This window comes from Streptomyces sp. WM6386 (assembly GCF_000972385.1).
Lineage (GTDB): Bacteria > Actinomycetota > Actinomycetes > Streptomycetales > Streptomycetaceae > Streptomyces.
This window is the reverse complement of sequence record NZ_JXTE01000064.1, coordinates 1-53,378: the sequence shown is the minus strand read 5'-3', so window position 1 is coordinate 53,378 and position 53,378 is coordinate 1. Positions and strand designations below refer to the sequence as shown.

Annotated in this window: 50 protein-coding genes and 1 rRNA gene; 20 read left to right on the top strand and 31 right to left on the bottom strand. The window is 69.2% G+C overall.

All coding sequences use genetic code 11. From position 1 onward, the window contains the following. Positions 1-185: 185 nt before the first annotated feature. Positions 186-824: a CE1759 family FMN reductase gene (locus tag TN53_RS31525; RefSeq protein ID WP_046262146.1), complete on the bottom strand. Its 639-nt coding sequence runs from the start codon at positions 822-824 to the stop codon at positions 186-188. Beyond that, positions 821-1,909 (bottom strand): LLM class flavin-dependent oxidoreductase, encoded by a 1,089-nt coding sequence (locus TN53_RS31520; protein ID WP_046262145.1) that lies wholly within the window; start codon positions 1,907-1,909, stop codon positions 821-823. The genes TN53_RS31525 and TN53_RS31520 overlap by 4 nt, the downstream gene beginning before the upstream one ends. Before the next feature lie 109 nt (positions 1,910-2,018). Here TN53_RS31520 and TN53_RS31515 point away from each other — a divergent pair, with 109 nt between their 5' ends. Beyond that, positions 2,019-3,461, top strand: a complete 1,443-nt coding sequence (locus TN53_RS31515; protein WP_052745342.1) for an MFS transporter — start codon at positions 2,019-2,021, stop codon at positions 3,459-3,461. A 108-nt stretch (positions 3,462-3,569) separates the two neighbouring features. Here TN53_RS31515 and TN53_RS31510 read toward each other — a convergent pair whose 3' ends face one another. Beyond that, complete coding sequence (locus TN53_RS31510; protein WP_046262144.1) at positions 3,570-4,466, bottom strand: NADP-dependent oxidoreductase; 897 nt, start codon at positions 4,464-4,466, stop codon at positions 3,570-3,572. A gap of 142 nt (positions 4,467-4,608) precedes the next feature. Between TN53_RS31510 and TN53_RS31505 the strand changes: the two genes are divergently transcribed. Next, positions 4,609-5,007, top strand: a complete 399-nt coding sequence (locus TN53_RS31505) for a winged helix-turn-helix transcriptional regulator (protein ID WP_046262143.1) — start codon at positions 4,609-4,611, stop codon at positions 5,005-5,007. A gap of 34 nt (positions 5,008-5,041) precedes the next feature. Here the strand turns inward: TN53_RS31505 and TN53_RS31500 are convergent, their stop codons facing one another. Then, positions 5,042-5,527 (bottom strand): MarR family winged helix-turn-helix transcriptional regulator, encoded by a 486-nt coding sequence (locus TN53_RS31500; protein WP_046262142.1) that lies wholly within the window; start codon positions 5,525-5,527, stop codon positions 5,042-5,044. Between the two features lie 146 nt (positions 5,528-5,673). Continuing rightward, complete coding sequence (locus tag TN53_RS31495; protein ID WP_046262141.1) at positions 5,674-6,156, bottom strand: hypothetical protein; 483 nt, start codon at positions 6,154-6,156, stop codon at positions 5,674-5,676. Positions 6,157-6,288: 132 nt separating this feature from the next. On the opposite strand from TN53_RS31495, the gene TN53_RS31490 reads away from it, so the two are divergent. Beyond that, positions 6,289-6,624, top strand: a complete 336-nt coding sequence (locus TN53_RS31490; protein ID WP_046262140.1) for a YnfA family protein — start codon at positions 6,289-6,291, stop codon at positions 6,622-6,624. A 13-nt stretch (positions 6,625-6,637) separates the two neighbouring features. On the opposite strand, the gene TN53_RS31485 is transcribed toward TN53_RS31490, so the two are convergent. Further along, positions 6,638-7,069 (bottom strand): ester cyclase, encoded by a 432-nt coding sequence (locus TN53_RS31485; protein WP_046262139.1) that lies wholly within the window; start codon positions 7,067-7,069, stop codon positions 6,638-6,640. A 148-nt stretch (positions 7,070-7,217) separates the two neighbouring features. Between TN53_RS31485 and TN53_RS31480 the strand changes: the two genes are divergently transcribed. The 4 genes from TN53_RS31480 to TN53_RS31470 all read left to right on the top strand — a co-directional run bounded on the left by TN53_RS31480 (position 7,218) and on the right by TN53_RS31470 (position 10,420). Next, complete coding sequence (locus TN53_RS31480; RefSeq protein ID WP_046262138.1) at positions 7,218-7,994, top strand: SDR family NAD(P)-dependent oxidoreductase; 777 nt, start codon at positions 7,218-7,220, stop codon at positions 7,992-7,994. After that, positions 7,995-8,165 (top strand): hypothetical protein, encoded by a 171-nt coding sequence (locus tag TN53_RS47965; protein ID WP_199924675.1) that lies wholly within the window; start codon positions 7,995-7,997, stop codon positions 8,163-8,165. An 11-nt stretch (positions 8,166-8,176) separates the two neighbouring features. Then, positions 8,177-9,442: a tyrosine-protein phosphatase gene (locus TN53_RS31475; protein ID WP_046262137.1), complete on the top strand. Its 1,266-nt coding sequence runs from the start codon at positions 8,177-8,179 to the stop codon at positions 9,440-9,442. A 177-nt stretch (positions 9,443-9,619) separates the two neighbouring features. Next, a complete protein-coding gene (locus TN53_RS31470) occupies positions 9,620-10,420 on the top strand; it encodes an LAGLIDADG family homing endonuclease (protein WP_324609636.1) in 801 nt (266 codons plus the stop codon). A gap of 37 nt (positions 10,421-10,457) precedes the next feature. Here the strand turns inward: TN53_RS31470 and TN53_RS31465 are convergent, their stop codons facing one another. After that, the gene (locus TN53_RS31465) at positions 10,458-11,651 is read right to left on the bottom strand and encodes an RtcB family protein (RefSeq protein WP_046262135.1); all 1,194 of its coding nucleotides are present in this window, start codon (positions 11,649-11,651) and stop codon (positions 10,458-10,460) included. A gap of 184 nt (positions 11,652-11,835) precedes the next feature. Here TN53_RS31465 and TN53_RS31460 point away from each other — a divergent pair, with 184 nt between their 5' ends. The 3 genes from TN53_RS31460 to TN53_RS31450 all read left to right on the top strand — a co-directional run bounded on the left by TN53_RS31460 (position 11,836) and on the right by TN53_RS31450 (position 15,033). Next, the gene (locus tag TN53_RS31460; RefSeq protein ID WP_046262134.1) at positions 11,836-12,657 is read left to right on the top strand and encodes a hypothetical protein; all 822 of its coding nucleotides are present in this window, start codon (positions 11,836-11,838) and stop codon (positions 12,655-12,657) included. A 109-nt stretch (positions 12,658-12,766) separates the two neighbouring features. Beyond that, positions 12,767-13,684: a DUF3558 family protein gene (locus TN53_RS31455; RefSeq protein ID WP_046262133.1), complete on the top strand. Its 918-nt coding sequence runs from the start codon at positions 12,767-12,769 to the stop codon at positions 13,682-13,684. Positions 13,685-13,776: 92 nt separating this feature from the next. Continuing rightward, entirely contained in the window at positions 13,777-15,033 is a 1,257-nt protein-coding gene (locus tag TN53_RS31450) for a DUF2637 domain-containing protein (RefSeq protein WP_095046829.1), read from the top strand. A 70-nt stretch (positions 15,034-15,103) separates the two neighbouring features. Here TN53_RS31450 and lysS read toward each other — a convergent pair whose 3' ends face one another. Beyond that, entirely contained in the window at positions 15,104-16,837 is a 1,734-nt protein-coding gene (lysS, locus tag TN53_RS31445; protein ID WP_046262132.1) for a lysine--tRNA ligase, read from the bottom strand. Between the two features lie 290 nt (positions 16,838-17,127). On the opposite strand from lysS, the gene argS reads away from it, so the two are divergent. Then, positions 17,128-18,894 (top strand): arginine--tRNA ligase, encoded by a 1,767-nt coding sequence (gene argS / locus TN53_RS31440; RefSeq protein ID WP_046262131.1) that lies wholly within the window; start codon positions 17,128-17,130, stop codon positions 18,892-18,894. Between the two features lie 29 nt (positions 18,895-18,923). Here the strand turns inward: argS and TN53_RS44270 are convergent, their stop codons facing one another. Further along, positions 18,924-20,810, bottom strand: coding sequence for a serine/threonine protein kinase (locus TN53_RS44270; RefSeq protein ID WP_052745341.1), 1,887 nt, complete (start codon positions 20,808-20,810; stop codon positions 18,924-18,926). Positions 20,811-20,865: 55 nt separating this feature from the next. Then, positions 20,866-22,800: a P-loop ATPase, Sll1717 family gene (locus tag TN53_RS31430; RefSeq protein WP_046262130.1), complete on the bottom strand. Its 1,935-nt coding sequence runs from the start codon at positions 22,798-22,800 to the stop codon at positions 20,866-20,868. A 459-nt stretch (positions 22,801-23,259) separates the two neighbouring features. Here TN53_RS31430 and TN53_RS44265 point away from each other — a divergent pair, with 459 nt between their 5' ends. Together TN53_RS44265 and TN53_RS31420 are read left to right on the top strand one after the other, a co-directional pair. Next, on the top strand, positions 23,260-25,332 hold the full coding sequence (locus TN53_RS44265; protein WP_052745340.1) for a choice-of-anchor P family protein: 2,073 nt from the start codon (positions 23,260-23,262) through the stop codon (positions 25,330-25,332). Between the two features lie 17 nt (positions 25,333-25,349). Next, complete coding sequence (locus TN53_RS31420; protein WP_046262129.1) at positions 25,350-26,774, top strand: M23 family metallopeptidase; 1,425 nt, start codon at positions 25,350-25,352, stop codon at positions 26,772-26,774. Positions 26,775-26,781: 7 nt separating this feature from the next. Here TN53_RS31420 and TN53_RS31415 read toward each other — a convergent pair whose 3' ends face one another. Then, positions 26,782-27,204: an ATP-binding protein gene (locus TN53_RS31415; RefSeq protein ID WP_046262151.1), complete on the bottom strand. Its 423-nt coding sequence runs from the start codon at positions 27,202-27,204 to the stop codon at positions 26,782-26,784. A gap of 113 nt (positions 27,205-27,317) precedes the next feature. Between TN53_RS31415 and TN53_RS31410 the strand changes: the two genes are divergently transcribed. Both TN53_RS31410 and TN53_RS31405 read left to right on the top strand, forming a co-directional pair. Then, positions 27,318-28,145 (top strand): helix-turn-helix domain-containing protein, encoded by an 828-nt coding sequence (locus TN53_RS31410; RefSeq protein WP_046262128.1) that lies wholly within the window; start codon positions 27,318-27,320, stop codon positions 28,143-28,145. Next, a complete protein-coding gene (locus TN53_RS31405; RefSeq protein ID WP_046262127.1) occupies positions 28,142-28,381 on the top strand; it encodes a DUF397 domain-containing protein in 240 nt (79 codons plus the stop codon). The genes TN53_RS31410 and TN53_RS31405 overlap by 4 nt, the downstream gene beginning before the upstream one ends. Here TN53_RS31405 and TN53_RS31400 read toward each other — a convergent pair. Both TN53_RS31400 and TN53_RS31395 read right to left on the bottom strand, forming a co-directional pair. Then, entirely contained in the window at positions 28,378-29,355 is a 978-nt protein-coding gene (locus TN53_RS31400) for a hypothetical protein (RefSeq protein ID WP_046262126.1), read from the bottom strand. The two genes, TN53_RS31405 and TN53_RS31400, sit on opposite strands and share 4 nt — an antisense overlap. Further along, on the bottom strand, positions 29,355-29,963 hold the full coding sequence (locus TN53_RS31395) for an RNA polymerase sigma factor (protein WP_234441740.1): 609 nt from the start codon (positions 29,961-29,963) through the stop codon (positions 29,355-29,357). Before TN53_RS31395 ends, TN53_RS31400 begins: the two co-directional genes overlap by 1 nt. Positions 29,964-30,325: 362 nt before the next feature. On the opposite strand from TN53_RS31395, the gene TN53_RS31390 reads away from it, so the two are divergent. After that, complete coding sequence (locus TN53_RS31390; RefSeq protein WP_046262125.1) at positions 30,326-31,099, top strand: DUF4253 domain-containing protein; 774 nt, start codon at positions 30,326-30,328, stop codon at positions 31,097-31,099. On the opposite strand, the gene TN53_RS31385 is transcribed toward TN53_RS31390, so the two are convergent. The 3 genes from TN53_RS31385 to hemB form a co-directional block, all read right to left on the bottom strand. After that, positions 31,069-31,917: an arylamine N-acetyltransferase family protein gene (locus TN53_RS31385; protein WP_046262124.1), complete on the bottom strand. Its 849-nt coding sequence runs from the start codon at positions 31,915-31,917 to the stop codon at positions 31,069-31,071. The two genes, TN53_RS31390 and TN53_RS31385, sit on opposite strands and share 31 nt — an antisense overlap. A gap of 70 nt (positions 31,918-31,987) precedes the next feature. Then, positions 31,988-33,187 carry a PLP-dependent aminotransferase family protein gene (locus tag TN53_RS31380; RefSeq protein WP_046262149.1) on the bottom strand — a complete coding sequence of 400 codons (1,200 nt, stop codon included), beginning with the start codon at positions 33,185-33,187 and terminating at the stop codon, positions 31,988-31,990. Between the two features lie 408 nt (positions 33,188-33,595). Next, entirely contained in the window at positions 33,596-34,594 is a 999-nt protein-coding gene (gene hemB, locus TN53_RS31375; protein WP_046262123.1) for a porphobilinogen synthase, read from the bottom strand. 176 nt (positions 34,595-34,770) lie between these two features. Between hemB and TN53_RS31370 the strand changes: the two genes are divergently transcribed. Next, entirely contained in the window at positions 34,771-36,144 is a 1,374-nt protein-coding gene (locus TN53_RS31370; protein WP_046262148.1) for an FAD-binding oxidoreductase, read from the top strand. Positions 36,145-36,192: 48 nt separating this feature from the next. Here TN53_RS31370 and TN53_RS31365 read toward each other — a convergent pair whose 3' ends face one another. The 5 genes from TN53_RS31365 to TN53_RS31345 all read right to left on the bottom strand — a co-directional run bounded on the left by TN53_RS31365 (position 36,193) and on the right by TN53_RS31345 (position 41,837). Continuing rightward, complete coding sequence (locus TN53_RS31365; RefSeq protein WP_046262122.1) at positions 36,193-37,902, bottom strand: uroporphyrinogen-III synthase; 1,710 nt, start codon at positions 37,900-37,902, stop codon at positions 36,193-36,195. After that, on the bottom strand, positions 37,899-38,858 hold the full coding sequence (gene hemC, locus TN53_RS31360) for a hydroxymethylbilane synthase (protein WP_046262121.1): 960 nt from the start codon (positions 38,856-38,858) through the stop codon (positions 37,899-37,901). Before hemC ends, TN53_RS31365 begins: the two co-directional genes overlap by 4 nt. Further along, positions 38,855-40,552, bottom strand: a complete 1,698-nt coding sequence (locus TN53_RS31355) for a glutamyl-tRNA reductase (protein ID WP_046262120.1) — start codon at positions 40,550-40,552, stop codon at positions 38,855-38,857. Before TN53_RS31355 ends, hemC begins: the two co-directional genes overlap by 4 nt. Beyond that, on the bottom strand, positions 40,549-41,313 hold the full coding sequence (locus TN53_RS31350) for a redox-sensing transcriptional repressor Rex (RefSeq protein ID WP_046262119.1): 765 nt from the start codon (positions 41,311-41,313) through the stop codon (positions 40,549-40,551). The genes TN53_RS31355 and TN53_RS31350 overlap by 4 nt, the downstream gene beginning before the upstream one ends. 236 nt (positions 41,314-41,549) lie before the next feature. Next, entirely contained in the window at positions 41,550-41,837 is a 288-nt protein-coding gene (locus TN53_RS31345; protein ID WP_046262118.1) for a glutaredoxin family protein, read from the bottom strand. A 117-nt stretch (positions 41,838-41,954) separates the two neighbouring features. On the opposite strand from TN53_RS31345, the gene TN53_RS31340 reads away from it, so the two are divergent. From TN53_RS31340 to TN53_RS31330, 3 genes are all read left to right on the top strand, one after another. Further along, positions 41,955-42,881, top strand: coding sequence for an HAD family hydrolase (locus tag TN53_RS31340; protein WP_095046828.1), 927 nt, complete (start codon positions 41,955-41,957; stop codon positions 42,879-42,881). A 305-nt stretch (positions 42,882-43,186) separates the two neighbouring features. After that, positions 43,187-43,960, top strand: a complete 774-nt coding sequence (locus TN53_RS31335; protein WP_046262116.1) for an ECF subfamily RNA polymerase sigma factor, BldN family — start codon at positions 43,187-43,189, stop codon at positions 43,958-43,960. A gap of 233 nt (positions 43,961-44,193) precedes the next feature. Then, on the top strand, positions 44,194-45,435 hold the full coding sequence (locus tag TN53_RS31330; RefSeq protein ID WP_046262115.1) for a DUF5667 domain-containing protein: 1,242 nt from the start codon (positions 44,194-44,196) through the stop codon (positions 45,433-45,435). A gap of 60 nt (positions 45,436-45,495) precedes the next feature. Here the strand turns inward: TN53_RS31330 and TN53_RS31325 are convergent, their stop codons facing one another. The 10 genes from TN53_RS31325 to rrf form a co-directional block, all read right to left on the bottom strand. Continuing rightward, positions 45,496-46,548: a lysophospholipid acyltransferase family protein gene (locus tag TN53_RS31325; protein WP_046262114.1), complete on the bottom strand. Its 1,053-nt coding sequence runs from the start codon at positions 46,546-46,548 to the stop codon at positions 45,496-45,498. A 14-nt stretch (positions 46,549-46,562) separates the two neighbouring features. Then, positions 46,563-47,624 (bottom strand): NAD-dependent epimerase/dehydratase family protein, encoded by a 1,062-nt coding sequence (locus TN53_RS31320; RefSeq protein ID WP_046262113.1) that lies wholly within the window; start codon positions 47,622-47,624, stop codon positions 46,563-46,565. 258 nt (positions 47,625-47,882) lie between these two features. Next, positions 47,883-47,981 (bottom strand): 30S ribosomal protein bS22, encoded by a 99-nt coding sequence (locus TN53_RS45755; protein ID WP_003948845.1) that lies wholly within the window; start codon positions 47,979-47,981, stop codon positions 47,883-47,885. Positions 47,982-48,136: 155 nt separating this feature from the next. Further along, positions 48,137-48,349 (bottom strand): helix-turn-helix domain-containing protein, encoded by a 213-nt coding sequence (locus TN53_RS31315; RefSeq protein ID WP_004984898.1) that lies wholly within the window; start codon positions 48,347-48,349, stop codon positions 48,137-48,139. 129 nt (positions 48,350-48,478) lie between these two features. After that, positions 48,479-49,294 (bottom strand): phosphatase, encoded by an 816-nt coding sequence (locus tag TN53_RS31310; protein ID WP_046262112.1) that lies wholly within the window; start codon positions 49,292-49,294, stop codon positions 48,479-48,481. Positions 49,295-49,376: 82 nt separating this feature from the next. After that, positions 49,377-50,549, bottom strand: coding sequence for an acetoin utilization protein AcuC (locus TN53_RS31305; protein WP_046262111.1), 1,173 nt, complete (start codon positions 50,547-50,549; stop codon positions 49,377-49,379). Then, positions 50,500-51,714 carry an MFS transporter gene (locus tag TN53_RS31300; RefSeq protein ID WP_046262147.1) on the bottom strand — a complete coding sequence of 405 codons (1,215 nt, stop codon included), beginning with the start codon at positions 51,712-51,714 and terminating at the stop codon, positions 50,500-50,502. Before TN53_RS31300 ends, TN53_RS31305 begins: the two co-directional genes overlap by 50 nt. Before the next feature lie 90 nt (positions 51,715-51,804). Beyond that, the gene (locus TN53_RS31295) at positions 51,805-52,497 is read right to left on the bottom strand and encodes a VC0807 family protein (protein ID WP_046262110.1); all 693 of its coding nucleotides are present in this window, start codon (positions 52,495-52,497) and stop codon (positions 51,805-51,807) included. An 81-nt stretch (positions 52,498-52,578) separates the two neighbouring features. Continuing rightward, entirely contained in the window at positions 52,579-53,223 is a 645-nt protein-coding gene (locus TN53_RS31290) for an HAD family hydrolase (RefSeq protein WP_046262109.1), read from the bottom strand. A 60-nt stretch (positions 53,224-53,283) separates the two neighbouring features. Further along, positions 53,284-53,378 (bottom strand): 5S ribosomal RNA (gene rrf / locus TN53_RS44260); the annotation flags it as partial.

Sequence of the window (53,378 nt, the reverse complement as noted above, 5' to 3'; positions counted from 1 at the left end):
ACCGGGTGACCGGGTGACCGGGTGACCGGGTGACCGGGTGACCGGGTGACCGGGTGACCGGGTGACCGGGTGACCGGGTGACCGGGTGACCGGGTGACCAGGGGACCAGGTGGCCGGGGGACCAGGTGGCCGGGGGACCAGGTGGCCGGGTGACCCAGCCACGAAGGGACCCAGCCACCGAGCCCTCAGACCGCCGGCGCGCCCGTCGGCGACAGTGCCGCCAGCTGTTCGGCGAACGGGACCACCTCGAAGCGGTCCCTGGCCTTGGCCGACGTGACCGAAGCGGCCGACGTGACCGACTTGGCCTCCGTACGGCCCTCGGGCAGCAGCGCCGCCAGCTCCCCCGCCGCCCGCTCGATCCGCCCCTCCAGCCCCTCCGCGCCCCAGTCCTCCGAGGCGGCGTAGACCCCGGTCGGCACGACGACGGCCCGCAGATGGGAGAAGAGCGGCCGCAGCGCGTGGTCCAGCACCAGCGAGTGCCGCGCGCTGCCGCCGGTCGCCGCGAGGAGCACCGGCTTCCCGGCCAGCGCGTCCTTGTCGAGGACGTCGAAGAACGACTTGAAGAGTCCGCTGTACGACGCCGAGAACACCGGAGTGACGACGATCAGCGCGTCCGCCCCGGCCACGGCGTCCTGCGCGGCGGCGAGAGCGGGCCCCGGGAACCCGCTGGTGAGGTGGTGGGCGATCGCCACGGCGAGGTCACGGACCTCGACGACCTGCACCTCGGCCGGAGCGGCCTGGTCCACGGCCGCCGCCAGCCGGTCGGCCAGCAGTCGCGTGGAGGACGGCACGCTCAGTCCCGCAGAGACGACGACGAGCTTCATACGACGGTCTCCTTCTTCACTTCGGCGAGCAGCGACGCGTGGGTCGGCGCCTCGGGGACATCCTTCGCGCGGCCCTTCGCGAACTCCTCGCGCAGCACTGGAACGACCTCCTCGCCCAGCATGTCGATCTGCTCCAGGACGGTCTTCAGCGGCAGCCCGGCGTGGTCCACCAGGAACAGCTGGCGCTGGTAGTCACCGGCGTACTCGCGAAAGCCCAGCGTCTTCTCGATGACCTGCTCCGGGGAGCCCACGGTCAGCGGGGTCTGGTCGGTGAAGTCCTCCAGGGACGGCCCGTGTCCGTAGACCGGCGCGACGTCGAAGTAGGGCCGGAACTCGCGGATCGCGTCCTGGGAGTTCTTCCGCATGAAGATCTGCCCGCCGAGTCCCACGATCGCCTGCTCGGGCGTGCCGTGGCCGTAGTGCGCGTAGCGGCTGCGGTACAGCTCGACCATCCGCTTGGTGTGGTCGGCCGGCCAGAAGATGTTGTTGTGGAAGAAGCCGTCGCCGTAGTACGCGGCCTGTTCGGCGATCTCGGGCGAGCGGATGGAGCCGTGCCAGACGAAGGGCGGTACGCCGTCCAGGGGGCGGGGTGTGGAGGTGAAGCCCTGGAGCGCCGTACGGAACTTCCCCTCCCAGTTCACGACGTCCTCGCGCCACAGGCGGCGCAGCAGGGCGTAGTTGTCGATGGCGAGGTTGATGCCCTCGCGGATGTCCTGCCCGAACCAGGGGTAGACGGGGCCGGTGTTGCCGCGGCCCATCATCAGGTCCACCCGGCCGTCGGCGAGGTGCTGGAGCATCGCGAAGTCCTCGGCGATCTTCACCGGGTCGTTCGTGGTGATGAGGGTGGTGGAGGTCGAGAGGATGAGCCTCTCGGTCTGCGCGGCGACGTAGCCGAGCATTGTGGTCGGTGACGAGGGCACGAACGGCGGGTTGTGGTGCTCGCCGGTCGCGAAGACGTCGAGCCCGACCTCCTCGGCCTTCAGCGCGATGGCGACCATGGCCTTGATGCGCTCGCGTTCGGTCGGCGTCCGGCCCGTGGTGGGGTCCGGCGTGACATCGCCGACGCTGAAGATCCCGAACTGCATGGTCGCTCACCCTCCAAGTTGTTGACCGTTCAACTATACCGCTGAACGGCCACCCCCGCCCCGTTATTCCACTTGACCCACCAACCCTTCCTGCCTCATATTCATCTGCGTGACGCAGATATTGCACGACACAGATAAAGGACGGGAGAAGCCGCCTCTTCCCGCCCGCACCCGCTGGGCGATCCTCGCCGTGATCCTCGCCGCCGACGTCCTGGACCTCCTCGACGCCACGATCACCAACATCGCCGCCCCGACGATCACCGCGGACCTCGGCGGCGGCCCCGGCCTCGTCCAGTGGCTCGGCGCCTCCTACGCACTCGCCCTCGGCGTGCTGCTCGTCCCCGGCGGACGGCTCGGCGACAGATACGGGCGCCGTCGGCTCTTCCTGCTCGGGCTCGCCGGGTTCGTGGCGGCCTCACTGGCCTGCGGGCTCGCTCCCGACCCGACGACGCTGGTCGTCGCCCGGCTCGCCCAGGGCGCCTTCGGGGCCCTCGTCATCCCGCAGGGCTTCGGCATCCTCGGCGCCACCTGGCCCCGCGACCAGATCGGCAAGGCGTTCAGCCTGTTCGGGCCCGCGATGGGGCTGTCCGCGGTCGGCGGCCCGATCCTCGCCGGGTTCCTCGTCGACGCCGACGTCCTGGGCCTCGGCTGGCGCCCCATGTTCCTGATCAACCTGCTGCTCGGCGGCGCCGCCCTGCTCGCCGCCGCCCGCCTGCTGCCGCGCGACCCGGGCGACCGGACCGTCTCCGTCGACGTCCGCGGGGCCGTGCTGCTCACCGGCGCGCTGCTCGGCCTGCTGGGCGGGCTGATCGACGGCTCGGCGCAAGGCTGGACAGGTGGCTGGACCAGTCGGCCACTGATCCTCCTGGCCATCGGCCTCGCCCTCTTCGCCGCCTTCTGCCGCCGCCAGCGCACCGCCCCCCACCCACTCATCGAACCGACCCTGCTCCACAACCGCGGCTTCGCCGCGGGCCTGGCCCTCGGCATCGTCGCCTTCGCCGCGACCGCCGGCCTCCTCTACGTCCTCTCCCTCTTCCTCCAACAGGGCCTCGGCCGCTCCCCCACCGGCACCGCGCTCGCCCTGATCCCCCTGACCATCGGCATCGTCATCGCCTCGATCGCCTGCCACGGCCTGATCCACACCCACGGCCGCCGCCTCATCCACGCCGGCCTCCTGACCCTCATCGCAGGCTGCGCCTACCTGACCCTCCTGATCCACAACTCCGGCACCCACACCGGAACTTGGTCCCTCGTCCCACCCCTGCTGATCCTCGGCATCGGCATGGGCACCTGCTTCGGCACGGTCTACGACATCACGATCGGCGACATCGCCCCGGCGGAGTCGGGCAGCGCGAGCGGCTCGCTCAACGCCGTACAGCAACTGGCCAACGCGATCGGAGCGGCAGCGGTGACCACGGTCTACTTCCGGACAACCGGCAACACCACCCACGCCACCACCATCAGCCTCATCACGGTCACCGCGGCGCTCACCCTGTGCCTGCCCCTGGTAGGCCTACTGCCGCGCAAGGCGCAGAAGAACGAGCACCACTGAGCCCTGGCGGAAAGGCCGACGCAGCCGCCTTTCCGCCAGGGGCGCGGGGAACTGCGCGACAAGCCACACACGACCCGCACCCGCCGCGCAACAGTCCCCACCACCCCACTAGGCGCCCGGCACCAACACCAACCGCCCCCGCACCCCGCCCTCGGCGAGCCGGACATGCGCCTTCACCGCCTCCTCCAACGGAAACGTCTCCGCCACCCGCAACGTCAGCACCCCCTCCTCGACCAACCCGACCAACTCATCGAGCCGCGCCCCATCCGCACTCACCTCGACGGCAGTCGTCCGCATCCCCCGCACCGACGCCGGCTGAGCCTGCGGAATGACCCCGACGTACACACCCCCGTCCCGCACCCACTCCAGCGCCGCCTCCCCGAGCACCGCCGCATCCAGTACGCCGTCGAAGGCCCCCGCCTCAACCGCACCGGACGTGAAGCCCGCGGCACCCAGGGACCGTACGAGCTCCTCGTCCCCCTCCCGCGCGAGCCCGGTCACCGAGATCCCCCGGCGGGATGCGAGCTGGATGACGAACCCCCCGACCGCACCCGCCGCACCGGTGACCAGCAGGGACTGCCCCTCCGTCAACTCCGTGAGCTCCAGGGCCTGTACGGCGGTCAGGGCGTTCAGCGGCAGCGTCGCCGCGTGCACGACGTCGACCGTCCTCGGCGCCCGCGCCACCGCGTCCGTGTCCAGGACGACGTACTCGGCGTGCGTGCCCAGCGGCGCGACCATGCCGTAGTCGAGCCCGACCACCTGATCCCCCACACTCCAGGCAGTCGCGACCCCGACGGCGTCCACCGTGCCGGCGACATCCCAGCCGAGGCCGATCTGCTTGCCCGCACCCCCGAAGACGCCCTGCCGCACCTCGGCGTCCACCGGGTTCAGCGTGGCCGCCGCCACCTTGATCCGTATCTGCCGCGCGGCGGGCTCGGGCACCTCGGTCTCCACGACCTCCACGGCCTCGGGCCCACCGAACGCGTTCACCACAACAGCACGCATGCCAAGTCTCCTGGTTTTATTGGCGTTTGTGGGCATTCCCCGCTTGAAAGGAATCCCCCTTCACTGCCAACAACCCTAGGAAGAGTTACTATCTATCAGTAAGTAGTTACCTGGAAGTGCGTAAGCACCCCGGAGGTGAGCCATGCCGACCATGACCGCGGCCCAGCGGCGCGAGCAGGCCCGTGTCGAGTACGACGCGTTCATCCGCGGCTGCCCCACCAACCAGCTGCTGGACCGGCTCAGCGACAAGTGGGTCAGCCTCGTCGTTGCGGCCCTCTCCACCGGCCCGATGCGCTACAGCGACCTCACCCGCAAGATCGCCGGCGTCAGCCCCAAGATGCTCACGCAGACCGTGCGCGCGCTGGAACGCGACGGCATCCTCGTCCGCACGGTCACCCCGTCCGTCCCGGTCCGCGTCGACTACGAACTCACCCCGCTCGGCCACAGCCTGGCCGTACTCCTGACCGCGGTGAAGGCCTGGGCGGAGACCCACATCGACGAGGTCCACCAGGCCCGCGAGCGCTACGACACCACGGACTGACGCGGACTGACCGACTGGCTGTCCGGCCGTCCGACTAGACGTCGCCGGAGCGCAGCCGCTCGACCTGCTCGGCGCTGAACCGCGTCGTACGCCTCATGTGCTCGATGATCAGGGCGAGTTGGGCATCACCGAGGTCGTCGAAGAGGGCGTTGTACCCGCCCCCCAGCCGGTCCCACACCCGCGTCAGCTCCGCGAGCTTCTCCGGCACGGTGGCCACCAGCACCCGCCGCCGGTCCGCCACGTCCCGCTCCCGCACCGCGTACCCGGCCCGCTCCAGCCGGTCCACCAGCCGCGTGGCCGACCCGGTGGTCAGCCCCGTCAGCTCGGCGACCCGCCCGGTGGTGACGGGCCCCCCTTCCAGGGCCAGCAGATTCAGGCACTGCAGATCGGTCGGATGCAACCCCAGATGATCGGCGAAGGCCTGATTGAAGAGAGCGTAGGAGGCCATATACCGCCGAGAAACGCCCCCCAACTCATCGAGCAACCGCCGCCGCCCGGCCCCACCCTCCACCTCCACCATGCAGAGATCGTACGACGCACCGGGGAACAGGGAAGGGAGGGATTGGCAGATCCGTCCGCCGCGGGGAGACCGTCACCTGCGGTTTTCCCTTTGGACCGTGGGACAGATCTGCCAATCCCTCCCTCCAGCCACCCACCCAGCCGCGGTCAGAAGTAGTACGTGTCGCCTGTGTCCAGGATCAGGACCCGCTGTTGGTCGTTCACGTGGTTTCGGTCCAGGACTCCGCCGCTCCATACCGTGTCGAGCTCCAGCAAGGCCTCCGACGGCTTGCCCCTCAGGTTCAGCCGCAAGCCGATCTGGTTGCCCAGGCCGTCCGCGGCCAGCGCGCCCACCCGGCACAGCACCACCCTCAGGCCCGACCGTGCGCATCCGTCCGGCAGCAGCTGTCGGTTCGCCAGCGGTTCCGACCAGCGCAGCCGCACCGTCGCGTCGGGCACCGCCGACGGCCCGTGATTTCGCGGCGTGAACCGCACCTCGACCTGGCCGGCGGCCATGGAGACGGCACCGTGATAGGCCAGATCGGCCTCGGGCCCACCAGGAAAGGCCCCCGCCCCCGCCCCCGCGAAAGCCCCCGGCGCCACTCCACACACCGCCAGCACGGCCGTGACGCACACAGCAACAACCCGCATACCGGCACTCCTCACTCCAGCCTGGCCATACCGTCGGATGTATCCCACGCGGAGCGGGCGACAGGCGCCCTCCAACAGGTGACTGGACCCATATGGCCAGGTGATGTGGACCCATATGGCAGGCTGCGCGGCATGCTCGTCCTGCGCTCGGCCGCCCTCTTCGTCGTCGCCGCCCTCTTCGAGATCGGTGGGGCCTGGCTGGTCTGGCAGGGCGTACGGGAGCACCGCGGCCTGCTGTGGATGGCCGGCGGCGTGCTGGCTCTCGGCGCCTACGGTTTCGTCGCCACCTTCCAGCCCGACGCCCACTTCGGCCGCATCCTCGCCGCGTACGGCGGGATCTTCGTCGCCGGTTCGATCCTGTGGGGCGCCGTCGCGGACGGCTACCGACCCGACCGCTGGGATGTCACGGGCGCACTGGTCTGCCTCGCGGGCATGGCGGTGATCATGTGGGCGCCGCGGGGCAACTGAGCGAGCCCGGCGGCTACGGCGTCTCGTCGGGCAGCAGTCCGAGCTGCCCCAGGAACTCCATCTCGTCGAAGTAGAGCCGGTAGTCCACGATCCGGCCGTCCCTCACCGTGGCGATGTCCACCCCTCGGATCCTGACGTCCTTCTGCGTCGCGGGGAGCGACTCCCCGGTGGGCAGCTGGATCGGACCGGTGTTCCGCCCGCTGAAGATGCCCTCGTCGATGGCCGTGTCACCGGTCTCGTAGGCGTGCAGCGTCTCGAACGTCGCCTCGGGCACCGCCTCCGTCATCTGCCGCCAGTACTCGACGATGCTCTCCCGCCCGCGCAGCTCCCCCTCGTCGGGCGTGAACGCGACCGCGTCCTCCGCGTACAGCTCGGCGATGGCCTTCAGGTCCGGGTGCGTCACCGCCTCGGTGAGCCGGTCCATGACCTCACGCGCTTCTCCCATGGTCCACCTCCAGGAACAGAGGATCACCCACCTCGATTTTCCCACGGCAAGGCGCGAGGGGCCCGCCCGCTGAGACCACGGATCACACCCCGCCCCCACCGGCCTATCCTGGCGAGAGCCATTCGTCCGCACGCCCGAGGAGCAGCCCATGGCCACCGCCGCACCGTCCGCAGCCTCCCGCATCGCCGTCGTCACCGGTGCGAGCAGCGGAATCGGCGCCGCCACGGCCCGACAGCTCGCCGCCGCGGGCTACCGCGTCGTCCTGACCGCCCGCCGCAAGGACCGCATCGAGGCCCTGGAGGCGGAGATCAACGCGTCCGGCGCCCAGGCCACGGCATACCAGCTGGACGTCACCGACCGCGCCGCGGTCGACGAGTTCGCGTCGGCCTTCCGGACGATCGGCGTCCTGGTCAACAACGCCGGCGGCGCGCTCGGCGCCGACCCGGTCGCGACCGGCGACCCGGCCGACTGGCGTTCGATGTACGAGACGAACGTCCTCGGCACCCTGAACGTCACCCAGGCCCTCCTCCCCAAGCTGGTCGCGAGCGGTGACGGCACGGTGGTCGTCGTCTCCTCCACCGCCGGCCACGGCACCTACGAGGGCGGCGCCGGTTACGTCGCCGCCAAGCACGGCGCCCACGTCCTCGCCGAGACCCTCCGCCTGGAGATCGTCGGCCAGCCGGTCCGCGTCATCGAGATCGCGCCCGGCATGGTGAAGACGGACGAGTTCGCCGTGACCCGCTTCGGCGGCGACAAGGAGAAGGCGGAGAAGGTCTACGAGGGTGTCGCCGAGCCCCTGACGGCCGACGACGTCGCGGAGACGATCACCTGGGCCGTCACCCGCCCCCACCACGTCAACGTCGACCTGCTGGTCCTGCGCCCCCGCGCGCAGGCGTCGAACACGAAGGTCCACAGGGAGCTGTAGATGCCCGACGACCACGGCGACCCAGGCGACCTCGATGACGAGTCGGACCGCCGGCACCTCGCACTGGAGAAGAAGCGCGAACGCTTCGTCTGGTACTACCTCGCGTACTTCCTCTTCGGCATCCACATCGTGGCCTTCGTGATGATCTACGCGGTGACGCACGCGAAGTAGGGTCGCTGTCCGTGGACAGACATCTGCGCTTCGAGACCCTGCACAACTTCCGCGACGTGGGCGGCTATCGGACGACCGACGGCCGCCGTGTCCGCGCGGGCAGGCTCTACCGAGCGGACTCCCTAGGCAAACTGGCCGAGGGCACCGCGGACTGGAGCCGTTTCCTGTCCCTCGGTATCGGCACGGTGATCGACCTCCGCTACGACTGGGAGATTTCGGCGAAGGGCCGCGTCCCCTCCCACCCGTCCTTCGAGTACGTCAACCTCAGCATCGAGCACCGCCCCTACAACCAGGCGGCGTTGGGCCCCGACATCGACCCCGGCCCCTACCTCGCCGAACGCTTCATGGAAGTGGCCGAGGACGGCACGAAGGAAATCCGCCAGGCCCTGGAACTGGTAGCGGAATCAGCACAATCCGACACCCCGCTCGCCTTCCACTGCGCCACCGGCAAGGACCGCACGGGCGAACTGGCGGCCCTGATCCTTTCCTTGCTCGGCGTCGACGAGCGAACGATCATCGAGGACTTCAGCCTCACGGAACTGGCGACCTCGTCCCTGTTGGCGGACTGGCGGGAGAGGAACGAGGGCAGATCCCCGACCTGGCCAGGCTTCGCCCGCGCCCCGGAGTCGGTGATGCGCCTGTTCCTGCAATCCCTGAACACGCGCTACGGCTCGGTAGAGGGCTACGTCACGAAGGCCCTGGGCCTGAACGCCGAAGCCCTCTCCTCAAAGCTCCGCGAAAACCTCCTGGAACCGGCCCCGACGACCTGGCACCCCCTCACCTACCGAAGGGCGACCCCGGCGGACGCCAAGACCCTGGTCCACCTACGCGACTCCCTCTCCCTCTGGATGCTGGCCAGAGGAATCGACCAGTGGAAACCCCAGGAAAAGACCGAGGCCCACTTCATCACCCGCATGCGAGAAGGCGAAGTCTGGCTGGCCCACACAGGCGACACCCTGTCCGGCGCGTACGAACTCTGGTGGACCGACGAAGCAGCCTGGGGCCCCCGCCCCTCCGACGCCGGCTACATCCACCGTTTGATGACAACCCCCCACACGGCCCCACCCCACACCGGCCGAGAACTCCTGACCCACGCGGAGTCCCGCATCTCAGAGTCAGCCCGCCCCTACGCCCGCCTGGACTGCCTGTCGACCAACCCCCGCCTCCGCACCTACTACGAGTCCGCGGGCTACACAGCCGTCGGCGAACAGCCCACAAAGGACGACGGATCGGGCAGCCCGTACGCGGTGACCTTGCTGGAGAAGCACCTCGGTTAACTCACAGGGGTGAACCTCATCGATCACCCAAACGGCCCCTGAACAGGCGATCTAGGCTCGCACCACAACATCAAATCGACGGCCCTCGGCTGGGACTGGCATCCCAACCGAGGGCCTGACCAGCAAGGAAGGATCAGCTTCCTCATGGCTGACTGCGAGCCTAACGCTCACCGGTTCATGGACCTCACGGTCCCGGAGTACGCGTACATGTTCGGCTTCTTGCAGGCGGACGGGCACCTGGCGAAAGGGACAGGCCAGAAAGGCCGCCTGACCGTCGAGATCAACGCTCGAGACATCGACCTCCTGCACAAGTTCCAGAAACTCACGCCGTACTACAGCAGCATCAACGAGCGCACGCGGTCCACGAACTTCGCTGAGACGCACAACTCGGCCACCTGGAGCTTGTGTTCCCTCGAAGCCCGGACCCTGCTCAATAACCTCGGTCTGCCCTATGGCCGCAAATCGAAGACGATCTCCCCACCACACGGGGATTTCGCACGCCTCGACTACCTCCGAGGTGTCTTCGATGCCGACGGCTCCGTGGGTTACACCAGCAAGGGCCTGCCCTTCATCTCTCTGACCACCGCCAGCACAGCCATTGGCGCCTACCTTTGCTTCTACGCAGGAAAGGTCACAGGGATGGAGCGCAGCCTCAAGCGCAATAGACGAGACGGCATCTACAACATCCTCTACTGGACGGAGGCGGCCCAGGCGCTGAGCGCACACCTCTACTACCCTGGCTGCCTTGCATTGGAGCGCAAGCAAGCGGCGGCTGACTCACTATCCGCCTGGATTCGCCCGGCCGATATGAAGGTTGCACCGGTCCGCCGCCGCTGGACCGCGCACGAGGACCGCGTGTTGTTGCGCCTGAACAACGACGCTGCGGCAGCCAAAGAACTCGGCCGAACCGAGAAGAGCTGCTACATCCGCCTCTGGCGCCTGCGGACCGGCCAGACCCCGATGCCCACCGAGCGATAGCCGATAACACGAGGCCCCCGATCGGGGGCCTCGTGCATCAGCCCTTCACACAGATGAACTGCTTCAGCTTCGCGACGACCTCAACCAGGTCACGCTGCTGCTCCATCACCTGATCGATGTTTTTGTAAGCACCGGGAATCTCATCCACGACACCGGAATCTTTACGGCACTCCACGCCCCGTGTCTGCTCCTCCAGGTCCCGCACCGTGAAGCGCCGCTTCGCCGCGTTCCGGCTCATTCGCCGGCCCGCCCCGTGCGAAGCCGAGTTGAAGGCCTTCTCGTTACCGAGCCCCTTCACGATGTACGAACTGGTGCCCATCGAACCGGGGATGATCCCGAACTCACCGGATCCCGCACGAATCGCGCCCTTACGTGTGACCAGCAGGTCCATGCCCTCGTAGCGCTCCTCGGCCACATAGTTGTGGTGGCAGGAGATCTCGGACGCGAAGGTCGGTTTGGCCTTCTTGAACTCCTTGCGGATCACGTCCTTCAAGAGGGCCATCATGATCGCGCGGTTGTACTTGGCGTACTCCTGCGCCCAGTACAGATCGTTCCTGTACGCGGCCATCTGCGGAGTGTCCGATACGAATACCGCCAAGTCACGGTCCACGAGACCCTGGTTGTGCGGGAGCTTCTGAGCGACGCCGATGTGGTGCTCGGCCAACTCCTTGCCGATGTTCCGGGATCCGGAGTGCAACATGAGCCAGACCGAATCTGACTGATCAAGGCAAATTTCGATCATGTGGTTGCCGGCTCCGAGCGTCCCCATCTGCAAACCGGCCCGCCCCCGCCGAAACTTCACCGCCTCCGCAACCCCATCGAACCGCCCCCAAAACTCATCCCACCCCGCAGTAGCGAGCCCATGGAACCGCCCAGGCTCAACGGCAGAGTCATGCATCCCCCGCCCCACCGGAATGGCCTGCTCGATCTTCGACCGCAGCCGAGACAGATCCCCCGGCAGATCATTGGCGGTCAGAGACGTCTTGACGGCCGACATCCCGCACCCGATGTCCACCCCCACCGCCGCAGGACAAACAGCCCCCTGCATCGCGATGACCGACCCGACCGTCGCCCCCTTCCCGTAATGCACGTCCGGCATCACGGCGAGCCCCTTGATCCACGGCAGGGTCGCGACGTTGCGCAGCTGCTGGAGCGCGCCGTCCTCGACCGACGCCGGGTCGGCCCACATACGGATCGGTACCTTCGCGCCCGGCATCTCCACGTACGACATATCGTCCTCATTCCCCCGGAATTGTGTAAAAGTCTCAAATCGCAAAACCGGCGCCAAGATCAACGAATAGGACAACGGACCGGCGTCCACGGCTGTGCGTGCGATACACATGGTGCCCAGGGGTCACCCCTGCCCGGCAAGCGAATAAGCAGCGGGAACACGCACACAGCGAGAGGAGCCGACCGTGCAGCGGAAGGCCTATGTACCCGGCGTCGCGGCGCTCCTCGTGGCATTGCTGGCCGGCTGCACCGGCGGCTCGGACGACGGCGGCACCACGGACGACGCCAACCCCGGCGACGTCGGCACCGCGTCGGCCGCCGCCGAGCCCGGCCGCTACCGCACGCTCCCGGAACCCTGCGGCGCGGCCGGGCAGAGCACCCTCGACGCGCTCCTGCCAGGCATCCAGCAGATCACGGACGAGGCGCAGCGCGAGAAGGCGTACGAGGGCGAGCCGACGGTCACGTTCGACACGGACCGCAAGGTCGGCTGCCGTTGGAAGGTCGAGTCGACGGACGCGACGGACCGGCTGCTCGTCGATCTGGAGCGGGTGGTGTCGTACGACAACGCGGTGAGCGACGACAGTCAGGCGGAGGCACTGTTCGCGAAGAAGCAGGAGGCCGCCGACCTCCCGGAGCCCACGAACTCCGAGTCGAGCACCTCCGATGTGAGTACCGAGAGCGAGACCCCGAGTTCGTCCTCTTCTTCCCCTCCTTCTTCCCCTTCTTCTCCGTCCTCCAGCACCCCTCCGAGCGCCACTCCGACAGATCTGCAGCCCCGTCTGCTCGACGATCTGGGTGACGAGGCGTTCCTGGACGACGCGCTCAGCAGCTCGGGTTCGACGGCTCAGCAGCGCACGGTGACTGTGGCGTTCCGCACGTCGAATGTGATCGTGACGATCGTGTACGAGGAGCAGCCGGCGACGGTCGGCGTGGTGCCGGACAGTGAGGAAATGCAGGACAGGGCAAGGGAGCTGGCCTCTCGGCTGGCGGAGGCGCTGGCGAGTTGAGGGGCGTTCGGGCGCCTCGGCAAAGCAGGTGAACCAGAGCCGCACTGCTGCCTCACCGCGTACCGTGGCCCCTCGGACCCGAGCCGACCGCAGGAGCACGAGCAGCGTCATGAGTGAAGGAACCATGCAGCGAGCAGCACAGCGAGACCAGGGTGAGCTGGGGGTCCCTCCCGCGCCTTTCGGGCAGCGGGGGAGAGTGAGGCGCCTGAGCCGGGTACTTCTCGGCGCGGCGGCAGTCCCGGTGATGCTGGTGGCGGCCGGCTGTTCCTCGGACTCCGGCTCGGACGACGCCGGCGGCAAGGAATCCGGTGCCAGTGCCTCCGCGTCCGTGAGCGCGTCGCCGACGGTGCAGGCGGCGACGTATGCCTCGCTCCCCGACCCGTGCGACACCCTGTCCAAGGACACGTTGGGCGATCTCGTACCGAAGGCGCCGAAGTCCGGCAAGCAGGGCAAGTCGGATGATGTGGCGACGCGGGGCAGTTGCTCCTGGTCGAGCCTGGACAACAACGGTGTCAAGGGCTCCCAGTTCCGCTGGCTGAACGTCTCGTTGCTCCGTTTCGACTCGGATGTCACGCGCGGCGAGGGCGACAAGCTGGCGCAGGAGTACTTCGACAAGCAGGTCCAGGACGCTCAGTCGGTGGACGGCGCGAAGAACGCCAAGACGGCGCCGGTCACCGGTACGGGCGAGGCGGCGACGCTGGTGACGTACGACCTGAAGAAAAAGGAAGGCTCCTTCAAGCAGCAGACGCTGGTCACGCGCGTCGAGAACGTCGTCGTGACCGTCGACTACAACGGGGCGGGTCTGGCGGGCGAGAAGACGCCGAGCGCGGACAGCCTGGCCAAGCTGGTGAAGAAGGCGGCCAAGGAGGCGGTGGCCGCGGTGACGAAGGCGAACTCGGGCGGCGGCACGGGTACGGGGGGCGCGGCGAGCCCGTCCCCGTCGGCATCCAAGTCCGCGTCCAAGTCCCCCTCGACGTCCACGTCGAAGTCCGCATCTCCGTCCAAGTCGACTGCGAAGAAGAGCTGAACAAGGGCTGACGGTCCCTACCGGCCACCCGTGCGCCACACACATGTGCCACTCTGTTGCGCGCAACAACACGCAAGGGGAGGGGATTACGGGTGGCCGCACCAGTGCAGTTGACCCGGACGCACCGCGTTCTCATCGGCGTCGTCGTGTTCGGCGCCGTGATCATCGCAGGTATCGGCTTCGCGGGGTCGTACGCGGCCGTCCGTGAACTCGCCCTCCAAAAGGGCTTCGGGAACTTCAGTTACGTCTTCCCGGTCGGCATCGACGCGGGCATCTGTGTCCTGCTGTCCCTGGATCTCCTCCTGACGTGGATCCGCATCCCGTTCCCGCTGCTGCGGCAGACGGCGTGGCTCCTGACGGCGGCGACGATCGCCTTCAACGGCGCGGCCGCCTGGCCGGATCCGCTCGGCGTCGGCATGCACGCGGTGATCCCGATCCTGTTCGTGGTCTCGGTGGAGGCCGCCCGGCACGCGATCGGCCGTATCGCGGACATCACGGCCGACAAGCACATGGAGGGTGTCCGCCTCACGCGCTGGCTCCTCTCCCCGCTGCCGACGTTCCTGCTGTGGCGCCGCATGAAGCTCTGGGAGCTGCGCTCCTACGAGCAGGTGATCAAGCTGGAGCAGGAGCGCCTGGTCTATCAGGCGAGGCTGCGGTCCCGCTTCGGCCGTGCCTGGCGGCGGAAGGCTCCGGTGGAGTCCCTGATGCCGCTGAGGCTCGCGCGGTACGGGGTCCCGCTAGCGGAGACGGCTCCGGCGGGCCTGGCGGCGGCGGGCATCGAGCCCGCGCTGCTCCCCCCGGCGCCGGTACCGAGGTCGGCACCGCAGGTGGAGGCGCCGGTGCAGCAGCGGGCCGTGGAGGCGGCGTCCGTCCCGCAGCAGGCGGTGGCTCCCACCGAGGAGCAGTACGAGCCGGTGCCGGAAGAGAGCCCCTGGTTCGCTCCGCCCCAGCAGATCGAGTACCAGGGCGACTACGACCCGGCGTACGACCCGGACCAGTACGCCCAGTGGTACGCGGAGCAGCAGCAGGCCGAGCAGTACCAGCAACAGCAGCGGCCGGTTCACGAGGAGCCCTCTTCGGAGGAGACCGGCAGCTTCCCCATCCCGGTGGGCCCCAGCCGCACCCGGGAACTCGGTGAGGGCGGCGGCAGTCCCGAGCCGGACGAGGAGTCGTACTACCAGGTCTTCAAGAAGTCGATAAGCGGCAGCGGCTACCCGACTCCGCGTGAGTTCAGCGAGAACGTCGAGGCCGAGTTCAGCATCGTGCTCCCGCCGGACGAGTCCAAGCGCATGGTCAACCGCTTCACGAACCGCTACAACGCGGAACTGGAAGAGGACCACATCGCGTGACCACGATCGCGTACGACGATGGGGGCGCCCGGTGAACCACCGGGCGCCCCCATCGTCGTAGAACCGGCCGCTACGCCCCGAGCAGGGTCCGCACCCGCTCCTGGCCCACGGCCAGCAGCAGCGTGGGCAGTCGCGGACCGGTGTCACGGCCCACCAGCAGGTGGTAGAGCAGCGCGAAGAACGTCCGCTGGGCGGTCTTGATCTCCGCCGGCAGCTCCTTGGGCGTCGCGTCCGCGGGGAACCCGGCCTGCACCTTGGGCACGCCGTAGACGAGGTGGGTCAGCCCGTCGAGCGACCAGTGCTCGGCGAGCCCGTCGGCCAGCAGTCTCAGGGACTCCGTGGAAGCCTCGTCGAGGGACTTCAGGAGTTCGGTGTCCGGCTCGTCCCGCACGATGGTCCGCTGGTCGGCGGGAACGTGCGTGTTGATCCAGGCCTCGGCCTTGTCGTAGCGCGGCCGGGCCTCGTCCAGCGAGCCCAGCGGGTTGGAGGGGTCGAGCTCGGACAGGATCCGCAGCGCCTGGTCCGCGTGCCCGGCGGTGATGTCCGCGACGGACGCGAGGGTCCGGTACGGCAGGGGCCGCGCCGTGCGGGGCAGCTCGCCGCCGGCCGTGCGCACCGCACGCGTGTGTGCGGCGATGTCGGCGGGGAGGGCGGAGCCGTCCGCGACCTTGGCGTCCAGCTTGTCCCACTCGTCGTAGAGCCGCTGGATCTCCTGGTCGAAGGCGATCTTGAAGGACTGGTTGGGGCGGCGCCGGGCGTAGAGCCAGCGCAGCAGCTGCGGCTCCATGATCTGGAGCGCGTCACCGGGCGTGGGCACGCCGCCCTTGGACGACGACATCTTCGCCATCCCGGAGATACCCACGAAGGCGTACATGGGCCCGATGGGCTGCTGCCCGCCGAAGATCCCGACGATCTGCCCGCCGACCTGGAAGGAGGATCCCGGAGACGAGTGGTCGACACCGCTCGGCTCGAAGACGACACCCTCGTACGCCCACCGCATCGGCCAGTCGACCTTCCAGACCAGCTTGCCGCGGTTGAACTCGTTGAGCCGCACGGTCTCGGAGAAGCCGCAGACGTCGCAGGTGTACGTCAGCTCGGTGCTGTCGTCGTCGTACGCGGTGACGGTCGTCAGGTCCTTCTCGCAGTTGCCGCAGTACGGCTTGTACGGGAAGTACCCGGCGCTGCCGGAGGAGCCGTCGTCCTCGTCCGCGGCGCCGGAACCCTCCGCGGCCTCCAGCTCGGCCTCGTCGAGGGGCTTCTGCTGCTGCTTCTTCGGGGGCGCCTTCTTGGTCCGGTACTGGTCGAGGATGGCGTCGATGTCACCGCGGTGCTTCATGGCGTGCAGGATCTGCTCGCGGTACACCCCGGAGGTGTACTGCGCGGTCTGGCTGATCCCGTCGAATGCCACACCCAGCTCGGCGAGCGCCTCGACCATGGCGGCCTTGAAGTGCTCGGCCCAGTTCGGGTACGACGATCCCTTCGGCGCGGGCACGGAGGTCAGCGGCTTGCCGATGTGCTCGGCCCAGGACTCGTCGACGCCCGCGATGCCGGCCGGCACCTTGCGGTAACGGTCGTAGTCGTCCCAGGAGATGAGGTGGCGGACCTGGAGCCCCCGGCGCCGGATCTCGTCGGCGACCAGGTGCGGGGTCATGACCTCACGCAGGTTCCCGAGGTGGATCGGCCCCGAGGGGGACAGCCCGGACGCGACGACGACCGGTTTGCCCGGGGCCCGACGCTCCGACTCCTCGATGACCTCATCCGCGAAACGGGAGACCCAGTCGGTGGTCTCGGTGCTCTGAGCCACGGGGCACGTCCTTCTTTCTCTCCTGAAGCAGCCGGTACGGTCTACGGCTGGCGCGATCCATTGTCCCAGTTAGGCGGGCGAGCGCGAAAACGCCTTTACGCGACCACCCCCGACAGGCGGCGCAGCCGCCTGCCCAGGGGCGCGGGGGAACTGCGCGACAAGCCCCCACCGCCCCCCACCCGGCAATGCACCGCCCTCCCCCCGAGCTCATAGCCGCAAAATCCGCTTTACCCCCCGTGGGATACTGGCCACGTCTGAAACAACCCCACGAGGAGAACGGCTCCCACCCCATGACCTCGGTCACGTCGCTCACCGACCAAGTCCACCAGCGCCTCACCGACGCCCTCACTTCCGCTCTCCCGGAAACCGACGGAGTCGACCCGCTGCTGCGACGTAGCGACAGGGCCGACTACCAGGCCAACGGGATCCTGGCCCTCGCGAAGAAGGCCAAGGCGAACCCCCGCGAGCTGGCCACGCAGGTCGTCGCACAGGTCGAGTCCGGCGACGTGATCAAGGACATCGAGGTCTCCGGCCCCGGCTTCCTCAACATCACGATCTCCGACAAGGCGATCATCGAGAACCTCGCCGAGCGCTACGCCGACCCCGCCCGCCTGGGCGTCCCGCCGAAGAAGAACCCCGGCATCACCGTCGTCGACTACGCCCAGCCCAACGTCGCCAAGGAAATGCACGTCGGCCACCTCCGCTCCGCGGTCATCGGCGACGCCCTGCGCGGCATGCTCGACTTCACCGGCGAACAGACGATCGGCCGCCACCACATCGGCGACTGGGGCACCCAGTTCGGCATGCTCATCCAGTACCTGGTCGAGAACCCGGGCGAGCTTGCCCCGCCCGAGGACGTCGACGGCGAGCAGGCCATGTCGAACCTGAACCGGGTCTACAAGGCGTCGCGCGCGGTCTTCGACGCGGACGAGGAGTTCAAGGAGCGTGCCCGCAAGCGGGTCGTGGCCCTCCAGTCCGGCGACAAGGAGACCCTCGAACTGTGGCAGCAGTTCGTCGACGAGTCGAAGGTCTACTTCTACTCCGTCTTCGAGAAGCTGGACATGGAGATCCGCGACGAGGAGATCGTCGGCGAGTCCGCGTACAACGAGGGCATGCCCGAGACCGCCCGTCTCCTGGAGGAGATGGGCGTCGCGGTCCGCTCCGAGGGCGCCCTGGTCGTGTTCTTCGACGAGATCCGCGGCAAGGACGACCAGCCGGTGCCGCTGATCGTGCAGAAGGCGGACGGCGGCTTCGGCTACGCGGCCTCCGACCTGACGGCGATCCGCGACCGTGTCGTCGGCCTGGACGCGACGACGCTGCTGTACGTCGTCGACGTACGCCAGTCGCTGCACTTCAAGATGGTCTTCGAGACGGCCCGCCGCGCCGGCTGGCTGGGCGACGACGTCACCGCGCACAACATGGGCTACGGCACGGTGCTGGGCGCGGACGGTAAGCCGTTCAAGACGCGTGAGGGCGAGACGGTGAAGCTGGAGGACCTCCTCGACGAGGCCGTCGAGCGGGCCACGGCCGTCGTGCGCGAGAAGGCCGAGAAGGTGGGCCTGACCGAGGAGGAGATCGTCGAGAACGGCCGGTACGTCGGGATCGGCGCCGTGAAGTACGCGGACCTGTCGACGTCGCCGAGCCGTGACTACAAGTTCGACCTGGACCAGATGGTCTCGCTGAACGGCGACACGTCGGTCTACCTCCAGTACGCGTACGCCCGTATCAAGTCGATCCTGCGCAAGGCCGACGGCAAGCGGCCGACCGCCCACCCGGAGCTGGAACTCGCCCCGGCGGAGCGGGCGTTGGGCCTGCACCTGGACGCGTTCGGCGACCTCCTCGCGGAGGCCACGGCGGAGTACGCCCCGCACAAGCTGACGGCGTACCTGTACCAGCTGGCGTCGCTCTTCACGACGTTCTACGACCAGTGCCCGGTCATCAAGCCCGAGCCGCCGAAGGACATCGCGGAGAACCGCCTGTTCCTGTGCGACCTGACCGCCCGCACCCTCCACCAGGGCATGGCCCTGCTGGGCATCAGGACGCCCGAGAAGCTCTAAAGTCTCTAAGCCGGTCCGTCGGTCGGCCGTCAGCCGCTGGAGGGCTCCGGGGGTGTGTACTTCAGGAGCTCTTCCAGCGTGGCGACCAGCGCCCAGAGGTACTCGCACTCCTCCGCGAGCTGCTGGATGCGCTGGTCGACCTGCTCGCTGTCGTAGCCTTCCTTCACCACCTGAAATGGGTCGGACGGAGCAGGGCACGGCATCGGCGTCGCCAGGCTCAGGTGTTTCAGGTCGGTCCAGGTCTTGGCAGCGGCGATACGTCTCAAGGCGAGTTCGCGCTCCAGGACCAGGAGCCCCGGAGAGCTCTGTCCGTTCGTCGCCCCCAGATACACGAGCTGCTGTTCGATCACAGAGAGGCGGACCGCTGCCGCGTTCCGCCGTTCCTCCAGTTTGCCGATGAACTCGTTGACGGGGGCGCGCTCGTAGCCCCGTCGCGTCTCGCGAAAACTGACCGAAGGGCTCAGTGGGGTGGCCCCTACCCCAGGTGCCCGCGCCGACCCGTCGAGGTGCGGGATGGCCCGCCAACCCAGGAGTCGTTGACGCAACGGATGATCGTGCCAGTCGGCGACGGTACGGCGGTAGGCAGCGGCCTCGATGCGGCGGGCCTTCTCCCCGGCCTCCTCGACGATCCGCGCGGACTCGGCCTTGGCATCGGCGAGTTGCTTGTCGGCGTCTTCCTTTGCCGTCCGCGAGAGGTGCGCGTTGCGCGCGTCGCCGACCTTCTTCGCCCTGGCGGCGTCGCCCCTGGCCTGTTCGGTGATCCTTTCCGCCTCCACGCGGGCGCCGTGCAGGGTCTGCTCGGCGTGGGACCGTGACTCGTCCAGCAGCCGGTGGGCTTGGTCAGATGTCCGCTTCGCCGTTGCCGCGACCTCCCTGAGCTGTGCGTCGACAGCCTGGCGGCGTCTTTCCAGGTCACCCTCCAGACTCGCTTGCCGCCGCGCGGCATTCTTGTCCGCGTCTTCCACGAGGCGATGCGCCTTCATCCGTGCCGTTCTCAGAAGCAGTCCGGACAAGGAGGCTCCGTGACCGAGCTGGGCGACGTCCATGGTGTCACCGTAGGGTGACGCCATGTCATGGTCGAAAAGGATCGCCACCAGGGCCTCGCGAACGACCGTGGCGTTGACTGGCCGGTCCTCGGGGCACTTTTCGAGCAGGCGGATGACGAGGTCGTCCAAGGCAGGTGGAAGCCCCTCAACATGTTTACTCAGCGGGACAGGGGCTTCGTACTTGTGCCTGTGGACGATGGACGCCTGGCTGCCGCCGAAGGGCGGCGTCCCGGTCACCGCGTGGTAGAGGAAGCAGCCCAAGGAGTACAGGTCGCTGCGACCATCGATCGTCTCGGCGGCGTCGATCTGTTCGGGAGACATGTATTCCACGGAGCCGAGCATCGTGCCGGCGGTCAGTTTGCGGGCGCCGATGGTGTCGCCGAGGAACTTCGCGACCCCGAAGTCCAGGACTTTCACCGTCCCGTCGTCCGTGAGCACCGCGTTTCCCGGCTTGATGTCCCGGTGAACCACGCCCCGGTCATGCGCTGCGTGCAGCGCATGAGCGATCTGCGCTGCCCACCCGACGGCGTGCGACCAGGGTAGGGGGGTTGGCTCCGCCAGCCGTTTGTCGAGGGCGATCCCGTCGACACGCTCCATCACGATGTAGAGGGTCTGGTTGCCGCCGACCGAGACCTCTCCCCAGTCATGGAAGGTCACGATGTTCTGATGGTTCAGGCGCGCCGCCAGCTGCACCTCGCGCTCGAACCTGGCTCGCGCCCCGGCCTCGTCCGCGGGGTGCTGCGGGTGCATGACCTTGACCGCGACGTTCCGCCGCATCCGCATATCCACGGCGGCCCAGACTCGACCCATGCCACCGGAACCCAACTCGCCAGTGATCTGAAACCGATCGGCGAGCACCTCGTTCAGCACCGGATTCCTCCCCGTCGGCTTCCTGCCCGGTAACTCCCTTACCAGTATGGCGAATTCAGTGTCCCGACGAGTCACCCGAGCTGCCGTACGCCCCACCCACCGAGCGTCGCAGCCGCCGAGCCTCCTCGTCGATGCGGCGCACGATGTCGCCGATGCCGGTGGCCTCCTCCAGTCCACTGTCACGGAGTTGGGCCGCAAGGGTGGTGAGGTAGTGGGCGATGGTGAGGAGGTAGTCATCCACGTCGATGCCGACGGAGGCGGCGGCCCCGGGGGGAATGCGGTTGACGTCGTCCAGCAGGCGGTTGATCTGGAGCATGATCTCGTCCCCGACGTCCGGCGCCAGCCCCACCGCCCGGCCGACCTGGGCCTGGATCGAGTGTAAGGAGCGTGTGAGCTGGATGAGCAGACGGTCGTCGCGGTTGAGGGAGGAGGAGCCCGAGGCGCTGGGACTGAAGTTGCCGGAGACGATCCGCGTCTCCACGAACTGGGGCTCGAAGCGCCGTAGATCGAAGGCGCTGGTGGCACCGAGCGCCACCCGGAAACAGGGATGGATCTGGAACTCCGCCTCGTGCGGCTGGACCGACAGCGCGTCGTCGCCCGCGTACACCACTTCGCTTCCGCGTCGCACCCCGAGGAAGCCGACGCCGTAGAGCACGTCGATGATCCCGGAGGGCGTGAGCGCGTCGGCGTACTCCCCGAAGGTCTGGTGGAGTGTCCCGGCGGCCGCCTCGAAGCGTCGGGTGAATACGGCGCGGGTGACGACGTATCCGGTGTTCTGGAAGAGCGGGTACAGGTTGCGGAGGAAGGGGTGTGCGATCAGGTACTCCGAGGCCAGATCGTTGAGCTTCCACTGCGAGAACTGCCGGGCCGCCAGTTCCACGTCCGCTTCGGTGATCCGGTCCCGCTCATGCTCCAGCCAGGCCTTCTGCTGGCAGATGTTGAGGAACTGGATGGCGTCGCGCGGCCGGGGCAAACAGCGGCGGAAGATGTAGCTGGTGATCTCCTCGTCGCCCACGGTCTCCGGGAACAGTTCCTTCCACAGCCGCTCCTCGCTCAGCTGCTCCCCGACGGAGGCCTGCGCCCGCACGAATGCGAGGTCCTTCAAGGCCTGTTCGGTCCAGGTGATCCGCAGTTCGTCCCCGTGGAACTTGTCACCCTCCCCGAAGGACAGCGAGTCGTAGATGTCGGCGCGCAGGAACAGCAGGAACCGTACCGACCGGCCGTACCGACTCGCCGCGTGCTTCGCCGCCAGCAGCAGCCCGATCACCATGGAGTTGCTGTCCGGCTCGGCGGACCACACCTGCTCCAGCTGGTCGACCATGAGCAGCAGGGGAGCATGGACGCCACCGTCGCAGCCCAGGTCACCGAAAGCCTTCGCCACCCCCTGCTCGACGACCTCCAGCTGCCGTAGCGCTCGGGCGCCTTCGGAGGGGGAATGCGCGAGATCCATACTCGCCCTGACGCCGAGCGCCTCCAGCGAGAGGGAGGTCTGCAACCCTCGCGCGCCTTGTGCCAGCCGTTCTCCCAGCCGGCCGCCACCGGGCGTCTCGTCCGGCGACTCACCGTTCTGCTTGAGGAACCGCCCGAGCGCCCTCACCGAGCCGAGCCGGTGTCCGTCGTGCGCACCCTTGGCGTGCGCCACGATGTGCCGGGCCGCGTGCACCGCGAAGACGTACCGCCAGATCAGCGCCTTGGCGGAGTCCCCGGGCAGCCCCTGCAGCTCGAACCGCCGGATCTCCTCGCCCGCCGCCTCGTCCGGGGTGATCAGGATCCTGCCGCCGTCGTGCCCGCCGTCCGCCATCAACCGCATGCAGACGGCGCTCTTCCCGGATCCCTTGCGGCCGATGATCAGCATCTTCTGCCCGCTCCGCGCACCCCGGTAGGCGGCGTTCCGCCGGAAGACGCCGCGCAGCAACAGTCCTTCCGTCACGTCCCGTTCGGCATCCTCACGCCCGAAGTGGAGCCGCCCCAGCTCTGGCACGTCGGTCATCCCATCCCCCTTTGGTGTCACCGGTCACGCTGTCAACAGCGTAACGGCGGGCCTGAGTCGGGACCGGCGGTCATCCTCGGACTCACACGAGTCGGCGGAACACCGGGCCCGCTGCCGGAATATCCCCTACCGTGGTCCGCATCCGGACAAGTCCCGCCGTACCCCGGCATGTGAAGACCTCGTGCACCCGCGCCCCACCAGCCCCCGCGGGCCCCGGACAGGACCCGGCACTTCACCAACCCCCCACACCACGCTTCGCACACATCAAGTCGGCGCTCCCAGCCGCCTCTCGCTTTTACCCGGCCGTAACAACGTCCTGTTCGGCCACCCCCGTCGTTGACCGATGTACAACAACCCCGTCACGCTCCCCCTGGTCACTCCGAGTCGCATCGGCCCGGATGAGCCGGTGCCGCAACCACGGGGGAAGTCATCAAAATTCACCGCAGATCATTACGTTCGGTGCGCGGGGCGCTGCTGGCGTTCACCGCCGCCACCACACTCACCGTCACCGCGCTGGTCGACCCGGCTCAAGCCGCAGAGGCGTCGGACACGGCCCAGGTGACCTACCAGGGCCGCACGTTCTCCGTCCCCGCGACCTGGGACGTCATCGATCTCGCCAAGAACCCGGACACCTGCGTCCGCTACGACCGCCACGCCGTGTACCTCGGCAAACCGGCGGCGGATGCCCAACAGAGCTGCCCGGCCGATGTGTTGGGCCGTACGGAGGCGCTCGTACTGGAGCCGGACAAGGGCTCCGCAACGGCACAGGTCTCGGAGAACAGCACCTCGCGCACATACTGGGCGACGGCCGACGGCATCGCCGTCACCGCGTCCTACGGCGAGAACCGGGACGAGATCAAGAAGATCCTCGCCAGTGCGGGCCTCCCGGCCGACAAGGCGACCCCGGCCGCGACGCCTGCGGCCACAGCAGCGGCACGGCCGTCGATCCGGGCCGTTCCCGCGGACGCCACGTCCTACCAGGGCAAGGGCTTCGACCGCTGCGCCGCACCGCCGACCGCCACGATGAACGCCTGGAAGGCGGCCTCGCCGTACGGCGCCATCGGCTTCTACATGGGCGGGGTCAACGCGGGCTGCAAGGACCAGGCCAGTGCCGAGTGGGTGCAGACCCAGTACGACAACGGCTGGCGCTTCATCCCGATCTACGTCGGCCCGCAGGCCGAGGCGGGCTCGGGCAGCTGCACGGGCGACTGTGTGGCGATCACCGACCCGGTGCCGGAAGGTGCGTCATCGGCCCGGGACGCGGTCGCGCAGGCGCAGAACTACGGCCTCCCGGCGGGCTCGGTCCTCTACTACAACATGGAGCACTACGACTCCGGCCGCGAGAAGGTCCTGGCCTTCCTCCAGTCCTGGACCACCACGATCCACGAGCTGGGCTACCGCTCGGGCGCCTACGGCAGCGCGGGCTCGCTCGTCGAGGACCTGGTGGCGGCGAACGGCGGCGGCTACACCCAGCCGGACGTCATCAACTTCGCCCGCTGGGACGAGGAGGAGACGACCGAGGACCGGGCGATCCCGGCCGACATGTGGGCGAACCACCAGCGGGTCAAGCAGTACGACGGCCCGACCGAGGACGACCCCAACGAGGAGACCTACGGCGGTATCACCCTCGACCTCGACAATGACCTCCTCGACGTCGGTGAGGGTTCGACCCAGCCCCCGGTCCAGAAGGACACGACCCTGACCTACACCGGTCCGGCCACCGTCTCCAACGGCTCCCCGGCGGCCCTGGCCGCGACCCTGGCGGAGAAGGACGGCGGCGCCCCGGTCGCCGACCGCGAGGTCACCCTCACCCTCGGCCCGACGGACGCCCTGCAGACCTGCGCGGCGAACACGGACGCGGCGGGCAAGGCGACCTGCACGATCGACAAGGTGGCTCAGCCACTCACCGGCTCAGCCACCGTGCCACTCAAGGCGACCTTCGCCGGCGACGAGGCCTACAAGGCCTCCGAGGCCACGGCCGAGCTCAAGCTCCAGTACGTCACCGGCCGCGCCTACGGCCTCTCCGCCCAGATCCCGGTCCTGGCCCTGCCGATCGGCATCGCCCCCACCCCGGACACCGGCGTGGTCCGCGCGGCGGACGCCAAGACGGTCGCCCCGCCCTGCGCGGCACCCATCAACCTGCTGGTCCTGTCCGCCGACACCCTCTGCGCGAAGGTGGAGACGAAGACCGGACCGAGCGGCTCCACCTCGACCGCGACCGTGGAGAACGCCAGGATCGGCCTGCCCGGCCTGCCCGTGGTCGCCCTCTCCGGCGTGACGGCGACCTCGACCAGCAGCTGCACGGCCACCACCGGCAGCACGGACCTGTCGCTGACGGTCGCGGGCACACCGGTCGAGATCGGTGACGTACCGAACTATTCGATCGACCTCGGCCCGGCCGCCAAGCTCGTGCTCAACGAGCAGATCAGGACGGCTAACGGCCTGACGGTCAACGCGGCCCATCTGACGGCGGCGGGCGGCGTGGACGTGGTCATCGCGTCGAGCGCCACGGACGCCTACAACTGCACGTGAATCGGGGGAAGTTCAGAATGCGCATCAAGAGACGCGGAACCTTTCTCACGGGCCTGCTCACGACACTGGCCCTCGCCCTGACGGCCCCGGCGACGGGGACGGCAAGCGCGGCCGACGAGCCCGGCACGCTCGCCAAGCCCGCCTTCCTGGCCCCCTTCGAGTGCGACTCGGTCTGGACGTACTCCACCTACCCGGACCACGGGAACGTCCTGGACTTCGTCAAGGCGGAGGGCGCCAGCGCCGGCGCCCCCGTGCTCGCCTCGGCCGCGGGCACCGCCACCCGCCACAACCAGCCCGGGGGCGGCGGCCAGTACATCCGGATCACCCACGCCGACGGCTGGACCACCGAGTACATGCACCTCGCCACCTACGAGGTCGCGGACGGCGCCCAGGTCGCCCAGGGCACCGTGATCGGCACGGTCGGCAGCACCGGCAACACCACCGGCCCGCACCTGCACTACGAGCAGGAACTGAACGGCGTACACCAGGACATCGAGCTGGAGGGCAACGTCCTCTCCCCCTACCCGTCCGAGTACGGCGAGAAGTTCATCACCAGCACCAACGGCTGCGACGGCGACCCGGGCGACCCCGATCCCCCCGTCCTGAAGGACACGGCCCTCGCCTACGACGGTCCCGCCACGGTCTCCAACGGCTCCCCGGCGCCCCTGTCGGCGAAGCTCACCGAGAAGGAGGGCGGCGCCCCGGTCGCCGACCGGGAGGTCACCCTCACCCTGGGCACGGACCAGACCTGCAAGGCGAAGACCGACGCGGCGGGCAAGGCGGCCTGCACCATCGCGGCAGTGGCTCAGCCACTGACCGACTCAGCCACCGTGCCACTCAAGGCGACCTTCGCGGGCGACGAGGCGTACAAGCCCTCGGAGGCCACGGCCGAGCTGAAACTCCAGTACGTCACGGGCCGGTCGTACGGCCTCTCCGCCACGGTCCCCGTCCTGGTGCTGCCGATCGTGATCGCACCGACCCCGGACACGGGCGAGGTCCGCACGGCCGACGCCAAGGCGGTGGCCCCCGCCTGCACACAGAACATCAGCGCGGTGGTCCTGACGGCGGACGCCCTGTGCGCCAACGTCACGACGACGACCGGCCCGAGCACCTCGACGGCCAAGTCCACGCTGACCAAGCTCAGTCTGGGCCTGCCCGGCCTCCCCGTCATCGAGGCGACCGGCATCACCGCAACCTCGACGAGCACCTGCACGGCAAGCACCGGCACCACGGATCTCAAACTCACCATCGCGGGTACACCGGTCACCGTCCCGGACATCCCCGACTACGCGATCGACCTCGGCGCCGGAGCCAAGGTCGTCGTGAACGAGCAGACGCGCACGGCGACCGGCCTCACGGTCAACGCCCTCCACATCAGCGGCCTCGGCGGCGCGGACGTGGTGGTCGCGTCGAGCACGAGCGCGGCGCACAACTGCACATAGCCAGAAGCTAGTTGATCGCACAGGCCCCGGCAGGGTGGACGAACTCGCACCACACCACCTTGCCGGGGTCGCGCTGTCCCACCCCCCACTTGTCCGCGAGCGCGGCGACGAGCAACAACCCACGCCCACCCTCGTCGGCCTCCTCCGCGACACACGGCTCACCACCCCCGCTGTCATGCACCTCCACCCGCAGTACGGCCCCGTCGTACCGCACCCGCAGCAGGAACCCCCGCCCCGGCGGCGCCCCGTGCACGAGCGCGTTGGTCGCCAACTCGCTCACACACAGCGACACATCATCGGCCCGCTCCCACGCCGAGATCCCCCAGTGGACGAGGGACCACCGCGCGAACCGCCTGGCGGCGCCCACGGAACGGCGGTCGCGCCGATAGAACTGGTCGCGCTGGAAGGCGAGTTGGCTTTGCTCATTCACGGTACGAATGTCGCGCAGAGTCACTAGCGTTGATCAGCGAGTGAACCCGTACGGATTCTTTGTACGGGCGCAGACCCGGTGACGTACGCGGGACCTGGGGGATTGAGAGCAGCATGAGCGCGAAGAAGCCACCGCGGCCGAAAAACCTGACCTCGATGAAGATGCTGGGCAAGCAACTGGGGGCTGCCCGACGCGCCGCGGGTTACACCCAGAGTGCGCTGGCCGCCCTCGTCCAGGTCGACGAGGAGACGATCGCCTCGATCGAGCAGGGCAGAAGGGCGCTGAAACCGGACCTGGCCGCCCTGTTGGACGAGATCCTCCAGACCAAGGGAATGCTGTCGGTCGGGGTGGCGAACCTGCCGGAGATCGACCAGTTCCCCATGTGGGCGGAGCTGTATATGGAGCATGAGCGGGAGGCGATCGCGCTGTCCCTCTATGCCAACCAGGTGCTGCCGGGCCTGCTTCAGACGCGGGCGTACGCGGAAGTCGTACTCCGAGAGCGAGTCCCGGCATACGAAGAGGAAGAGATCGAGCCGAAGACGGCGGCACGGATGGAGCGGCAGGAGATCTTGCATCGCAAGAGCCCACCCACGCTCAGCTTCGTCATCTGGGAGCCCGTGCTGCTCCTGGGCATCGGGGGCCGGGAAGTCCGCGCGGAACAGCTTCGCCATCTACGCGCCTGCGCCGAACTCCCCTGCGTATCGCTCCAGTTCTTGCCCGCAGCCAGCCTCTCTCACGCAGGGCTGGCAGGCCCCTTCATCCTCCTGGAGACGCCCGACCACCAGCACTTGGCCTACATCGAGGGGCAACGCGGCAGCCAGTGGGTTTCCGACGCAGATGAGGTGTCCAGGCTTGCGCGCAAGTATGCGATGCTGCGAGCCCAGGCCCTATCCCCCTTGGAGTCGAAAGGCCTGCTGGACCGTCTGCTAGGAGAGCAATGAGCACCGAGGCACTTCAGTGGTTCAAGTCGACGTACAGCAGCGACGAGGGCGGCGAATGCCTCGAAGTCGCTTACGCCTGGCAGAAGTCCAGCTACAGCAGCAGCGAAGGCGGCGCGTGCGTCGAGATCGCCACCTGCCCCCACACCATCCACATCCGCGACTCCAAGACCCCCACCGGCCCGACCCTCCAGGTCACCGCCACGGCCTGGTCGGCATTCATCGCGACCACCGCCTAGACCCGAACCCCCGCCCCAGGCCTGCTCGTTCCCTTCGGCCTCCGACCGAGCACATACACCCGGGAGTACGGCGAGGTCTCCTCGGACCTGTTCCGCAGCGCCTCGATGTCCGTGCCGGGCGGCCACCGGGTGCCCGCGTCGGACCACTGGATGCCGTTGAGCCCGGGGTCGTTCGGGTTCACGCCGGTGAGGTCCGCGTCGGTGAAGTCGTCCAGCGTGCCGTCGAGCAGCGCGGTGACGAGACCGTCCGCCGTCGGGAGGCGGAGACGGTGGCCGGCTTCGAGGGCGAGGCTGCCGGCGAGCGGGCGTGCCACGAGGTCGATGCCACGGAGGCGGTCGGGGTCCCGGGCGCGGGCGGCTGCGTCGAGGGTGTCGGTGAGGGCGTGGGCGCTGTCGCCGGGGTGGTGGGCCGCTCCGAGGTCGTGTTCGAAGGTGCGGGCGAAGACCGCGGCGAGGTTGAGGGCGGCGGCGAGGGTCAGGGCGGGCGGTTCCGCCAGCGCGAACCTGCGGGCGCGGGCGTAGTCCCGGGCGAGGTCCGCGAAGCGCTGGGTGTGCGGGGCGGGGAAGCCCTCGCCGGTCCCCAGTCGCTTCTCCTCCCGGACGAGGTCGTCGAGCAGTTCCAGGGCCCGGACCAGGAGTTCGCCGCTGACGCAGGCGGCGATCGCGGGATCCTTTCGCGCGGCCAGCCGCTGTTGCACCGGGAGGGCGCGCAGGGCCTCGGCGACATCGGCCTCCGACTTCCACGCGCGGTCTGCGGAGTCCGTCGTAGCGGAGTCGGAGTCCGCCGCGTCCTCGGCATGGAGGATGCTCGCCAGCCCGCCCTCGACGTCCAGCACCAGCCCCAGACCACGGACCACGTCCTCATGCCCTCCGGCCTGCTCGCGCACCTCACGCAGCCCGGCGTCGGGGTCGAGGAACCGGGAGAGGCCCAGGCGGAACTCCTCGTGCTCGTGGGAGAGCCACTCGTCGGCCATCAGTCCTCCTCCCGCCGCGCGAGGTGCTGGGCGACGGCCTTGCGCGCCTTGAACAGGTTCGACCGTACCGCCGCGCCCTCGATCCCGATCAGCTTGGCGATCTCGGCCGGTTTCCACCCGTCGAGCATGAGGGCCAGCACCTGCCGTTGGCGTGCGGGCAGGCCCCGTAGCACCCGGACGATCTCGTGTTCCTGTAACCAGGACTCGGTCGCCTCGGGGCGGCGCAGCAGGGTCGTGGACTCGGGTACTTCCTCGACGGGTTCCTCCACGCGCGTGGCGTGGCGGACGAACTCCCGGTAGGCGACCGTGTAGGCCCAGCTCTTGTGGGACCTGATCTCGTGCCATGACCGGTAGGCCCTGACCATGGTGTCCTGCACGAATTCCCCGGCCCGGTCCACGGGGGCGCCCTGGTAGACGAGGTACGCGGTCAGCCTGGGCACGTAGGCGCGGTAGAAGTGGCTGAACGTCTCCTCGTCCTCGGGAGACAGGCCGTACGACGGTTGCGTGACCCCTTCGGCCGGAGCGCCCTTCTCGGGGACGCCGTCCGCGGCGCCGCCGACCGGCAGCGGCTCCCTGGAATCGTCCTCCCGCGGGCCCGGCTCCGTCACGCCGTCTCCCTCCCGTCCGGGGCGCACTGGCAACGCGCCGCCCGTTCGCGCTCCCGACGCTCGGCCCACCGTAGCCTCAACTCCTGGCGGATCAGGGTGACTACGTGAATTCCCAGCCCCACCAGTGCGGCGACGACCGACGCCGCACCCGGGCCCACCCGGCGCCCCCGTCCTCCGGGGGGACCGGCGCCCGAGGATTGGCAGATCTGTCCCACGCCTTGACTGCAAAACCGCAGGTGGCGTCCTCCTCGCGTGGGACAGATCTGCCAATCCTTCCCGTCCCCATGGCCACCGGCGGCCGCTCCGTCCGACGGTGCCGGGGGCTGGGCCCGTTGTCAGTGGGTGCGTCTACAGTCGTCGGCATGGCAACGCTTCCCAACCCGCTGCCGAGGCTGGCCTCCCTCGGCCTCGGCCTTCCGCCGGGCAAGCTGATCGACACGACGGACGAGGGTCCGTGGCACGAGCCGCTGCTCTGGCTGGCCGACGACCGGGCGACCCCGGCCGGCTGGGCCGCCCTCCAGCGGGCGCCCCGCGCGCTCGGCCTGCTCCCGGTGGTCCTGGACGTCGGCGGGGGTCACGGCGGCCCGGAGGACTGGGAGTTGGCGCCGGCCGACGTGTCGTACCCCGGTGATCACGACGCGGAGGAGGTCCTGGCCGACTTCTGGGAGGAGTGCTGCGCGCAGGAGGCCGGCGACTGGCCGGGCCTGGCGGAGGCAACCGCCGCCGCGGCCGACCCGGACGCGGTGGCCACCGACATCGCCAGTGGCCTCCTCTCAGCCGGCGGTCCCCTCAAGGAGCCCCGCCTGGCCCTGGTCCCGGCCCGCCGCAGCGCCGACATCCCGACGGCGCTCGGCTGGATGGGCGCGGTGAACCACGGCGACGACACGGCCCGCCTCAGCGCGGTGCTCCGCTCCTGGGAGGACCGCTTCGGCATACGGGTCGTGGCGCTCGGCTTCGACCACCTCCGGGTCTCCGTGGCGGCGCCGCCCACGACACTCGCCGAGGCGCAGGCCCTGGCCTCCGAACACTTCGCGTTCTGCCCGGACAACCTCTGGCAGGGCAGCGACACCATCCTGGAGGCCTACGCCGAACGCCAGTTGCTCGATCAGCCGGTCTGGTCCTTCTGGTGGGACTGAGGGACGTCGATCCCGAACTCCTCGTCCAGCAGCCGTGAGACCTCCTCCTCGGAGACCTCCCGCTTGCTGACCGTGCCGTCGGGGGAGGTCACCGTCAACTCCTGGCCGAGCAGCAGGACATGCTGGTCGCCGCTGAGCCGCTGCACGAACCGGCGCTGGACGAAGGGGGAGCGGGGGTGCGTGGCGACGTACCAGTTGGCCACCTCGAAGTCGGGCCGCTCGGCGGGGTCCAGCGTGAAGTTGTACTGCCGCCGCCAGCCGTCGCCCCATGCCGAACCCGGCACATAGGTCTCCAGGACCCACAGGTCCAGGGGCCCCGGGTGGGTCACCCGCACCAGCCGGTGGCGGCGCCCCGCGCCCTCGAACTCGACGCCGGCCACCAGCGGCACCGGCTCCAGCAGCGCGCCGATCGCCGCGAAGCCGACGTCGGCGAGATAGGGCCGGGTCTCCCCCGGCACCTCCACCAGCAGGGTCATATGGGTGCGCGGACGGCCCGAGCTCTCCGACCCGTCCGCACCCACCATCACCCGCGCCGCCAGCCTGGTCACCCCGAAGCCCAGCGCCTCCAGGGCGTGCAGGAACAGGATGTTGTGCTCGTAGCAGTAGCCCCCGCGCCGGCTGCGGACCAGCTTGTCCAGCAGATCACCGACGGCGAGTGAGGGAGCCGTGCGGCTCATGGCGTCGAGGTTCTCGTAAGGGATGCCGCGCGAGTGCGCGAGATGCACAGCCCGCAGGGTCTCCACGTCGGCGACCCGCTCCCCTTCCCACCCGATCCGGCCGAGATACGCGTCGAGGTCGAACTCCACTGTGTCGGACATGCCTCAACCCTAGGCACACCCTCAAGTCCCGTCGGCAGCCCTCAGCCGCAACCGCACCACTCCTTGAGACCTAGGCCCCAAGCCCCACACCCATCCTCCGCAGCCCCTCCCGGATCCGCTCCGGCGTCTCCGTCACGAAGCACAGCCGCAGCGTCGCCCGGTCGGCCTGCCCCGCGTGGAAGGGCGCCCCCGGCACATAGGCCACGTCATGCCGTACGACCTGGGGCAACAGGGCGGTCGTGTCGTAGTCCGAAGGCAGCCGCGCCCAGAGGAACATGCCGCCCTCGGGCCGATTCCAGGACGCCCCCTCCGGCAGGGCCTCGGCCAGCCCGGCCAGCATCGCGTCCCGCCGCTCCCCGTACACGGCCGCGACCCGAGCCACATGCGCGTCGAGATCCCGCTCCTCCAGATACCGGGCCGCGGCAAGCTGGTTGACGGTCGGAGTATGCAGATCGGCGGCCTGCTTGGCCACGACACAGGCCCGCCGCAGCTCACTGGGCGCCCGCAACCACCCCAGCCGCAGACCGGGGGCCATCACCTTGGAGAAGGAGCAGAGCAGCACGGTCCGGTCCTCGGCCCCCGGATACGAGGCGATCCAGGGCAGCCGCTCCCCCTCGAACCGCAGCTCCCCGTACGGATCGTCCTCGACGATCCACACCCCGCACCGCCCCGCCACCTCGGCCACACCGGCCCGCCGCTCGGCCGACATGGTCCGACCGCTGGGATTCTGGAAAGTGGGGACGGTGTAGAACAGCTTGGGCCGCTCCCGCACCACCAGCTCCGCCAGGGCATCCACATCCGGCCCCTGCGCGTCCCCCGGCACGGCGAGGACCCGCGCCCCCGCCAGCCCGAAGACCTGAAGTGCCGCCAGATAGCAGGGATCCTCGACGAGGACGGTGTCACCGGGTTCGACGAGCGCGGCGGCGACCAACGACAGGCCCTGCTGCGACCCGGTGGTGACAAGAAGCTCCTCGGCGCCGGTGGCCAGCCCCCGCACCGCCGTCCGCCGCGCCAGCAACTCCCGCAGCCGCGGCTCCCCTTCGGTCGTCGAGTACTGCAGGGCCTGCCCCGGCACCTCCTCCAGTACATGCCGGAACGCCGCCGCGACGCCCTCCCGGTCGAACAGCCCGGGCGCGGGCAGCCCCCCGGCGAAGTTGACGACCTCGGGCCGCGCGGTGACGGCAAGGATCTCCCGTACCGCCGACCCGCCGGTCGACCGGACGCGCGAGGCGAGCGAAGGCGGGGCGGCGAAGGTGCTCGTAAGGGTCATGCCGAGCACCCTAGAGATATAGGTGCCGCCTACAAACAGCTTTCCAGGATCCGGGATCAGCCCTTACGCCCGACCCCCGCGTGCACATTGATGTCCCGCACCACACCCCCGGGACGCGGCGCCCCCGCAGTTCAGAGACCGTCCCGCACCCTGCCCGTCCCAGAACGCGAGGCACCTTATGGTCACCACACCCACCCAGGCACCAGGCTGGGACCACTCCTCACAGACAACCGACAGAGAGGCCCCTGCCGATGCCCGTGTCAGCGAACGCGCACACCCGCGCACCCCGCCTCCTGGCAGCCCTGACGGTCGTACTCGCCACCCTCACCCTGACCGCGTGCGAGGACGGCGAGGGCCTCCGCGACGAAGGCCCGTCGACATCCACGACACAGACAACGACAACGACGACTACCGAACCGCCGGCATCCGCGCAGCCTCAACAGCCCAATAGGTGAGGATGTTCTGCGCCCCGGCGCGCTTGATCCCGGTCAGCGTCTCCAGAATGGCCCGCTCCCGGTCGATCCACCCCTTCTCGGCGGCGGCCTCGACCATCGAGTACTCACCGGAGATCTGATAGGCGGCGACGGGCACGTCCACCGCGTCGGCGACCCGTGCCAGGATGTCGAGATAGGGCCCGGCCGGCTTCACCATCACCATGTCGGCCCCTTCCTCCAGATCGAGGGCCAACTCCCGCAACGACTCCCGCGCGTTGGCGGGGTCCTGCTGATAGGTCTTCCGGTCCCCCTTCAACGAGGACCCGACGGCCTCCCGGAAGGGCCCGTAGAAGGCGGACGCGTACTTCGCGGTATACGCGAGGATGGCCACATCCGCCCGCCCGATCTGATCAAGGGCGTCGCGCACGACCCCGATCTGCCCGTCCATCATCCCGCTGGGCCCGACGACATGCGCCCCGGCATCGGCCTGCACCTGAGCCATCTCGGCGTACCGCTCCAGGGTGGCGTCGTTGTCGACCCGCCCCTGGTCGTCCAGGACCCCGCAGTGCCCGTGGTCCGTGGTCTCGTCGAGACACAGATCGGACATCACGAGCAGCTCGTCCCCGACCTCGGCCCGCACATCCCGCAGCGCGACCTGAAGGATCCCGTCCGGGTCGGTCCCCGGCGTCCCCAGAGCGTCCTTCTTGGAGTCCTCTGGCACGCCGAACAGCATGATCCCGGAGATCCCGGCCTCGACAGCCTCGGCGGCCGCCTTCTTCAGGCTGTCCCGGGTGTGCTGCACAACCCCCGGCATGGCCTCGATCGGCACCGGCTCGCTCACGCCCTCGCGCACAAAGGCGGGAAGGATGAAGTCAGCGGGATGCAGCCTCGTCTCGGCGACCATCCGCCGCATGACGGGAGAGGTCCGCAGCCGCCGCGGCCGGCTGCCGGGAAAGGTTCCGTACGTCGTCATACCCCTACGCTACGCCCGCCCCAGGCCCCCCTTTGCCGACGAGACGTCGGCCGGGCCGGGTCGCGTTCCAGCCCGTCCGGCGTTCGAGGACAAGGCCTTCACCCCGCATGCGCCACACCGACGACGGGTCCAAGCTGAAGGAACAGGCCCCTCCACCGACACAGGAGGAGGACACCATGCCCACCCCGGACCTGTTCGCCCTCTCGGCCATCAAGGGCCCCGTCCTGCGCCCCACCGACGAGGCCTACGCCACCGAGGTGACCGGCTTCAACCTGGCCTCCCCGCACACCCCGGACGTGGTCATAGGAGCGACCGGCACGGACGACATAGTCAGCGCACTGCGCTGGGCCTCGGCCACCCACACCCCCGTCGCCGTCCAGGCCACCGGCCACGGCGCCAACTTCCCGATAGACACAGGCCTGTTGATCAACACGTCCCGCATGACGGACGTACACATAGATCCCGTGACCCGCACGGCGACGATCGCCGCGGGCGCGAAGTGGCGTCACGTCATCGACGCCGCCGCCCCCCACGGCCTGGCCACCCTCAACGGCTCCTCCACGGACGTGGGCGCCGTCGGCTACACCCTCGGCGGCGGCCTCCCCGTCCTGGGCCGGGCCTACGGCTACGCCTCCGACCTGGTCCGCTCCTTCAAGGTGGTCACCCCGGACGGCACGCTCCACGAAACGACCGCGACCCAGGAACCCGACCTCTTCTGGGCCCTGCGCGGCGGCAAGGGCAACATCGGCATCGTCACGGAGATGGTCACCGAACTCCCCGCCCTGTCCCGCATCCTCGGCGGCGGCATCTACTGCACGGGCGAGGACGCCGAACCCCTCCTGCGCGCGTGGGCGCAGTGGACCCCCACGGTCCCCGACGAGATGTGCACCGGCTTCACGCTGCTGCGCCTGCCCCCGCTCCCGGAGATCCCGGAGCCCCTGCGCGGCCGCTTCTGGTCCCGCGTGGCGGTCGCCTGGACCGGCACGGAAGACGAAGGCCAGGAACTCCTGACCCCGCTGCGCAACGCGGCCCCCGTGGTCTTCGACACGGTGACGGAGATGGACTACACGGCGGTCGACATGATCTACCAGGACCCCCACGACCCCCTCCCGGCAAGAGAGTCCTGCGGCTGCCTGGGCGAACTGACCCCCGACGCCGTCACCACACTGCTCGACGAGGCGGGCCCGACGGCAGAGGACTACGCCCTGCTCCTGGTGGAACTCCGCCACATGGGCGGCGCCCTCTCCCGCCCCGCGACCACCGAGGACGCGGTCTGCGCGCGGAACGCCGCCTACCTCCTGGAGGCGGTGGGCGTCCTGGCCGGCCCCGAGGCGGCCACGGCCGTGGAAACGGCGACGACCGCCCTGTACGAGGCGATGAGCCCGTACGCCACCGGCTGCACGATGCCCAACCTCCACGGCCGCCCCGGCGACGCGAAGGACCGCGCCCGGGCCTGGACCCCGGAGATCTACGACCGGCTGCGCCGCACGAAGGAGACGTACGACCCACAGAACCTGCTGCGCTACGGCCACACGGTGACGGCGGCCTGACAAGAACGCCAGACCGCCGCACCCGCTCCCGCTCCCGCTCCCGCAGGATCAGGTGGTGCTACGCCTCCGCCGCGCCCCGGGCCGACGCTCGCTCGGCCGGGTGACCGGATCCCCGGCCTCGACAGCGGCCGCCCGCCGCTTCAGCCCGAAGTCGGCCAGCGCCTCCGCCAGCTTGTGCACGGACGGCTCGGGAGCCATCACATCCACCCGAAGCCCATGCTCCTCGGCGGTCTTCGCGGTAGCGGGACCGATACACGCGATGACGGTCACGTTGTGCGGCTTCCCGGCGATACCCACCAGGTTCCGCACGGTGGAGGACGACGTGAAGAGAACGGCGTCGAAGCCACCCCCCTTGATCGCCTCCCGGGTCTCGGCCGGCGGCGGCGACGCCCGCACGGTCCGATAGGCCGTGACGTCGTCGACCTCCCACCCGAGCTCGATGAGCCCCGCGACCAGTGTCTCGGTGGCGATGTCGGCCCGCGGCAGGAACACCCGGTCGATCGGGTCGAAAACGGGGTCGTACGGCGGCCAGTCCTCCAGCAGCCCGGCAGCGGACTGCTCCCCGGAGGGCACCAGATCCGGCTTCACACCGAAGGCGACGAGCGCCTTGGCGGTCTGCTCGCCCACCGCGGCGACCTTGATCCCGGCGAAGGCACGCGCGTCGAGCCCGTACTCCTCGAACTTCTCCCGCACGGCCTTGACGGCGTTCACCGAGGTGAAAGCGATCCACTCGTAGCGGCCCGTGACGAGCCCCTTGACCGCCCGCTCCATCTGCTGAGGCGTCCGCGGCGGCTCGACGGCGATCGTCGGCACCTCGTGCGGCACGGCCCCGTAGGACCGCAGCTGGTCGGAGAGCGAAGCCGCCTGCTCCTTCGTACGCGGCACGAGCACCCGCCACCCGAAGAGCGGCTTGGACTCGAACCACGACAGCTGCTCACGCTGAGCAGCGGCGGACCGCTCACCGACCACGGCTATCACCGGCCGCCCGCCATCCGGCGAGGGCAGCACCTTGGTCTGCTTGAGCAGCTGGGCGATGGTCCCCAGCGTCGCCGTCCACGTCCGCTGACGAGTGGTCGTACCAGCGACCGTGACCGTCAGCGGAGTGTCGGGCTTGCGCCCGGCGGCGACGAGCTCACCGGCGGCGGCGGCCACGGACTCCAGGGTCGCCGAGACGACAACGGTCCCGTCGGACGCCCCGACCTCGGTCCAGCACCGGTCGGAAGCCGTCCGCGCATCCACGAACCGCACATCGGCGCCCTGGGCGTCCCGCAACGGAACACCCGCGTACGCGGGCACGCCGACCGCGGCGGCGACACCGGGAACGACCTCGAAGGGCACCCCGGCGGCGGCGCACGCCAGCATCTCCTCGGCGGCGTACGCGTCGAGCCCGGGGTCCCCGGACACCGCACGTACGACCCGCCTGCCGCCCCGCGCGGCCTCCATGACAAGATGTGCGGCATCCCGCACGGCGGGGACGGCAGCGGTTGTTGACGAACCGTCAACAACCTTTAGTTGGGGCGCGCCTGTGCCCGGATGCGGATCCGACGAGGGATCCGAATCCGTGTCCACGACGGCGACGCCTGAGCGAGCGTGGACGCGCACGACGTCGAGCACTTCGTGCTCGGCGACGAGAACGTCCGCGTTCCCCAGCGCCTCGACGGCGCGCAGAGTGAGTAGTCCCGGATCCCCGGGTCCGGCACCCAGGAAGGTGACGTGCCCGTGTTCAGGTCCGGCGGCAGGAAGGGTGGTGGGGCTCACTGTGCTCGCTCCCCCATCAGACCGGCCGCGCCCTGGGCAAGCATCTCGGCAGCGAGTTCACGGCCGAGCGCCATTGCTTGGTCGTACGTCTCGGGCACGGGACCGGTGGTGGACAACTGCACCATCCGCGAGCCGTCGGTCGTGCCGACGACGCCGCGCAGGCGCATTTCCTTGACAATCTGTCCGTCGGCCAGCAGGTCGGCCAGCGCGCCCACAGGTGCGCTGCAACCGGCCTCCAGGGCGGCGAGCAGTGACCGCTCGGCAGTCACGGCGGCCCGCGTGAACGGGTCGTCGAGCTCGCCGAGCGCGGCGATCAGGTCCGCGTTGTCCGCGGTGCATTCGATCGCCAGTGCTCCCTGGCCGGGAGCGGGCAAAACCGTGTCGACTGAAAGAAAGTCAGTCACTTCGTCGATGCGCCCGATGCGATGCAGCCCGGCCGCGGCCAGCACCACCGCATCCAGCTCACCGTCGTGCACGTACCGGATCCGGGTGTCGACGTTCCCCCGGATCGCAACGGTCTCGATGTCCAGCCCATGGGCGCGTGCGTACGCGTTGAGCTGGGCCATCCGCCGGGGCGACCCGGTGCCGATGCGCGCCCCGCGGGGCAGGTCGGTGAACTTCAGCGCGTCCCGGGCGACGATGACGTCACGCGGGTCCTCGCGCAGGGGGATCGCGGCGAGCGCGAGCTCGTCGGGCTGCCCGGTGGGCAGGTCCTTCAGCGAGTGCACCGCGAAGTCGACCTCCCCCTTGAGCAGGGCCTCCCGCAGCGCCGTCACGAACACGCCCGTGCCGCCGATCTGCGCGAGCTGCTCCCGCGACACATCGCCGTACGTGGTGATCTCGACGAGCTCCACAGGCCGTCCGGTCACCTGGCTCACGGCGTCCGCCACCTGCCCGGACTGGGCCATGGCGAGTCTGCTTCGCCTTGTCCCGAGCCTCAGTGCCTTCTCAGTCATGCCGACCCTCGGTTCTTGCTGTTCTCGGTGCTGTCCTCGGCGCGGGACACGGCATCCACCGTCTCCTGGTCGAGGTCGAACAGGGTCCGCAGCGCGTCCGCGTACCCGGCACCGCCGGGCTCGGCCGCGAGCTGCTTGACCCGTACGGTCGGCGCGTGAAGCAACTTGTCGACCACACGCTTCACGGTCTGGGTGATCTCACTGCGGTGCTTGTCGTCGAGCCCCGGCAGCCGCCCTTCGAGCCGGGCGATCTCCCCGGCGACCACATCGGCGGCCATGGTGCGCAGCGCGACCACGGTGGGCGTGATGTGCGCGGCGCGCAGCGCGGCGCCGAACGCCGCGACCTCGTCGGCGACGATCCGCCGCACCAGGTCCACATCGGCCGCCATCGGTGCGTCGGCCGACGCGTCGGCGAGCGACTCGATGTCGACGAGCCGCACCCCGGGGATCCGGTGCACCGCGGCGTCGATGTCACGCGGCATGGCCAGATCGAGCAGAAAGACCCCGGGCGCGGGCTGCGGAGCCACGGGCTCGGGCCTACGACGCTCAGGAATCCGCCCGACGGCGGCGGCAGCGGCGGCGAGCGCGGCGATGGCGTCGGCCTCGTCGGCCGCGCTGGGGACTCGGACGATGCCGTTGTCGACCCAGGCCGCGTGCTGCTCGAGTTCAGTGGTGGCCATCCCGGCGACGGCGGCTTCCCCGAGTACGGAGAACCCGGCGGTGGCCTGGACGGAGTTCAGGTCGAGCGGACAGTCCTCGTCAGCCGAGCCGCGGGCATTCGGGCCACCCAGGGCGGCTCCCGACCCGAAGCGGGGCGGCACCTCGCCGGCGCCGGCGGGCGAACCCGCCACCGGGCCCGCGGCAACGGCCTCGGCGACCTCCGATGCCGTGAGCACCAGCCCGGTCGCCCCCGTACAGGACACCACGACATCGGCACGTGTCAGCTCGCCCGGCACCGCATCCATCGGTACCGCGCGGGCCACCACGTCCAGGTCATCGGCGTCGTTCAAGATCTCGGCAAGCCGCTCGGCCCGGTCCGAGGTCCGGTTGGCGATCACGATCTCGCCGACCCCGACCCGCGCGAGCGTCGCCGCGGCGAGCGAGGACATGGACCCGGCACCGATGACGAGCGCCTTCTTGCCCGAGGCCCACGCGTCCACGGCCGTACCGGAAGCCAGCTGCTCCAGCCCGAACGTGACCAGCGACTGCCCGGCCCGATCGATCCCGGTCTCGGAGTGCGCCCGCTTACCGACCCGCAGAGCCTGCTGGAACAGATCGTTCAACAGCCGCCCGGCGGTGTGCAGATCCTGCGCCTTGGCAAGGGAGTCCTTGATCTGTCCGAGGATCTGCCCCTCCCCGACGACCATGGAATCGAGCCCGCAGGCCACCGAGAACAGGTGATGGACGGCCCGGTCCTCGTAGTGCACGTACAGATAGGGCGTGAGCTCCTCGAGCCCCACCCCGCTGTGCTGGGCGAGCAGCGTGGACAGCTCGGCGACACCGGCGTGGAACTTGTCGACGTCGGCGTACAGCTCGATCCGGTTGCACGTGGCCAGCACCGCCGCCTCGGCGGCCGGCTCCGCGGCGACCGCGTCCTGCAACAGCTTGACCTGGGCGTCAGCGCTCAGCGCCGCCCGCTCCAGCACGCTGACCGGAGCGCTGCGGTGGCTCAGCCCCACGACGAGGAGACTCATGCCGGCATCACGGCGGGTACGTCCCCGTCGGGCCCTTTGTCGGCGGAGTCACCACGACCGGCGGCGACCGCACCGGCAGCGTCGGCTGCGGCGGCTTCCTCACCGGCCTTGCGCTGCTCGTGGAAGGCGAGGATCTGGAGCTCGATGGAGAGGTCGACCTTGCGCACGTCGACGCCGTCCGGGACGGTCAGCACGGTCGGCGCGAAGTTCAGGATGGAGGTGACGCCGGCGGCCACGAGCCGGTCACAGACCGGCTGGGCGGCACCGGCGGGGGTGGCGATGACGCCGATGGAGACGCCGTTGTCCTCGATGATCTTTTCCAGGTCATCGCTGTGCTGGACCGGAATACCGGCCACCGGCTTTCCGGCCATACCCGGATCGGCGTCGATGAGGGCCGCGACCCGGAAGCCGCGGGAGGCGAAGCCGCCGTAGTTGGCGAGAGCGGCGCCGAGGTTACCGATACCGACGATCACAACCGGCCAGTCCTGGGTCAGACCCAGTTCGCGGGAGATCTGGTAGACGAGATACTCGACGTCGTAGCCCACACCACGCGTCCCGTAGGACCCGAGGTAGGAGAAGTCCTTGCGCAGTTTCGCGGAGTTGACGCCCGCCGCGGCCGCGAGCTCCTCGGAGGAGACCGTGGGGACCGAGCGCTCCGACAGTCCGGTCAGCGCGCGGAGGTACAGCGGAAGCCGGGCGACGGTGGCCTCGGGAATCCCTCGGCTACGGGTCGCCGGTCGGTGAGTTCGGCCAGTTGCCACGGTGCTCCTGCGGGTAGAGCGGGGCTGCAGGCGGTCACACGTACCCAGACCGCCCCGTCGAAAGCAGGCTATGTCTTTGTGAACGCGTGCACAAAGATGGTGTCCGATTTGCCCGGCCAACGTGACCGGGGTCACGCGCGTCTCTCTCGGGGGCAAAACCGCACACTCTCCTCAACAATCCCGCCCCCCAGGACCAAGTCGCCATCGATCCTAAGCGACCGGTCGAGCGAGTTGGACTACTCGGTCAGTGCCGTCCTCAAGCGTTTCTCGTCCACGCGCCAGAACGTGTGCTGGTCCCCGTCGACCAGGACGACCGGGATCTGTTCCCAGTACTGGTCGTGGAGTTGGGGGTCCTGGGAGATGTCCTTCCGCTCCCAGGGAACCCCGAGATCCCCGCACACCCGCTCGATGACGATCTGTGCGTCATCACACAGATGACACCCCGGCTTACGGATGAGGGTGACGAGCCGGTCCTCGGGAGCCTTGGCCGGCTTGCGGCGGAAGATGGGACTCATGCAGGCCATTCTCGCGCGACCGGCGCCGGGCCGGGATCCCTTGTTTAACGGCCCGGTCGCGGAGAGTTCACACCCTTCGAACCTCTCGGCTCCGGAAGCACCGAACAGACTGGCTATGCTCACGTCATGGCCGCTCTCGGATGGCTCACTCCCCGTAGGCGTTCCGCCACGGCGCGGAGCGTGTTGGCAGGCGAGGCCTCGGCGGAGGCCGCGCGCAAGTCGTCACAGGAGGTCGAGGAGACCTCCGCCCCAGGTGAGGAACCGGCGTTCCCGGTACTCGGTGACGACAAGGCAGCCGCCTTCTTCGACCTCGACAACACCGTCATGCAGGGCGCGTCGCTGTTCCACTTCGGCCGGGGCCTGTACAAGCGGAAGTTCTTCGAGACCCGCGACCTCGCCAAGTTCGCCTGGCAGCAGGCGTGGTTCAGGCTGGCGGGCATCGAGGACCCCGAACACATGCAGGAGGCCCGCGACTCGGCCCTGTCGATCGTGCAGGGCCACCGCGTCTCCGAGCTGATGTCCATCGGCGAGGAGATCTACGACGAGTACATGGCCGAACGCATCTGGCCCGGCACCCGCGCCCTCGCCCAGGCCCACCTGGACGCGGGCCAGAAGGTGTGGCTCGTCACAGCGGCCCCCGTGGAGATCGCCGGGGTGATCGCCCGCCGCCTCGGCCTGACCGGCGCCCTGGGCACGGTCGCGGAGTCCGTCGACGGCGTCTACACGGGCAAGCTCGTGGGCGAACCCCTGCACGGCCCCGCGAAGGCGGAGGCGGTCCGGGCGCTGGCATCGGCGGAGGGCCTGGACCTCAACCGCTGCGCCGCCTACAGCGACAGCCACAACGACATCCCCATGCTCTCCCTGGTGGGCCACCCCTACGCGATCAACCCGGACACCAAGCTCCGCAGGCACGCGAGGAATCTGGACTGGCGCCTCAGGGACTACCGAACGGGCCGCAAGGCGGCAAAGGTGGGCATCCCGGCAGCAGCGGGCGTAGGAGCGGTTGCGGGCGGCACAGCAGCGGCGATCGCCCTGCACCGCCGCCGCCGCTGACCCACCGAATGACAACCGATACCCCCACCCCCCTTCATCCAGTCCTCTTGTCGGCACACGGCCACAACACGCCCCGACCATGACCGGAACTCGATCTCATCTGATCAACAACCGGTCACTCTGCGGCACTTGAACGGGCTTCATTCGGTTACAGAAGCGACGTAATCGATGATTTGAGCAACTGGGTGTAGCAGTGCCTGCACGAAGCGTTATTCTCCTCAGACGCAAACCGGTACCCCTCCGTCGCCACGACGGGTGAACGGTCCCGCACTGCACGTGATGGAAGCTCTGCCTCTGGGAGTCCCGTGTACCCACACGTCGGGGTTGACGCCTCGGGCCTGGCTACGCTGCGCGCAACGGTCCAAGACCTGTTGCGCGGCTTCGTCCCCACCGCGTACGCCGTCCCCGCCCTCGCCGTAGCCACGGCGCCGATCGGCCCGTGCTACGCACTCGCCGACGGCTCCGCGGCCGTCGGCAGACGAGGGCGTTCGACCGGCACCACCACCGCGCGCCGCCCGGCCGCGGACAGCGACAGCGCCCGCATGATGGATCTCGTCGAGCGCGCCCAGGCCGGCGAGGCCGACGCCTTCGGACGCCTCTACGACCAGTACAGCGACACCGTGTACCGGTACATCTACTACCGGGTGGGAGGGAAGGCGACCGCCGAGGACCTCACCAGCGAGACGTTCCTGCGCGCGCTGCGCAGGATCGGCACCTTCACCTGGCAGGGCCGCGACTTCGGCGCCTGGCTGGTGACCATCGCCCGCAACCTCGTCGCCGACCACTTCAAGTCGAGCCGCTTCCGTCTCGAGGTGACGACCGGCGAGATGCTCGACGCCAACGAGGTCGAGCGGTCCCCGGAGGACTCCGTCCTGGAGTCCCTCTCCAACGCCGCCCTCCTCGATGCCGTACGCCGCCTCAATCCACAGCAGCAGGAGTGTGTGACGCTCCGCTTCCTCCAGGGCCTCTCGGTCGCCGAGACCGCCCGGGTGATGGGCAAGAACGAGGGCGCCATCAAGACCCTTCAGTACCGGGCCGTGCGCACCCTCGCCCGGCTCCTCCCCGACGACGCACGCTGAGAGAACACGCCCCGTAGCGCCCAACTCGCTCTCAGTGAAAGTCCGTTGACTTCCCGATCCGATCATCCGCAGTCCGTAACCCAAGTGCCGCGTTGCTCGTTGTGCGGGATGCAGGCTCCCTGTGGTCACTCCCTGGCCGACTTCGATCACTCGATCGAGTGGAAGAGGTCAGGGCGTGCAACCCTCAGGACCCCCTGGGGAGTCGACCGTCATGACGAGAGGAGGTGCCGCCAGTGATCGCGAACGTATCGGCACACCGGCGGGCGAACGCCTTCGCCCAGGCCCTGGAGGAGCAGTCCGACCAGGGCCCGGCGGCCGAGCAGTCCGAAGGACCGGCGCCGGCCTCGGCAGCTGCGGAACAGACCGAGCAGGGCCGCATGCTGGCCCTTACGGAATGTCTCGACGAGCTGCCCAGGCCGAAGCTGGACCCCGCGGTCAAGGTCGTCCAGCGGGCCCAGCTGGTGGCCGCGTTCGAGGCCATGCTCCAGGAAGGCGCCGTCGGAGGCGAGGCAGCGGATCCTTCGGTGCCCGAACAGCGCTCCCATCGGGCGCGGGGTTCGCACCGAGCATCCCCGCTGGGCAAACTGCGACCGCGGTCCCGACTGACCAAGGGCCTCGCGGCCGGCGGACTCAGCGTCGGGGTCGCCGCGGGTGCCTTCGGCGGAGTCGCCGCCGCCAGCTCGGACGCCCTCCCGGGCGACTCGCTGTACGGCCTGAAGCGCGGCATCGAGGACTTCAAGCTCAACTATCTGTCCGACGGGGACGACGAGCGCGGCCAGGGCTATCTCGACCAGGCCTCCACGCGTCTCAACGAGGCCCGTCGACTGATGGACCGCGACCGCGGCGGCCACCTCGACCACGAGTCCGTCGGCGAGATCCGTCGCGCCCTGTCCGGCATGCAGCACGACGCCTCCGAGGGCCACCGGCTGCTCCATGAGGCGTATGAGCGCGACCCGGGCTCCCTGGGCCCCATCCAGGCCCTCGACACCTTCTCCCGCTCGCACCGCGAGGTCTGGGGGGCGCTGCGCGACCGGCTGCCGGTCCAGCTCGGCGATGTCAGTCAGCAGGTGTCGTCGGTGTTCGAGGCCATAGACGAAGAGGTGGCCCCACTGCAGTCCCTGCTGCCCCAGCCTCCGGCCCAGGACGGCGGCCCGGGTCAGCGGCAGGGCGGTTCCGGCTCGGCGTCCACCGGCACGTCCGGCTCCGGCCGCTCGGCCGCGCCAAGCAGTGGCAACGGCACCTCGGACAACAGCGGCTCGAGCGGCAGCAAGAGCCCCAGCAATTCGTCCACGTCCGAGGACGAGAGCGACGGGCTCCTCGGCGGCAACACCGGCGGCCTGCTCGACCCGACCCAGGACAGCACCAGCACGGCCTCCCCGTCCACGAGCACCCCGTCCCAACCGGACGTCACGCTCCCGCCCCTCCTCCCGGGCCTCCTGCCCGGCCTGGGCATCGACGGCGAGGATGCGAGCTAGTCCTTCCAGTACGACGGTGGGGGCGCCCTTCTCCCGAAGGGCGCCCCCACCGTCGTACCCCTAGAAAAAGACCGACCGCCGCTGCACCAGCAACTTGTAGAGCGTGTGCTGGATCTGCTCCCTGACCTGGTCCGTCAGGTTGAACATGAGCATCGGATCCTCGGCCGCCTCCGGTGGATAGCCGTCCGTGAGGATCGGCTCGCCGAACTGGATCGTCCACTTGGTCGGAAGCGGGATCCCGCCCAGCGGGCCCAGCCACGGGAAGGTCGGCGTGATCGGGAAGTACGGGAAGCCGAGAAGGCGAGCCAAGGTCTTCGCGTTGCCGATCATCGGATAGATCTCCTCCGCGCCGACGATCGAGCACGGGATGATCGGGGCCCCGTTGCGCAGCGCCGTGGAGACGAAGCCGCCGCGGCCGAAGCGCTGGAGCTTGTACCGCTCGCTGAAGGGCTTGCCGATGCCCTTGAAGCCCTCCGGCATCACCCCGACCAACTCACCCTGGCCGAGCAGCCGTTGGGCGTCCTCCGCACAGGCCAGGGTGTGGCCGAGCTTGCGGGCGAGCTCGTTGACCACCGGCAGCATGAAGACCAGGTCCGCGGCGAGCAACCTGAGATGCCGTCCCGCGGGATGGTTGTCGTGGACGGCGACCTGCATCATCAGACCGTCCAGCGGGAGCGTCCCGGAGTGGTTGGCGACGATCAGCGCGCCGCCCTGCGCCGGGATGTTCTCGATGCCCTTCACCTCGACCCGGAAGTACTTCTCGTACACCGGCCGCAGCAGGGACATCAGGACCTGGTCGGTCAACTCCTCGTCGTAACCGAAGTCATCGACGTCGTAGTCACCGGTGAGCCGGCGCCGCAGGAAGGACAGCCCGCCCGCGATCCGCCGCTCGATACCGCCGTCGTCCTGCGCCTTCTGCGGCGGCTGTTCCTCACGCGTCACAGGGACATCATCCTGCGCCGGCGCCTTGCTGGGCAGGGGCTGGACCTCTCGGACCACCGCGGGCTCGGCACCCTTGCGCCTGCTCCCCGCGCTCCGGCGCCGCGACGGCCGCTGTACGGCAGCCCCACGGGACCGGTCGTCGTCGAACGGAATGACCTTGGCGTCCGCCATCGTTGATGCGCTCCTCAGTTGGCGCTCTGCGTCGTGGGGTGGCCGCCGCCCAGGACAGGCAGCGCGGCGATCCGGTCGACAGTCCCCGCAATGGCCTCCGGCGGCACCAGTCCGGGTCCGCGGCCGCGCGCGAAGTCCGCGAACGTCTCCGCCGTCGTGTACTTCGGCTGGAATCCGAGCGTCTCGCGCATCTGGTCCGTCGCCACGACCCGGCCATGCGTGAGCAGCCGGATCTGCTCGGGCGAGAAGTCCGTCACCCCGAGCGTACGCACCAGCGAGCCGGCCCAGGTGACCGCCGGCAGCAACAGCGGCACGGTGGGCCGCCCCAGCCTGCGCGAGCACTGCGACAGCAGCAGCACCCCGTCACCGGCGATGTTGAACGTCCCGCTGTTGAGCGTGCCCCGCTCCGGCTCGTGCGAGGCGATGCGCAACACCTCGATCACATCGTCCTCGTGCACGAACTGCAGCCGCGGGTCGTACCCGAGAACGGTGGGCAGCACCGGCAGCGAGAAGTACGAGGCGAGGGGCGTATCGGCGCTGGGCCCCAGGATGTTGGCGAACCGCAGCACACACACGGCGACATCGGGCCGCCGCCGCGCGAACCCCCGCACATACCCCTCGACCTCGACGGTGTCCTTGGCGAAGCCGCCGCTGGGCAGCGACTTGGGAGGAGTCGTCTCGGTGAAGACGGCGGGATCGCGAGGCGCGGACCCATAGACATTGGTACTGGATTTGACGACGAGCCTTTTGACCGTCGGCGACTTCTGGCAGGCACCGAGCAGCTGCATGGTGCCGATGACGTTGGTCTCCTTGACCGTGGTCCGGCTGCCACTGCCCAGCGCCATGGCCGTCACATCCAGGTGTACGACCGTGTCGGCGCCCGTCTCCGCGAGCACCCGCGCGATGCCGGACTGCCGGATGTCGGCCTGGATGAAATCGGCACCGCCCAGATGATGCTCCGGCGGCACGGCGTCGACGGCGATCACCCGGTCCACCTGCGGGTCACGCTGGATCCGTCGTACGAACCGGCCCCCCAGCTGACGGGCCACCCCGGTCACGAGCACGACCTTGCCCAAGATTCAGCGCCTCTCTTCCAGCACTCGTCCCCCGCGTACCCTGCCGTGTTCCCCGTGTGCGGCCAACCTAGCGGGTCGATGTTGCGCTGTGATGACCACCCAATGCACGAAGTGACGACTTCCACAGACGTACGACGAGACCAAGCCGGCCGGTGCCAGACGTACGCACAGATCCCGGCATCCGATTCCGGGTATGCGTGTGGCCCCCCACCGGGTGTGGTGGGGGGCCACAAATCACGCTGCTCGCGCGGCGTCGTCTTACTTCTTGTTACGACGCTGAACGCGCGTGCGCTTGAGCAGCTTGCGGTGCTTCTTCTTAGCCATCCGCTTGCGCCGCTTCTTGATAACAGAGCCCACGACTACCCTCGCTCACTTCTCATCACTCGGCGTTTGGGCGCCATGGGCCCATACGACCTACGAGGGGCTAGCCTACCCGCCTGAGCGCTGAGCTCGTAATCGAGGGGGAAAGGGGGATCCCTGCTGTGCCCTGAGGATCCCCCGCCCCACAGCCGTCAGGCGGTTTCCACCCCCACATAGCTCTCGCGAAGGTACTCGTGAACCGCTTGCTCGGGGACGCGGAAGGACCGCCCCACCCGAATCGCGGGCAGATGACCGCTGTGCACCAACCGGTACACGGTCATCTTCGACACTCGCATCACCGAGGCGACTTCCGCCACGGTAAGGAACTGAACCTCGTTCAGAGGCCTCTCGCCAGCTGCAGCCATGACACACCTGAACCTTCCGCACTCGACGGCCACCGGCTTCCCCTTCCGGTGACTCTTCGTCGTTGCGTGCTCACTCCCCAATGTAGGGGCGGGTGATGCGAGTGGGGAAGAGGTGCACCCATCGGCGGCCTACTGTGACAGACACGCTCGATTGAGTACGTAGCGGGTAAGCGGTCGGTAGTAATCAGACCGCACGGCGTCATCAAGTGGAACGACGACGGACACGACCCCCTCGGCCTCCCCCACGAAGAGCGCGGGGTCATCGGTATCGGCGAGCCCAATGGCCTCAAACCCCAGCTGACCTGCCCCGCAGACCCAGCCGTGATCCCCGATGACAAGCTCGGGAAGGACGCCGCCTTCGTCCGCGGCGGCGGCCAGGACAGCCCGAACCGGGAGGGGCGAGTGCGTGTGTGCGCCGGTCGCACGACCGGAGCTCGGCGCCCCCGGTTCTCGCACGAACGCGACTCCTCGTACGTAGTCAAGGTTGTACGTACGTAGACCGAACCGGGTCGTTATGTCGACACAGCGACCATGCGCAGGGGTGAGGACGGTACACCCCGCCGCCGACAACGCGTCCGCCAAGGCGGCGTAGAACCCGAGCAGTCGGTGCGGATGCCCGGTCCCGAGGAGCACGGTGCCGCCACGCTGGGCAACTGCCCCGATCCGCTCGGCGAAGGCATCCAGAGCGACCAGAGTCCGCTCAGGATCGATCACATCATGGCCTTGCGTCTGCCTCGGATCGCCAGAAACCCCACACTTATCGGCCATCAAACCGATCAAATCCCGCTGCCCCCAAGTCCATTCGGGATCGATCCCGATCATCACTCTTGGATCACGAGCAGCGAAAAGCCGATAACTCCGCAGGCTCTCCTCACGAGAGGTAGCCACAGGCCCAGCCAGACGAGCAGCCAACAAATGGGCGCGCAGTGCGCCGGTGCTCAACACGGGAGTGATGGTGACGGACGGAAGCAGGACACGGGAGGCGAACGAAGAAACACCGCACAGTTGGCGTAACGAGGCCTCCGCCCTACGCCAGCAGCCCCCGCAGCGGAAACACCGCCCGCCGAGCGGCCAGCACCGCCTGGTCCAACCGGTCCGCGGGGTCGTACCCCGCCTCCCAGTCGGCCCAGCTCACCGGCCACCGCCCGTCGGTCATCCGCATGGGCGCCAACTGCCGAGTACGCGCGAACACTTCCTGCCGCCAGCCCTCGGGAATCACACTCTCCGGCTCCACGGCCCGCCCCGCGGCGACCCCCACCAGATGCGTCCAGGACCGCGGAACCACATCGACCACCGCGTACCCGCCCCCACCCAGCGCCACCCACCGCCCGTCGGCGTACTCGTGCGCCAGGTCGTGACACGCCACCTGCACGGCCCGCTGCGCATCCAGCGAAACAGCGAGATGGGCGAGCGGATCCTCGAAGTGCGTATCGGCCCCGTGCTGAGTCACCAGCACCTGCGGCCGGAAATCGGCGATCAACTCCGGCACGACCGCATGAAACGCCCGCAGCCACCCCGCGTCCCCGGTCCCCGCCGGCAGCGCGACATTCACCGCGCTGCCCTCCGCCGAGTCCGCCCCCGTCTCCTCCGGCCACCCGGTCTGCGGAAACAAGGTCCGAGGATGCTCGTGCAAGGAGATGGTCAGAACCCGCGGGTCCTCCCAGAACGCCGCCTGCACCCCGTCCCCGTGATGCACATCGACATCGATGTAGGCGACCCGCTCGGCCCCCAACTCCAACAACCGCGCGATCGCCAGCGCCGCGTCGTTGTAGATACAGAACCCTGACGCGCCCCCCGGCATCGCATGATGCAACCCGCCCGCGAAGTTCACCGCATGCAGCGCGTCCCCACGCCACACCGCCTCGGCAGCACCCACCGACTGCCCGGCGATCAGGGCGGACACCTCGTGCATCCCCGCGAAGGCCGGATCATCCATGGTCCCCAGCCCATACGCCCCATCCGCCGCCCCGGGCTCCACCGACGCCGCCTTCACGGCCTCGATGTAGTCCTCCCGGTGCACCAGCCGCAACGTCGACTCCCCGGCAGGCTTCGCCGCTACGACGTCCACCTCCCGGTCCAGCCCGAAGGCGCTCACCAACCCCCGGGTCAGAGCCAACCGGACCGGATCCATCGGATGATCCGGACCGAAGTCATAGCCCGTTACTGCCTCGTCCCACATCAGCTGTGCGCGGCCGCTCATGCCCGCCACCGTATCGGTCCGGTTGAGCGGCGAACGACCGGGCGTACACAAGCGTCACCAGCACCAACACCATCGGCACAAGCATCGCCCCGCGATAACTCCACGCATCGCCCAACGCCCCCACCAAGGGCGAACCGATCAAAAACCCGACATAGTTGAAGACATTGAGCCGAGCGACAGCCGCGTCGGAAGCCCCGGGGAACAACCGCCCGGCGGCCGCGAAGGTCTGCGGCACCAGCACACACAACCCCAGCCCCAGCAAGGTGAATCCCAGCATCCCGACCCAGGCCCCGGGCGCCGCAGCCACCACCGCGAACCCGAGCGCGGCCACCACGGCCCCCGCCCGCACCACCGTCACGGCCCCGAACCGCCGCACCCCGAAGTCCCCGAGGCCCCGCCCGATCAAGGTGGTGACCATATAGACGTTGTACGGCACGGTCGCCATCTGCTCACTGCTCCCCAGCACGTCCTGGAGGTACTTCGCACTCCAGTTGGAGACGGTCGAGTCCCCGATGTACGCGAAGGTCATCACCAGACACAGCGGCAACAGCAGCTTGAAGGCGACGGTCCCGCCCTGACCACCGGCCTTGTCCTCCACCGGCTCGGCGCCCCCGTCGACATACCACCGACTCCCCACGAGCGCGGCCGGCAGCAGCACCACCACGACCGGCAGATACGACACGAACAACGCGAGATCCCAGTGCGCCCCCACCCACGCCAGCGACGCCCCCACCATCCCGCCCAGACTGAACACCGCGTGGAAGCTGAGCATGATGCTCCGCCCGTACGCCCGCTGGAGACTGACCCCGAGCATGTTCATGGACGCGTCGAGCACACCCACCGCCAGCCCGAACGCGCCCAGCGCGATCCCCAGCTCGACCGTCGACTCGCCCGCCCCGACCCCTAGCAGTGCCAGCAGTACGACGGGCTGGGCCCAGCGCAGCAGCCGGCTGGGCGGTATCCGCTTCACCAGCTTCTCGGTCGACACACTCCCCACCCCGGCGAGGATGGGCACGGCGGCCAGAAAGGCCGGCAGCAACGCGTCGGAGACCCCGTACCGGTCCTGGATCGCGGGAATCCGGGTCACCAGCAGGGCAAAGGCCACCCCCTGGGCGAAAAAGCTGAACGCCAACGAGGCCCTACCGCGCCGCAGCACATCTGTCATGGCGGCGAGCGTAGGGCCCCGGACTACCCGTGGGTAGATCCAGCCAAAGATGAATTTCACTCAGCTTTGTTCAGGAGGGCTCACCAGGCCTCAGGCGGCGACCGCGACCTCCGCCTTCACAGCCTCCTCGGCGCCCCTCACCTCGGCGACGAGCAGCCGCGCCATGGGTTCGGCGGCGAGCACCCGGCTCACCACGAAGGCCAGCGTCATCGAACCGGCCAGGATGACGGAGCCGAGCCAGACCATGGTGTCCACGGGCAGGGTGTACGCGCCGACGACCCGGGCCACACACTCCGCCAGCAGTACGACGCCCCACACCACCGAGAACACCCGCTCGGCCCGACGAAAGGCACCCGAGCCCTCCGCGGTGCCGTCGGCCAACCGCCGCCAGGCGGCCTCCCTGGCCGAGTCCCCCCGCACCAGGAAGGGCTTGAACCCCGCCGTCATCATCGGCCGCCCCAGCGCCACCGACACCAGAATCCCGACCCCGATGATGCTGCTGACCCCACTGTCCTTGGCGAGCATCAGCCGCGGATCCCCGGAGACGAGACCGAGCAGCAGCGACACGGCATTCACGACGAGGATGAGAGCAGCCAGCCCATTGACCGTCCGCTCCCTCACCACACTCCACAAGGTCCGCCCGGCCGGCACCGCACTGCTCCAGGCAAGCGCCGCGAAGGTGCTCATCCCGAAGGCGTCCCTGAAGAGGTAGTACGACCCGACAGGCACCGCCACGTCCACGATCAGCGGGGCGAAGGTGTTCTGCTTGCTCGTCTTCGTCATGCCCTCAGCTTCCCGCCCGGCCGGGGTCCCCCAGTAGAAACGATCGTCCGGAGCTCCGCATGACAAATGTCCGACCCCGGATCAGACCAGCAGGTCCGCCAACTCGCCCATGTCGGCGAAAAGTTGAGTGGCACCAGCAAGCCTGTCGGCAGGCGTCATCGCGGTGAACCCGTACACATCCATCCCCGCCGCGACAGCCGCCCGCACCCCCAACGGACTGTCCTCGACCACCACACACCGCTCCGGCGCGACCCCCATCCGCTCGGCGGCGTACAGAAACAGATCCGGCGCCGGCTTCCCCCGCCCCACATCCTGCGAACTGAAGATCCACGCATCCTCGAACCACCGGTCGAGGCCGGTCGTCCGATGCCCCACCCGAATCCGCTCATGGCTCCCGGACGACGCCACGCAGTACGCCACCCCATCCGCAGCCAGCTTCTCCAGCACGCCCACAGCACCGGCCACAGGCTTCAGCTCCCGCTCGAACGCGGCGAACACCCGCCCATGAAAGACATCGTCGAAGTCCACCGGCAACCGCTGCCCGGACCGCTCCTCGATCAGGTCATGGATCCGATGCATGGCGGACCCCATGTAGTCCCGGATCGAGTCCTCGTACGACGTCGGATGCCCGACCTCGGTCAGATAGGCGGCCAGCAGCCGGTTGGAGATCGGCTCACTGTCGACGAGGACGCCGTCGTTGTCGAAGATAACCAGGTCATAGCGCATGCCATTTACCCTAAACGCAAAAAGGCCCACGCCTGACGGCGTGGGCCTTTTCTAATATTTGTTCGGCGGTGTCCTACTCTCCCACAGGGTCCCCCCTGCAGTACCATCGGCGCTGTAAGGCTTAGCTTCCGGGTTCGGAATGTAACCGGGCGTTT

Coding starts and splice junctions, on each gene's coding strand:
- TN53_RS31300 (WP_046262147.1), bottom strand. CDS start 51,714: ATGACAGATGTGCTGCGGCGCGGTAGGGCCTCGTTGGCGTTCAGCTTT.
- TN53_RS31295 (WP_046262110.1), bottom strand. CDS start 52,497: ATGACGAAGACGAGCAAGCAGAACACCTTCGCCCCGCTGATCGTGGAC.
- hemB (WP_046262123.1), bottom strand. CDS start 34,594: ATGACGACGTACGGAACCTTTCCCGGCAGCCGGCCGCGGCGGCTGCGG.
- TN53_RS31420 (WP_046262129.1), top strand. CDS start 25,350: ATGCGCATCAAGAGACGCGGAACCTTTCTCACGGGCCTGCTCACGACA.
- TN53_RS31380 (WP_046262149.1), bottom strand. CDS start 33,187: ATGACCCTTACGAGCACCTTCGCCGCCCCGCCTTCGCTCGCCTCGCGC.
- hemC (WP_046262121.1), bottom strand. CDS start 38,858: ATGACTGAGAAGGCACTGAGGCTCGGGACAAGGCGAAGCAGACTCGCC.
- TN53_RS31345 (WP_046262118.1), bottom strand. CDS start 41,837: ATGGCCTGCATGAGTCCCATCTTCCGCCGCAAGCCGGCCAAGGCTCCC.
- TN53_RS31370 (WP_046262148.1), top strand. CDS start 34,771: ATGCCCACCCCGGACCTGTTCGCCCTCTCGGCCATCAAGGGCCCCGTC.
- argS (WP_046262131.1), top strand. CDS start 17,128: ATGACCTCGGTCACGTCGCTCACCGACCAAGTCCACCAGCGCCTCACC.
- TN53_RS31410 (WP_046262128.1), top strand. CDS start 27,318: ATGAGCGCGAAGAAGCCACCGCGGCCGAAAAACCTGACCTCGATGAAG.
- TN53_RS31495 (WP_046262141.1), bottom strand. CDS start 6,156: ATGCGGGTTGTTGCTGTGTGCGTCACGGCCGTGCTGGCGGTGTGTGGA.
- TN53_RS31390 (WP_046262125.1), top strand. CDS start 30,326: ATGGCAACGCTTCCCAACCCGCTGCCGAGGCTGGCCTCCCTCGGCCTC.
- TN53_RS31485 (WP_046262139.1), bottom strand. CDS start 7,069: ATGGGAGAAGCGCGTGAGGTCATGGACCGGCTCACCGAGGCGGTGACG.
- TN53_RS31510 (WP_046262144.1), bottom strand. CDS start 4,466: ATGCGTGCTGTTGTGGTGAACGCGTTCGGTGGGCCCGAGGCCGTGGAG.
- TN53_RS31505 (WP_046262143.1), top strand. CDS start 4,609: ATGCCGACCATGACCGCGGCCCAGCGGCGCGAGCAGGCCCGTGTCGAG.
- TN53_RS47965 (WP_199924675.1), top strand. CDS start 7,995: ATGCCCGACGACCACGGCGACCCAGGCGACCTCGATGACGAGTCGGAC.
- TN53_RS31525 (WP_046262146.1), bottom strand. CDS start 824: ATGAAGCTCGTCGTCGTCTCTGCGGGACTGAGCGTGCCGTCCTCCACG.
- TN53_RS31480 (WP_046262138.1), top strand. CDS start 7,218: ATGGCCACCGCCGCACCGTCCGCAGCCTCCCGCATCGCCGTCGTCACC.
- TN53_RS31385 (WP_046262124.1), bottom strand. CDS start 31,917: ATGTCCGACACAGTGGAGTTCGACCTCGACGCGTATCTCGGCCGGATC.
- TN53_RS31290 (WP_046262109.1), bottom strand. CDS start 53,223: ATGCGCTATGACCTGGTTATCTTCGACAACGACGGCGTCCTCGTCGAC.
- TN53_RS31405 (WP_046262127.1), top strand. CDS start 28,142: ATGAGCACCGAGGCACTTCAGTGGTTCAAGTCGACGTACAGCAGCGAC.
- TN53_RS31325 (WP_046262114.1), bottom strand. CDS start 46,548: ATGGCGGACGCCAAGGTCATTCCGTTCGACGACGACCGGTCCCGTGGG.
- TN53_RS31315 (WP_004984898.1), bottom strand. CDS start 48,349: ATGGCTGCAGCTGGCGAGAGGCCTCTGAACGAGGTTCAGTTCCTTACC.
- TN53_RS31470 (WP_324609636.1), top strand. CDS start 9,620: ATGGACCTCACGGTCCCGGAGTACGCGTACATGTTCGGCTTCTTGCAG.
- TN53_RS31340 (WP_095046828.1), top strand. CDS start 41,955: ATGGCCGCTCTCGGATGGCTCACTCCCCGTAGGCGTTCCGCCACGGCG.
- TN53_RS31430 (WP_046262130.1), bottom strand. CDS start 22,800: ATGACCGACGTGCCAGAGCTGGGGCGGCTCCACTTCGGGCGTGAGGAT.
- TN53_RS31355 (WP_046262120.1), bottom strand. CDS start 40,552: ATGAGTCTCCTCGTCGTGGGGCTGAGCCACCGCAGCGCTCCGGTCAGC.
- TN53_RS31500 (WP_046262142.1), bottom strand. CDS start 5,527: ATGGTGGAGGTGGAGGGTGGGGCCGGGCGGCGGCGGTTGCTCGATGAG.
- TN53_RS31455 (WP_046262133.1), top strand. CDS start 12,767: ATGAGTGAAGGAACCATGCAGCGAGCAGCACAGCGAGACCAGGGTGAG.
- TN53_RS31490 (WP_046262140.1), top strand. CDS start 6,289: ATGCTCGTCCTGCGCTCGGCCGCCCTCTTCGTCGTCGCCGCCCTCTTC.
- TN53_RS31400 (WP_046262126.1), bottom strand. CDS start 29,355: ATGGCCGACGAGTGGCTCTCCCACGAGCACGAGGAGTTCCGCCTGGGC.
- TN53_RS31305 (WP_046262111.1), bottom strand. CDS start 50,549: ATGAGCGGCCGCGCACAGCTGATGTGGGACGAGGCAGTAACGGGCTAT.
- TN53_RS31465 (WP_046262135.1), bottom strand. CDS start 11,651: ATGTCGTACGTGGAGATGCCGGGCGCGAAGGTACCGATCCGTATGTGG.
- TN53_RS31520 (WP_046262145.1), bottom strand. CDS start 1,909: ATGCAGTTCGGGATCTTCAGCGTCGGCGATGTCACGCCGGACCCCACC.